55 protein-coding genes, 1 tRNA gene, 1 other RNA gene and 11 pseudogenes (2 of these 68 running past the window's edge) are annotated in these 57,671 nt (G+C 34.6%); 27 read left to right on the forward strand and 41 right to left on the reverse strand.

Going from position 1 to position 57,671, the window contains the following annotated elements:
- A protein-coding gene (gene ligA / locus wVul_RS00790) for an NAD-dependent DNA ligase LigA (RefSeq protein ID WP_047758772.1) crosses the window boundary here: on the reverse strand, window positions 1-522 show its 5' end (the start). It extends 1,452 nt beyond the left edge of the window; 522 of the gene's 1,974 nt are visible here — the first part of the coding sequence; its start codon is at window positions 520-522; the stop codon falls past the left edge of the window.
- Between the two features lie 163 nt (window positions 523-685).
- Between ligA and wVul_RS00795 the strand changes: the two genes are divergently transcribed.
- Window positions 686-931, forward strand: a complete 246-nt coding sequence (locus wVul_RS00795; RefSeq protein ID WP_047758773.1) for a hypothetical protein — start codon at window positions 686-688, stop codon at window positions 929-931.
- A gap of 55 nt (window positions 932-986) precedes the next feature.
- Window positions 987-1,406: a hypothetical protein gene (locus wVul_RS09635; RefSeq protein ID WP_238580336.1), complete on the forward strand. Its 420-nt coding sequence runs from the start codon at window positions 987-989 to the stop codon at window positions 1,404-1,406.
- A 78-nt stretch (window positions 1,407-1,484) separates the two neighbouring features.
- Here wVul_RS09635 and pyrE read toward each other — a convergent pair whose 3' ends face one another.
- The 4 genes from pyrE to hemC all read right to left on the reverse strand — a co-directional run bounded on the left by pyrE (window position 1,485) and on the right by hemC (window position 5,077).
- Window positions 1,485-2,075: an orotate phosphoribosyltransferase gene (gene pyrE / locus wVul_RS00805; RefSeq protein WP_047758774.1), complete on the reverse strand. Its 591-nt coding sequence runs from the start codon at window positions 2,073-2,075 to the stop codon at window positions 1,485-1,487.
- A 1-nt stretch (window position 2,076) separates the two neighbouring features.
- Window positions 2,077-3,255 (reverse strand): dicarboxylate/amino acid:cation symporter, encoded by a 1,179-nt coding sequence (locus wVul_RS00810; RefSeq protein ID WP_047758775.1) that lies wholly within the window; start codon window positions 3,253-3,255, stop codon window positions 2,077-2,079.
- Between the two features lie 68 nt (window positions 3,256-3,323).
- A complete protein-coding gene (gene murB / locus wVul_RS00815; protein WP_047758776.1) occupies window positions 3,324-4,208 on the reverse strand; it encodes a UDP-N-acetylmuramate dehydrogenase in 885 nt (294 codons plus the stop codon).
- Entirely contained in the window at window positions 4,199-5,077 is an 879-nt protein-coding gene (gene hemC, locus wVul_RS00820; RefSeq protein ID WP_047758777.1) for a hydroxymethylbilane synthase, read from the reverse strand. Before hemC ends, murB begins: the two co-directional genes overlap by 10 nt.
- A 118-nt stretch (window positions 5,078-5,195) precedes the next feature.
- Between hemC and wVul_RS00825 the strand changes: the two genes are divergently transcribed.
- Together wVul_RS00825 and secD are read left to right on the forward strand one after the other, a co-directional pair.
- Window positions 5,196-5,570: a hypothetical protein gene (locus wVul_RS00825; protein WP_047758778.1), complete on the forward strand. Its 375-nt coding sequence runs from the start codon at window positions 5,196-5,198 to the stop codon at window positions 5,568-5,570.
- A 79-nt stretch (window positions 5,571-5,649) separates the two neighbouring features.
- Window positions 5,650-7,155, forward strand: coding sequence for a protein translocase subunit SecD (gene secD / locus wVul_RS00830; RefSeq protein WP_047758779.1), 1,506 nt, complete (start codon window positions 5,650-5,652; stop codon window positions 7,153-7,155).
- A gap of 627 nt (window positions 7,156-7,782) precedes the next feature.
- Here secD and wVul_RS00840 read toward each other — a convergent pair.
- The 3 genes from wVul_RS00840 to wVul_RS08125 form a co-directional block, all read right to left on the reverse strand.
- A complete protein-coding gene (locus wVul_RS00840; protein WP_047758781.1) occupies window positions 7,783-8,559 on the reverse strand; it encodes an enoyl-ACP reductase FabI in 777 nt (258 codons plus the stop codon).
- Between the two features lie 441 nt (window positions 8,560-9,000).
- Complete coding sequence (locus wVul_RS08120; RefSeq protein ID WP_153295398.1) at window positions 9,001-9,282, reverse strand: hypothetical protein; 282 nt, start codon at window positions 9,280-9,282, stop codon at window positions 9,001-9,003.
- Window positions 9,279-9,866 carry a hypothetical protein gene (locus tag wVul_RS08125; protein ID WP_153295400.1) on the reverse strand — a complete coding sequence of 196 codons (588 nt, stop codon included), beginning with the start codon at window positions 9,864-9,866 and terminating at the stop codon, window positions 9,279-9,281. Before wVul_RS08125 ends, wVul_RS08120 begins: the two co-directional genes overlap by 4 nt.
- A gap of 274 nt (window positions 9,867-10,140) precedes the next feature.
- Between wVul_RS08125 and wVul_RS00850 the strand changes: the two genes are divergently transcribed.
- Window positions 10,141-10,401 (forward strand): hypothetical protein, encoded by a 261-nt coding sequence (locus wVul_RS00850; protein WP_047758782.1) that lies wholly within the window; start codon window positions 10,141-10,143, stop codon window positions 10,399-10,401.
- 513 nt (window positions 10,402-10,914) lie between these two features.
- Here the strand turns inward: wVul_RS00850 and odhB are convergent.
- Window positions 10,915-12,078 (reverse strand): 2-oxoglutarate dehydrogenase complex dihydrolipoyllysine-residue succinyltransferase, encoded by a 1,164-nt coding sequence (gene odhB, locus wVul_RS00855; RefSeq protein ID WP_047758783.1) that lies wholly within the window; start codon window positions 12,076-12,078, stop codon window positions 10,915-10,917.
- A 278-nt stretch (window positions 12,079-12,356) separates the two neighbouring features.
- Between odhB and uppS the strand changes: the two genes are divergently transcribed.
- Together uppS and wVul_RS00865 are read left to right on the forward strand one after the other, a co-directional pair.
- A complete protein-coding gene (uppS, locus tag wVul_RS00860) occupies window positions 12,357-13,052 on the forward strand; it encodes a polyprenyl diphosphate synthase (protein WP_047758784.1) in 696 nt (231 codons plus the stop codon).
- Window positions 13,042-13,668, forward strand: coding sequence for a phosphatidate cytidylyltransferase (locus tag wVul_RS00865; protein WP_047758785.1), 627 nt, complete (start codon window positions 13,042-13,044; stop codon window positions 13,666-13,668). The genes uppS and wVul_RS00865 overlap by 11 nt, the downstream gene beginning before the upstream one ends.
- Window positions 13,669-13,683: 15 nt before the next feature.
- On the opposite strand, the gene wVul_RS00870 is transcribed toward wVul_RS00865, so the two are convergent.
- Both wVul_RS00870 and coaD read right to left on the reverse strand, forming a co-directional pair.
- Window positions 13,684-13,893, reverse strand: coding sequence for a zinc-finger domain-containing protein (locus wVul_RS00870; RefSeq protein WP_047758786.1), 210 nt, complete (start codon window positions 13,891-13,893; stop codon window positions 13,684-13,686).
- Window positions 13,894-13,967: 74 nt separating this feature from the next.
- The gene (gene coaD / locus wVul_RS00875) at window positions 13,968-14,471 is read right to left on the reverse strand and encodes a pantetheine-phosphate adenylyltransferase (RefSeq protein WP_047758787.1); all 504 of its coding nucleotides are present in this window, start codon (window positions 14,469-14,471) and stop codon (window positions 13,968-13,970) included.
- Between the two features lie 74 nt (window positions 14,472-14,545).
- Between coaD and wVul_RS00880 the strand changes: the two genes are divergently transcribed.
- Both wVul_RS00880 and wVul_RS00885 read left to right on the forward strand, forming a co-directional pair.
- A tRNA-Phe gene (locus wVul_RS00880) sits at window positions 14,546-14,618 on the forward strand.
- A 90-nt stretch (window positions 14,619-14,708) separates the two neighbouring features.
- A complete protein-coding gene (locus tag wVul_RS00885; protein WP_047759067.1) occupies window positions 14,709-15,722 on the forward strand; it encodes a gamma-glutamyl-gamma-aminobutyrate hydrolase family protein in 1,014 nt (337 codons plus the stop codon).
- A gap of 251 nt (window positions 15,723-15,973) precedes the next feature.
- Here the strand turns inward: wVul_RS00885 and ubiH are convergent, their stop codons facing one another.
- The gene (gene ubiH / locus wVul_RS00890; protein WP_047758788.1) at window positions 15,974-17,122 is read right to left on the reverse strand and encodes a 2-octaprenyl-6-methoxyphenyl hydroxylase; all 1,149 of its coding nucleotides are present in this window, start codon (window positions 17,120-17,122) and stop codon (window positions 15,974-15,976) included.
- 158 nt (window positions 17,123-17,280) lie between these two features.
- Here ubiH and wVul_RS00895 point away from each other — a divergent pair, with 158 nt between their 5' ends.
- Complete coding sequence (locus tag wVul_RS00895; protein ID WP_047758789.1) at window positions 17,281-17,916, forward strand: hypothetical protein; 636 nt, start codon at window positions 17,281-17,283, stop codon at window positions 17,914-17,916.
- A 332-nt stretch (window positions 17,917-18,248) separates the two neighbouring features.
- On the opposite strand, the pseudogene wVul_RS00900 reads toward wVul_RS00895, so the two are convergent.
- Window positions 18,249-19,171, reverse strand: a pseudogene (locus wVul_RS00900) (IS110 family RNA-guided transposase); the annotation flags it as partial.
- Between wVul_RS00900 and wVul_RS00905 the strand changes: the two are divergent.
- Entirely contained in the window at window positions 19,165-19,443 is a 279-nt protein-coding gene (locus wVul_RS00905; protein ID WP_047758790.1) for a hypothetical protein, read from the forward strand. The pseudogene wVul_RS00900 and the gene wVul_RS00905 overlap by 7 nt on opposite strands.
- 130 nt (window positions 19,444-19,573) lie before the next feature.
- On the opposite strand, the pseudogene wVul_RS08135 reads toward wVul_RS00905, so the two are convergent.
- The 3 genes and pseudogenes from wVul_RS08135 to wVul_RS00925 form a co-directional block, all read right to left on the reverse strand.
- Window positions 19,574-20,676 (reverse strand): annotated as a pseudogene (locus wVul_RS08135) (IS256 family transposase).
- Between the two features lie 56 nt (window positions 20,677-20,732).
- Entirely contained in the window at window positions 20,733-21,449 is a 717-nt protein-coding gene (locus wVul_RS00920; protein WP_202966468.1) for a reverse transcriptase N-terminal domain-containing protein, read from the reverse strand.
- A gap of 207 nt (window positions 21,450-21,656) precedes the next feature.
- Entirely contained in the window at window positions 21,657-21,854 is a 198-nt protein-coding gene (locus wVul_RS00925) for a hypothetical protein (protein WP_047758791.1), read from the reverse strand.
- A 77-nt stretch (window positions 21,855-21,931) separates the two neighbouring features.
- Between wVul_RS00925 and wVul_RS10395 the strand changes: the two are divergent.
- Together wVul_RS10395 and wVul_RS10400 are read left to right on the forward strand one after the other, a co-directional pair.
- Window positions 21,932-22,048, forward strand: a pseudogene (locus wVul_RS10395) (hypothetical protein); the annotation flags it as partial.
- 312 nt (window positions 22,049-22,360) lie between these two features.
- Window positions 22,361-23,232 (forward strand): annotated as a pseudogene (locus wVul_RS10400) (transposase).
- A gap of 550 nt (window positions 23,233-23,782) precedes the next feature.
- Here the strand turns inward: wVul_RS10400 and wVul_RS08155 are convergent.
- Entirely contained in the window at window positions 23,783-25,048 is a 1,266-nt protein-coding gene (locus tag wVul_RS08155; RefSeq protein WP_153295402.1) for an IS4 family transposase, read from the reverse strand.
- Between the two features lie 114 nt (window positions 25,049-25,162).
- Between wVul_RS08155 and wVul_RS09420 the strand changes: the two genes are divergently transcribed.
- Window positions 25,163-25,333, forward strand: a complete 171-nt coding sequence (locus wVul_RS09420; RefSeq protein WP_153295404.1) for a hypothetical protein — start codon at window positions 25,163-25,165, stop codon at window positions 25,331-25,333.
- A gap of 46 nt (window positions 25,334-25,379) precedes the next feature.
- Here the strand turns inward: wVul_RS09420 and tmk are convergent, their stop codons facing one another.
- A complete protein-coding gene (gene tmk / locus wVul_RS00950) occupies window positions 25,380-25,973 on the reverse strand; it encodes a dTMP kinase (protein ID WP_047758793.1) in 594 nt (197 codons plus the stop codon).
- 104 nt (window positions 25,974-26,077) lie between these two features.
- Here tmk and wVul_RS00955 point away from each other — a divergent pair, with 104 nt between their 5' ends.
- The 3 genes from wVul_RS00955 to wVul_RS00965 all read left to right on the forward strand — a co-directional run bounded on the left by wVul_RS00955 (window position 26,078) and on the right by wVul_RS00965 (window position 29,624).
- Window positions 26,078-26,650, forward strand: a complete 573-nt coding sequence (locus wVul_RS00955; RefSeq protein ID WP_047758794.1) for a thioredoxin family protein — start codon at window positions 26,078-26,080, stop codon at window positions 26,648-26,650.
- A 5-nt stretch (window positions 26,651-26,655) separates the two neighbouring features.
- On the forward strand, window positions 26,656-28,368 hold the full coding sequence (locus wVul_RS00960; RefSeq protein WP_047758795.1) for a monovalent cation:proton antiporter-2 (CPA2) family protein: 1,713 nt from the start codon (window positions 26,656-26,658) through the stop codon (window positions 28,366-28,368).
- A 92-nt stretch (window positions 28,369-28,460) separates the two neighbouring features.
- Window positions 28,461-29,624 (forward strand): aspartate kinase, encoded by a 1,164-nt coding sequence (locus wVul_RS00965; protein ID WP_047758796.1) that lies wholly within the window; start codon window positions 28,461-28,463, stop codon window positions 29,622-29,624.
- Window positions 29,625-29,627: 3 nt separating this feature from the next.
- Here the strand turns inward: wVul_RS00965 and recF are convergent, their stop codons facing one another.
- A complete protein-coding gene (gene recF, locus wVul_RS00970) occupies window positions 29,628-30,707 on the reverse strand; it encodes a DNA replication/repair protein RecF (RefSeq protein ID WP_047758797.1) in 1,080 nt (359 codons plus the stop codon).
- A gap of 8 nt (window positions 30,708-30,715) precedes the next feature.
- Window positions 30,716-31,183: a thioredoxin-dependent thiol peroxidase gene (gene bcp, locus wVul_RS00975; protein WP_047759071.1), complete on the reverse strand. Its 468-nt coding sequence runs from the start codon at window positions 31,181-31,183 to the stop codon at window positions 30,716-30,718.
- Window positions 31,184-31,246: 63 nt separating this feature from the next.
- Here bcp and gshB point away from each other — a divergent pair, with 63 nt between their 5' ends.
- From gshB to wVul_RS08170, 5 genes are all read left to right on the forward strand, one after another.
- Window positions 31,247-32,170: a glutathione synthase gene (gene gshB, locus wVul_RS00980; RefSeq protein WP_047758798.1), complete on the forward strand. Its 924-nt coding sequence runs from the start codon at window positions 31,247-31,249 to the stop codon at window positions 32,168-32,170.
- An 83-nt stretch (window positions 32,171-32,253) separates the two neighbouring features.
- Window positions 32,254-32,430 carry a hypothetical protein gene (locus wVul_RS08165; protein WP_153295407.1) on the forward strand — a complete coding sequence of 59 codons (177 nt, stop codon included), beginning with the start codon at window positions 32,254-32,256 and terminating at the stop codon, window positions 32,428-32,430.
- The gene (locus wVul_RS00985) at window positions 32,427-32,822 is read left to right on the forward strand and encodes a vWA domain-containing protein (RefSeq protein WP_047758799.1); all 396 of its coding nucleotides are present in this window, start codon (window positions 32,427-32,429) and stop codon (window positions 32,820-32,822) included. Before wVul_RS08165 ends, wVul_RS00985 begins: the two co-directional genes overlap by 4 nt.
- Before the next feature lie 168 nt (window positions 32,823-32,990).
- Window positions 32,991-33,425, forward strand: coding sequence for a hypothetical protein (locus tag wVul_RS00990; RefSeq protein ID WP_179943840.1), 435 nt, complete (start codon window positions 32,991-32,993; stop codon window positions 33,423-33,425).
- A gap of 37 nt (window positions 33,426-33,462) precedes the next feature.
- Window positions 33,463-33,600, forward strand: coding sequence for a hypothetical protein (locus wVul_RS08170; RefSeq protein WP_153295409.1), 138 nt, complete (start codon window positions 33,463-33,465; stop codon window positions 33,598-33,600).
- A 44-nt stretch (window positions 33,601-33,644) separates the two neighbouring features.
- Here the strand turns inward: wVul_RS08170 and wVul_RS08175 are convergent.
- Window positions 33,645-34,747 (reverse strand): annotated as a pseudogene (locus wVul_RS08175) (IS256 family transposase).
- A gap of 96 nt (window positions 34,748-34,843) precedes the next feature.
- A complete protein-coding gene (gene ispD / locus wVul_RS01005) occupies window positions 34,844-36,049 on the reverse strand; it encodes a 2-C-methyl-D-erythritol 4-phosphate cytidylyltransferase (protein ID WP_047758800.1) in 1,206 nt (401 codons plus the stop codon).
- A 110-nt stretch (window positions 36,050-36,159) separates the two neighbouring features.
- Between ispD and wVul_RS10405 the strand changes: the two are divergent.
- Together wVul_RS10405 and wVul_RS08180 are read left to right on the forward strand one after the other, a co-directional pair.
- Window positions 36,160-36,396, forward strand: a pseudogene (locus wVul_RS10405) (alpha/beta hydrolase family protein); the annotation flags it as partial.
- Window positions 36,397-36,487: 91 nt separating this feature from the next.
- Window positions 36,488-36,581: pseudogene (locus tag wVul_RS08180) on the forward strand (IS630-like element ISWpi11 family transposase); the annotation flags it as partial.
- Between the two features lie 298 nt (window positions 36,582-36,879).
- Here wVul_RS08180 and wVul_RS08185 read toward each other — a convergent pair.
- From wVul_RS08185 to wVul_RS01040, 5 genes and pseudogenes are all read right to left on the reverse strand, one after another.
- Window positions 36,880-37,982, reverse strand: a pseudogene (locus wVul_RS08185) (IS256 family transposase).
- A 223-nt stretch (window positions 37,983-38,205) separates the two neighbouring features.
- Window positions 38,206-39,471, reverse strand: a complete 1,266-nt coding sequence (locus wVul_RS01025) for a hypothetical protein (protein WP_047759073.1) — start codon at window positions 39,469-39,471, stop codon at window positions 38,206-38,208.
- A gap of 529 nt (window positions 39,472-40,000) precedes the next feature.
- Window positions 40,001-42,619 carry a pyruvate, phosphate dikinase gene (gene ppdK, locus wVul_RS01030; RefSeq protein ID WP_047758802.1) on the reverse strand — a complete coding sequence of 873 codons (2,619 nt, stop codon included), beginning with the start codon at window positions 42,617-42,619 and terminating at the stop codon, window positions 40,001-40,003.
- A gap of 365 nt (window positions 42,620-42,984) precedes the next feature.
- Window positions 42,985-44,547, reverse strand: coding sequence for a glutamine-hydrolyzing GMP synthase (gene guaA, locus wVul_RS01035; protein WP_047758803.1), 1,563 nt, complete (start codon window positions 44,545-44,547; stop codon window positions 42,985-42,987).
- Window positions 44,548-44,694: 147 nt separating this feature from the next.
- A complete protein-coding gene (locus wVul_RS01040) occupies window positions 44,695-45,027 on the reverse strand; it encodes a hypothetical protein (protein WP_047758804.1) in 333 nt (110 codons plus the stop codon).
- Window positions 45,028-45,261: 234 nt separating this feature from the next.
- Between wVul_RS01040 and wVul_RS09645 the strand changes: the two genes are divergently transcribed.
- Entirely contained in the window at window positions 45,262-45,432 is a 171-nt protein-coding gene (locus wVul_RS09645; protein WP_238580339.1) for a hypothetical protein, read from the forward strand.
- A pseudogene (locus wVul_RS10410) lies at window positions 45,419-45,601 on the forward strand (hypothetical protein); the annotation flags it as partial. The gene wVul_RS09645 and the pseudogene wVul_RS10410, both read left to right, overlap by 14 nt.
- Window positions 45,602-45,702: 101 nt before the next feature.
- On the opposite strand, the gene ispG reads toward wVul_RS10410, so the two are convergent.
- The 8 genes from ispG to wVul_RS01070 form a co-directional block, all read right to left on the reverse strand.
- Window positions 45,703-46,983 carry a flavodoxin-dependent (E)-4-hydroxy-3-methylbut-2-enyl-diphosphate synthase gene (ispG, locus tag wVul_RS01045; RefSeq protein WP_047758805.1) on the reverse strand — a complete coding sequence of 427 codons (1,281 nt, stop codon included), beginning with the start codon at window positions 46,981-46,983 and terminating at the stop codon, window positions 45,703-45,705.
- A gap of 25 nt (window positions 46,984-47,008) precedes the next feature.
- Window positions 47,009-47,623, reverse strand: a complete 615-nt coding sequence (locus wVul_RS01050) for a TRP75-related protein (RefSeq protein WP_047758806.1) — start codon at window positions 47,621-47,623, stop codon at window positions 47,009-47,011.
- Window positions 47,624-47,799: 176 nt separating this feature from the next.
- Window positions 47,800-48,357 (reverse strand): hypothetical protein, encoded by a 558-nt coding sequence (locus wVul_RS01055; RefSeq protein ID WP_047758807.1) that lies wholly within the window; start codon window positions 48,355-48,357, stop codon window positions 47,800-47,802.
- 128 nt (window positions 48,358-48,485) lie between these two features.
- Window positions 48,486-50,594: an FtsK/SpoIIIE family DNA translocase gene (locus wVul_RS01060; RefSeq protein ID WP_047758808.1), complete on the reverse strand. Its 2,109-nt coding sequence runs from the start codon at window positions 50,592-50,594 to the stop codon at window positions 48,486-48,488.
- Complete coding sequence (locus wVul_RS08195; RefSeq protein ID WP_153295411.1) at window positions 50,595-50,873, reverse strand: YggT family protein; 279 nt, start codon at window positions 50,871-50,873, stop codon at window positions 50,595-50,597.
- 425 nt (window positions 50,874-51,298) lie between these two features.
- Complete coding sequence (locus wVul_RS01065; protein ID WP_047758809.1) at window positions 51,299-51,727, reverse strand: ClpXP protease specificity-enhancing factor SspB; 429 nt, start codon at window positions 51,725-51,727, stop codon at window positions 51,299-51,301.
- Window positions 51,728-51,749: 22 nt separating this feature from the next.
- Window positions 51,750-52,082: a transfer-messenger RNA gene (gene ssrA, locus wVul_RS08200) on the reverse strand.
- 456 nt (window positions 52,083-52,538) lie between these two features.
- Entirely contained in the window at window positions 52,539-53,090 is a 552-nt protein-coding gene (locus wVul_RS01070) for an ankyrin repeat domain-containing protein (protein WP_047758810.1), read from the reverse strand.
- A gap of 229 nt (window positions 53,091-53,319) precedes the next feature.
- Between wVul_RS01070 and wVul_RS09385 the strand changes: the two genes are divergently transcribed.
- Complete coding sequence (locus wVul_RS09385) at window positions 53,320-53,592, forward strand: hypothetical protein (RefSeq protein WP_161794182.1); 273 nt, start codon at window positions 53,320-53,322, stop codon at window positions 53,590-53,592.
- A 60-nt stretch (window positions 53,593-53,652) separates the two neighbouring features.
- On the opposite strand, the gene cgtA is transcribed toward wVul_RS09385, so the two are convergent.
- The 6 genes and pseudogenes from cgtA to bfr all read right to left on the reverse strand — a co-directional run.
- Entirely contained in the window at window positions 53,653-54,666 is a 1,014-nt protein-coding gene (cgtA, locus tag wVul_RS01080; protein ID WP_047758812.1) for an Obg family GTPase CgtA, read from the reverse strand.
- Entirely contained in the window at window positions 54,654-55,931 is a 1,278-nt protein-coding gene (eno, locus tag wVul_RS01085; RefSeq protein WP_047758813.1) for a phosphopyruvate hydratase, read from the reverse strand. Before eno ends, cgtA begins: the two co-directional genes overlap by 13 nt.
- Window positions 55,932-55,937: 6 nt before the next feature.
- Window positions 55,938-56,522: pseudogene (locus tag wVul_RS10145) on the reverse strand (glutamate ligase domain-containing protein); the annotation flags it as partial.
- A gap of 192 nt (window positions 56,523-56,714) precedes the next feature.
- Window positions 56,715-56,897, reverse strand: a pseudogene (locus wVul_RS10150) (recombinase zinc ribbon domain-containing protein); the annotation flags it as partial.
- Between the two features lie 39 nt (window positions 56,898-56,936).
- Window positions 56,937-57,548: an SURF1 family protein gene (locus wVul_RS01095; RefSeq protein ID WP_047758814.1), complete on the reverse strand. Its 612-nt coding sequence runs from the start codon at window positions 57,546-57,548 to the stop codon at window positions 56,937-56,939.
- Window position 57,549: 1 nt separating this feature from the next.
- Window positions 57,550-57,671: the final stretch of a bacterioferritin gene (gene bfr, locus wVul_RS01100; protein ID WP_047758815.1), read on the reverse strand. 355 nt of this gene lie beyond the right edge of the window; 122 of the gene's 477 nt are visible here — the last part of the coding sequence; its start codon lies beyond the right edge, outside the window; its stop codon occupies window positions 57,550-57,552.

Consider the following 57,671-nt stretch of genomic DNA (forward strand, 5'->3'; position numbering starts at 1 on the left):
GTTACTGATATATATTTCACCCCTTACTTCTAGCCTTCCTTGCACACCCTGTAAAAACTTAGGAAAGCTTTTTATTGTTGCAACATTGTGAGTTACATCTTCTCCTACAAAACCATCACCTCGAGTTGCAGCTTTAACAAATCTTCCATCTTCATAAATTGCAGAAAACGACAATCCATCAACTTTTGGCTCACATAGTATCTCTATTTCATTCTTAATTAAAAACCTCTTTATTTTAGACAAAAATTTCTCTACACCTTGTTCATCATAAGCATTTTCAAGAGAAAGCATAGGTTCTTGATGTTCCACCTTAGAAAATCTCTCATCAGGGGGAGCACCAACACTATCTTGTGTTGCATAATCTCGTGGAAGTGGAAGTTGTGCCTCTATTCCAGCTAACTTTTTCTTCAGTTCATCATATTCAGCATCACTTATTTCTGGCTTACTTTTTTGATAATATAAGATATTATGATAATTAATTTGATCTTGCAGTTTCTCTCTCATCTTTTCTAAGTTAGTCATGATACCAATATAATGCTCTTTGTCGTCAAGTCATGAATTTTTTTCAAAAGGTACCATAAATGATTTCAATTTGCTATGCATACTACTGTTCTGAAAAGTAATACTAATATTAATATAATATTTATATTAATATTAGTATTATTTTTAAGTTAAGGAGTATATTATGACAAAATATAACTGGGATGATCAACTGAGGTACGACACACAGAATACAGTATGGAAAGTAGATCCGAACGAACCAAAAAATTCAGAAAGTCAATTGAGTTATGAACCTTTAGCATATAGCTGGAACTTTGGTAGTAAAATAAGAGACGTGTTGGGCGTAAGTAAGGCAGCAAAAGAAGCTGCAGGAGAAGTAATAGCCGAAATGAGTGACGATTTAAAGGCAGAAGCTAGAAAAGGCAGCTAAAGAAACAGCTGAAGCTGAAATAAACAAAAAAGCTCAGGAAATAGAAAAAAGTATATTGAAGTCAGTAGATGCAAGTGCCGAAAAAGCAGCTGAAAAAGCAGTAAAAAATGTAGGACCAGAAGTTGCAGATCTGCTGAAGCCAGAAATAAAGACTCAGATAGAAGAAGCAGTCAAAAAATACAGTGAAGAAAAAATTGAAAGCCTTATCAAACCTGAGATCACAAGCAAAATAGATGATCTTGTCACTGCACAAAGTGAAAAATCAAGCAAATTTCTAGAATATGAAATGAATAAATTAATCGAAGATGCACATAAAAATTTAAATGGAAAAATAGATCAGATTAAATGCGAACTTACAGAGGTAAAATCTGATCTCTTAGAAGCTAGTGCAAACAGTCTCCATGAGAGCGCAAAATTATTTTCTCTTATGGCAGAAAATGCAACATGTGAAAATCAAGATTTAGTGTATTTTTAATCACAACAGGAGTTTTCGTACTAGGGATTTTATGGGCAAAATTGAAAAAGCCCATAAAAACCTTAGCCATATATAGAATTACTTTGTTAAATATTCTCTACTCCCAGGTTTCGTTATGGGTAATTGTTTTAATTCACTTGGCAGTTCTTCCTCGCTATAGTTTTTGATGTTCAGTTCAATCAAAGATATGATAGGAAAAGGTAGTTTTGTTTCACTATTTCTCTTTATCAAAGAAGCTTCAGCAACAACTTTACCTCCCTCCTCTTCTCCACATTTTACTGCTTCAAGTGAAGATTTACCTGTGGTTATCACATCTTCAATTAGTAATATTTTTTCACCTTGTTTGATTTTAAATCCGCGGCGCGATTCAAACTTACCATTAACACGCTCGCAGAACATTGTTCTGATTCCAAGCTGTCTGCCAATCTCATAACCCACTATTATCCCTCCAATTGCAGGAGATAGTATTAAGTCTATGGGTTCAATAATCTCTTTTCTTATTTTATTTGCCAATAATTCACAAATTTTCATCGCTCTGCTTGGATGTTCAAAGATCTTAGCACATTGTATATACGTATCGCTGTGCAGCCCTGATGAGAGTACAAAATGCCCGTGCAAAATCGCACCAGCTTCTTCAAATTCTTTTATTATCGGATTGTCTAGTATCATTTTAAGTTTTACATTCTTTATTAATTATCTGCGTTATACAGACATCAGACCACACATTTATTGCAGTTTCAAACATATCGATGATTGTATAAATAGGCAAAATCAGTCCCATAATGTACAAAGGAACATTCATTGATACCAGATAACTAGTTGCCATAAAATAGCACCCCATCGGCACTCCAGCGTTGCCAATTGCAGCTCCTGTAGCTAAGAAAATCCATATGAACATCTCACTTAAGGAAAATGCGTGCCCATTCATCTCTGCAACAAACATCACTGTGATTAAAATAAATGCAGCACACGCATTCATATTGACTGTTGTGCATATTGGTAGAATAAAAGACGATAATTTCTTTGGTACCTTTAGCTGATTTTGCACACATTCTATAGTTGTAGGCAGCGTCGCACTGGATGACTTAGAAAAAAATGCAAGTGTGAGTGCTGGCATAACTCCCTTCATCGTTTGAATTGGTGATATGCCTTTATACCACATAAGTAGTGGCAAAATCACAAATGCTTGCACGAAATTTGCAGACATTATGCAAGCAAAATACCAAAAAAGACTATGGAATTCACTGCCACCTTTTAACTCGTATAAAAAACATGTGATAAAAGACCATACAGCAAGAGGAATAAACTTTAATAACCCTTGGGCAATTTTAAGAAGTGTATCAAACAGTGCAGAGAATATTTGGTGTAATATATCCTGTTTTTCTTTTGAGAGCGAAATAATAGCTCCACCCATCAAAAAAGCAATCAATATGCTACCAATAACGTTATTTTCAAGAAAAACTTGCACAAAATTTGATGGAATGAGTGATTTTAAGTATGAAAAGTAATTGTGGTTGCTGTCACTCACACTTTCTATTGTGTTACTTATGAAATTTTTTCTCACTGGATCCACGAGTAAATAGAAAGATAGCGCAACAAACGCAGCTATAATGGTTGTAAGCAGCGTATAAAACAGTGTTTTCTTAAGTAAAACTTTAATTTCAATTGAGTCTTTAAGCCTGGAAATTGTGGACACGATAGATAGAAAAACTAAAGGTAAGCTAATCAATTTCAACAGACTGATGAATATATCGCTAAATAGCTTTGCAACTTCAAATATCACTTCATTATTTAAGTAGTAAGCAACGACTGCAAGCAATATAGAAAAGAGTATTGCAAGTTTGTGCATCGAAAATAAAACCTCAAAACCATATTATACAATAATTTTTGGAATTAGGTTAAAATAACCGGAAGCAGCTATCTACCCAAAACCCTTATCTCCCACTCAAGTTCAACGTTAAATTTATCTTTTACTGCATCTTTTACTCTGTTGCCAAGGTTTTCTAAGTCAAATGCAGTTGCATTATTGTAATTGAGCAGAAAATTACAATGTTTCTTAGAAATTTTAGCTCTGCCGTTATTTAATCCTCGGCAGCCGGACTCATCAATCAGTTTCCATGCCTTGCAGCCTCTTGGATTTTTAAATATGCAGCCAGCAGTTTTTCCTCCTACTGGTTGGCTTTTGTTTTTTTTATCAATAACTTCCTTTAATCTTTGCAATATAAGCTCATACTCTGAACTTACTCCTTTAAACTCAGCTTCAACAAAAATCCACCTTCCTTTTAGACTATGTCCACGATAAAAATATCCCATTTCTTCGCTGGAGAATTCATATAAATTTCCATCTTCTAGATTTACTGCTCTTATCGACTGTACAACACTTGCAATATCACTACCATATGCACCTGCATTCATTTCTATTCCACCGCCAACTGTTCCTGGAATTCCAGCAAGAAACTCAAGTCCGCTAATTTCTTGTTCCCCAGCAAAGTATGCAAGGTTACTAAGCAGCGCAGCACCACCCGCAATTATGGAGTTATTATCTTTACATTTAATATACGCAAATTCCTTACCTAATTTCACCGTTATTCCTCGAATGCCACTATCTTGCACTATTATGTTAGATGTTGCACCAATAACACTAATTGGTAACTCAGTATCCTTTATCAAGCACATTAGATCTTCAATGTCACGTGGCTTAAATAGTACATCAGCTTGGCCACCAACATTTAACCATGTCATTTTAGACATTAAAACATTATAACGATAGATTCCGCGTACTTTAGGTAAGCTTATAAGCATTTTGACTTTAACTCTAATCCTGCATCCATACCCATTTTTTCTGCATCTTCTACAAACGAAGTGCGCTCAGTAAAGTATATACCCCTTTCGTCTGCTAACATACAATAAAGATGCAGCATGTTTTCACTCACATATTCTGCCAAGGCTGCAAGCGGCGTAAAGCATGAACCATTTACTGTCTTCATGAAACTGCGCTCTGATTTTGTCCTTATAAAAGACATATTATTATTAATTTTCTCTAAAAGATCGATAACTTTTACATCATTCTTTCGACATTGAATGCAAATTACCCCCTGCCCTACCGCGCTTAACATGACTTTTGGTGGCAATACCTCTGTAATTGAGTGATGTTTTTTTAATCTTATCAGCCCTGCTTCAGCTAGAATTATTCCATCAAAATTTTGATTTTGCAGTCTAGTTGCCACATTTCCACGCAGTGGTACTATATTCAGATCTGGCCTAAAATTTAGCAATTGAACTTTTCTTCTTATTGAAGAAGTTGCAATCATAGCCTGCTGTGGCAAAGATTTTAGGCTTTCATATTTATGAGAAACAAATACATCACATGGACTTAACCTCTCTAAAACACAAGGGATTGCCAAATCCTTCGAGAAAAATGCAGGTACATCTTTTAACGAATGAACTGCCATATCTATATTATTCTCAAGCAATTCAGCCTCAATCTCTCTGAGGAACAGTCCCTTACCTCCTATTTCAGCAAGGTTTACATTAGCATGTTTGTCACCAGAAGTTTTAATTTTAATGATCTCAAAGGATAGATTAGGAAAAGACTCTGATAATCTTTGTTTTGCTTCCAAAGCTTGGGCAATTGCAAGGTCGCTTCCCCTCGTACCTATTTTAACTAGCATATATTCTTCATATTGTATGTCTATATTCTATGCCTATTTTTTATTATCTCCAATTTAGTTATTGAACATTTTGTAGTTAGCTCTTAGTATCACGCGCGTTAGTAATTGAGGAGTTTATATGTTTGATATTTTAAAAGATTCTAATGGCAGATTTAATAAAAAAAATGCTTTACCCCTTTTCAGTTTCACTGTCGCTAGTGTTCTAACAGCATTAAGTACAGCAGTAGCAATTCCCAGTTTTTTCTCTCATCCTTCTCTATCTAATCATCTCAATTGGGAAGGTCCAAGTTATAGTGAATTTCTTACTACTCACATACCAACTACTATAGTTACTTTTTCAATACTTGGTTTATGCATTTACCTTCCGATTGATAGTATTAGAAGAAATAAACAAATAGAGAATCTTAAAGCTAATTCTGAACCTAATTCATACATTTATAACATTTCAGTAAATAATGTTTCAGAAGAGCAAATTGCAGACCGTCAATTATAGTTAAGTAGTCTTAATCTTTTTTAGGTACTTGTGATTAGCAACTATTCGGTTTACAATGCACCTAGTATAGTTTAAATTTATGTTAAGCAAGCTCATAGTTAAATCTCTTTCGGTATTACTAATTTTTTTGCTATCTTTATACATAATACTGCCAAATTTCTTTGATAATAAGTTTTTCATCTCAAAAAAGAGAATAAATCTAGGGCTTGATTTGAAAGGTGGATCATCTCTGCTCCTGGACGTAGACTTAGATTTCTACTTTAAAGAAAAATCTAGCATGCTAGCCGATGAGATAAAAGAAGGTCTGTTAACGCAAAGTAGCATAAAAAACGATAAACAAATAGTTGTAACTTTAAGTAATATTGATGATTACAAAAAAGTTTCAACGTTAATCCACAAAATAAACCCAAACTTAGAGCTGAGTAGAAAGGATGCTTCAATTCTCATTTCATATAAACCGAATTATAAGAATTCATTAATCAATGAAGTAGTTTCTGAATCGATAATTAATGTCCAAAGGCGATTAGATAAGCTTGGTACTAAGGAAGTAAGTGTACAAAAACAAGGACAGAATAAGATATTAGTCCAAGTTCCTGGAGTAGAAGACACTCAGCAGATAAAATCTCTTCTTGGCAAAACAGCTAAGCTAGCTTTCCATTTTGCAAACACTAACGTAGCAAAGTTGCAAGATATAGACTATGAAACTACGGTTATGCTCAAGGATTCTTTGGGTAATTCCTATCCAATATTCCGCAAGACTGAAATAGGCGGTGATTCATTGGTCAATGCATCAGTTAGATTCAGCAATTTAGGTAAACCAACAGTACATTTTAAATTTGACAGCGTAGCGAGTAAAAGATTTGCGAAAATCACTAAAGAAAATGTAGGAAAGCCTTTTGCAATTGTTCTAGATAACACAGTCTTAACTGTACCAACGATACGTGAACCAATTCTAAATGGAGAGGGAGAAATTAGCGGTAACTTCACTGAAAAACAAGCGAGCGAACTTGCAATACTTTTAAAATCTGGTGCACTACCTGCACCACTTAAAATAATTGAAGAAAAAAACATTGGTCCAAGCCTTGGAGAAGAGTCAATAAAAGCAGGAAAAAGAGCAGCGATAATTTCAATTATCGCTGTTGCTTTATTTATAATGATTATTTATGGCAAGTTAGGCTTGTTGGCGTCTGTTGCGCTTGCTTTTAATGTAACTTCCATACTACTCATTCTCACCCTACTTGAAGCAACTCTTACTCTCCCTGGAATTGCCGGCATTGCACTAACTGTTGGCATGTCTGTAGATGCAAATGTTTTGATATTTGAACGTATTCGCGAAGAAATAAGAGCAGGAAAAAGAACAGCTCGTGCCATTGAAGAAGGATTCAAAAATGCAATAAAAACAATCCTTGATTCAAACTTCACTACATTAATTGCTGCGGGAATAATGTTTATTATTGGTAGCGGAGCAATTAGAGGGTTTTCTGTCACTTTATCAATAGGAGTCTTATGCTCGATGTTTTCTGCAATTACAGTCACAAAACTCCTGATAGAATTGTGCGTGAACCCGAAGAAGCTAGTACTTTAGTATCTGTTCAGCAGAGTGACAAAATAAGATAGGCAAAAAAATGTAGGAATAAATGGTCAGTGCGTGACACACAGCTGCATGAGCATTATCCGTAAGAAGATGTCATTCGAGTAGCCTTTGTGATGTCATTCCAGTGCTTGACACTGGGATCCAGATTGCAAGTAATTAATTGGAGTATGGGTTTTGCGTTATAGAATGAGGCACTTTTGGTAAAGAAAACTGGATTCCAGCATCAAGTGCTGGAATGACATGGTGAAATGTCATTCCCCTCTCTTGTCATTAGAGTAGCTGACACTGGTTCCTTTATGATGGTGTCATTCCAGTACTTCCTCTCCTGGCATCCAGTCTTTTCGCGTCGTTCCATCAAAAACATTGTAAAGTGTTTACCAACTTAGTGCCTAATCTTGATCTCAGTGTCAGCTACTCTAATGACAAGAAAGGGAGCACTAAAAAGAAATGGGTGTCATTCCAGCACTTGATGCTGGAATCCAGTTTTTCATTCAAGCTCATAAGCTTACCGAATCAGTTTGCTTGTAAATTTTTCTGGATCCCAGACTGGGATGACATTATGGAAGCTGGCATGACAAGAAAAGAAACACTGGTTTCACATGCATCTGCAGTACTTTATTAGTCTACTACTTTCATTCCTACAACATTATACCCTGAATCAACATGCAAAATTTCTCCAGTTGTACCACTGCTTAAATCGCTTAATAAATATAGTGCTGCCTTACCAACATCCTCTATTGTAACATTGCGTCTAAGCGGAGAATTATTTCTATTCCACTCTGATATGAAGTGAAAATCACTTATTCCAGAAGATGCCAAAGTTCTGATTGGACCAGCGGAAATTGCATTCACTCTGATGTTCTGCGGACCAAGATCACATGCTATATATTTTACACTTGCTTCAAGTGCTGCTTTACATAAACCCATAACATTATAATTTGGCATCACTTTTTCAGCACCATAGTAAGATAAAGTAAGTAAACTACCACCATTTAACATCATTTTTTCGGCCCTTTGTGCTAAAGCAGTAAAAGAATAGCACGATATATGCATTGCCTTGGAAAAGTTGTTTAGTGAAGTATTGACATACTTACCATTTAACTCATTTTTATCGGAAAATGCTATTGCATGTGCCAAAAAGTCAAGAGTACCCCACTTTTCCTCTATTTCCTTAAAAGCATTATCTATGATTTCCTCATTTGAAACATCACAGTGCAATATTAGCTCCACATTTAATTCATTCGCTATTGGTAATAATTTTTCTTTTATTGTTTCATTTTGATAAGTGATTGCAAATTCTGCTCCATGCTCTGAAAGAACTTTTGCTATACCATACGCTATCGACCTTTTATTCATTATTCCAGTTATTAACCCTTTTTTGCCCTGCAATACCATAAAATTATTTGCCTTTTTTATAATTTGGAATATTAACTAGGCAAAGTCAATTATGTTTTAACTGTAGCTAACGTATATTAAAAAAAAATTGCTTCCGCATATTTTCAATGTAATTATAATTACAAATAGAGATATTTTAAGAGCTCAAAATCTATCTTTGTCTGCAGACTTTTTAATCAAACTCAATAAAAAATGTATTCTTCAGTGTATACACATATACTTAATCTCTGTCGTATGTGCACTGCATTTTATTTTTTACACAGGAGGATTTTATGTCCAGAATTCCAGATACTTGACCTTTACTTTAGCAAAAATCCACTGGCGCCTATGGTTTTTATAAAGAAAGCACAGAAAATAAAAATACTTTAAAGAATATGAAATAAGGACGCTAAGATATAGGCTGCCTGCAAATGCAAGCAGCTTTCACTTCTTTTTTTATCCTTACTTATTTATTACTTGAGCAGGTTGTGCCACAATCACATTTTCCACACTTTTTGAAGGCTTATGTGAAACCTCTACTATTTCAGAACCTTCTTGTCTTAAATGCGATAATGCTTCATATAGAGGCTTTGCTTCATATTGCCTTCCTACTTTTACCTCTTGGTATGCAGCTAACTGATCCCAAGTGAAACCATTGCTTTCAATAAGCTTTACAGAACCGTCATCACTAATATTGATTTTCATCTTACACTCTTTTCCTTCAACATACCAATTCAAGGTCATATCATTGAACCGTTAGCTACTTCATAAATTCTTGCTCCATGCTCATCAATCTGACAACGTATTCCCCTTGTATGACTTTTATCAGGAAGGCACAGCGTAATTGTTTTTACTTCATACTTTTTACACACATCATTACTTATAAGACCCATCAAATTTACTTCCTTTGTGTTATCATCTAGCACAATTCTTACAACAGGCTTAACACTATTATCTGCGTTTTTACTTTCCTTGAGTTTTATAACACTACTTTTTACATTTTTAGCTATCTCCTCTTTAATCTGCTCAGCAACTTTGCCTGTAATCCCCTTACCATTATACTTATTCCCTTCAGCAGTGTACCTATACATACCCTCACTATTCTTATGAACATGAGGCTTTTGTATTACTTTATTAGTGGTATTAGTAGAAGTATCATTCTGCGCTTTAAAGAACTTCTCCCACTCTTCCTGATTATTAATAACAAGAAACTTCTCAGAAGCTTCTCTTTTTTTCCTTTCTTCAATATCCTCATGCTTAGACGCATAAGCTTCCTTGCAAAAAGAAACTGGATTTACAACTTCAGAATTTTTTGGATTACCTAACATTATATACCTCTCTATAAATATCGTTAACATAAAATGTTTTTAATGAGAGGTCAACAAAAAAAAGCCCTACAAATTTCTGAAAGGGCTCTCAATTAAACTTTATATAGAAATGGTAAAATTACTAATCTTATGTTTAATGTTTTAGATAGCATTTTTCTGAATTTTTCAATAAAGAAAATATATTACTGCTCTGAAAAGTAATTATACTGATTAAAATATAAAATTAGTATTTATATGTTAATATTATATTAAATTTTTAATTAAGGAGTATATTATGAAACAACATGAATATCCAATAAGCTATAGTTCAAAGCAAAAACTTTGGTCTGATGGTGATAGGCCGTCATTACAAAGAGGTTTTTTAAAGGATCTTAAGGATAATTTCAAGGATAATTTGGATCGTGTTACAGGCAAAAACAAAGATCCAGCAGAAAAGTTGGAAGATCAATTAAGCTATAGTCCACAAAAATACCTAATAAAGGATTCAGGTGAACTAATTTTGCATTTAGAAGATAGTATTGGTAATCATCCTTGATGAGAGCGCAAGATTAGAAAATAGTGCAATGAATATCCATAGTGAGGGCGCAAGATTATTCTTTATGCTAAATGATCTAGATCCAATGCATTTTTAACCACAGTAAAAAAAGAAGATACTCAGTATCTTCTTTTTTTTTATACAATTACTTCTATAATTAGCTATTTGAAACTAAGTTTTCGTATTCGTTCAGGCAAGGTAGTTATAAGTAAAAATAGCAGATAGTGTTGTTCAAGTGTCACGCGCACAACTGTACGAACATTCATTTTTGAAGGTAAATTGCATAGCAAATGGTGTCATTCCAGCGCGCGACGCTGGAATCCAGAAAAAAAGAACCAGTGTCAAGCACTGGGATGACACCCTCTTTATTAGGCCTAAATCACAATGTTCGTACAGTAAGCACTGACCATTTTTCGTATAAATTGCCTTTATAAACAAATATCTGTAACAACAATTCCCCCATCTTGAAAATTTCAGAAAAACTTGCCTGCTGCTTTTAACAACTGATATTATTTAAATTTCCAAAACCAATCTATTTAGATCTTCTATGTAATTTTTGATTTTAACAAGGAAAGTAACTGCTCCTTTGCCATCAACTATTCTGTGGTCGTAAGAGAGAGCAATGTACATCATCGGTCTGATTTCAATTGAGTTGCCTACAGCAACTGGCCTATTTTGTATACAGTGCATGCCAAGTATTCCAGATTGCGGAGGGTTTATTATCGGAGTGGAAAGGAGTGAACCGTATACACCACCGTTTGAGATAGTAAATGTTGCACCTTCCATGTCTGACACTTGCAGCTTACTTTCTCGTGCTTTTTTACCAAGGGCAACTAAAGTGAGTTCAATTTCGGCAAATGACATTTGGTCAGCATTTCTAATAACTGGCACAACAAGACCTTTATCAGTGCCAACAGCAACACCTATGTCATAATAATTTTTATATATGATTTCATCACCTGAGATTTCAGCGTTAATCTCATGAATTTCTTTCAGTGCTTGCACTGCTGCCTTTATAAAAAACGACATGAAACCCAATTTTATTCCATATTTCTTTTCGAAAGTTTCTTTATATTTTGCCCTGAGATCCATGACATTTTTCATGTCAATTTCATTGAACGTGGTCAGTATTGCAGCAGTATTTTGCGATGCTTTCAAACGAGCAGCAATTACTTGCCTTATTTTGCTCATTTTCACTCGTTCTTCTCTTCTCTCTCCACTTACTACACTTTTTGGTAGTTCGACCGCAGGTTGTTCAGCCTTATTCATATGATCTATCACATCTGCTTTTGTTATTCTGCCTCCCATGCCAGTTCCTTTTACACTTTCTGCACTGATTGCATTTTCTTCCATAATTTTACGAGCTGACGGAGCGTCTTTTTTAGCAGCGCCTTCGCCTTTATCTTCTTTTTTTACTTCTTCTTTTACCTCTCCTACAGCAAATTTTGCCAGTAATTGATCAGGGCTGATTACATCATCTTCTTTCACAAAAAATTCAGTTATTTGTCCTGAAGCTTCTGCAGGTAATTCTAACGCCGTTTTGTCAGTTTCAATTTCAAAGATCAAGTCATCTACTTTTACTGCTTCGCCAATATTTTTCTTTATTTTGACTATACCTTCCGTGATCGATTCACCACCAAGAGTTTTTGGTGCTCTGACTTCTATAATTTTGCTCATAAAACAACTTCCGTATAAAACTTTCTATAAATTTATACATGAAAAGAAGTGTATAACAAACTAATAAATTCATTAGAAGTACCAAGTTTTTCTGCCACCTATCATCTAAGTAGCTGGTTCAGAAAACTTTATTCATAGAGTAGAGTATAGACTATCAATGATTTTTCAGTAATAATATAGTTTTAGGTTGATGTAGTGAACGCTTCATACAGAGATATAGACGTTAAGTTAATTGATATTGTTAGGATGGGTAAAACCGAATAACAGGTTGAATTCAAATGTTAAATCTAGAATCTCTGCCAAAACATCTAGCAATTATTATGGATGGTAATGGTAGGTGGGCAAACAATCAAGGAAGGATAAAAATTGATGGTTATAGAAAAGGCAGTGAGGTTGCATGTGATATTGCTAAGCATTGCACAATCTTGACCATACCTTACTTAACTTTGTATGCATTTTCCATGGAAAATTGGCTCAGACCTAAAAACGAAACTAACTGCCTATTTGATTTATTTTATTCCGTTTTAACCAATGAAGATAAAATCAATTTCATTTACAATCATAACATTAAACTGAATTTTATTGGCAATTTAAGTCTATTGCCCAGTAAAATATTCGATCAAATTAAAAAGGCAGAAGAAGTGACACATAAGAACGATGGCCTATTACTTACTGTTGCAGTTAGTTATGGAGCAAAGCAAGAAATTATACATGCTATCAACAACATCATAAAAGGAAATATCGATTGCGTATTGGAAGACGAATTTGAAAAATTTCTGTATACTAAGGATTTGCCAAAATTGGATTTATTAATTCGCACTGGTGGCGAAAAAAGGTTAAGCAACTTTTTATTATGGCAAGCAGCCTATGCTGAATTGTATTTTTGTGATACTTTGTGGCCTGATTTTTCTTGTCAAGATTTGACCAAAGCACTAGAAGATTATACAAAAAGAGAGAAAAAATATGGTAGATAATAACTTTATGGTTAGAATATTGTCCTCAATAGTAATATTACTCATATTTTCTTTTGCTACATATTTCAGTGATTTATCATTTTATCTACTAATTTTTTCAATCGCAGTTTTATCTTCTTTTGAATGGTATAACCTAACTCAGGGCAATAGAATCTTATACATTTTCGCATTACTATTAATTGCATTACCAAATGCCTCGTTAATATACCTCTATAGCTTACCACAGGGAAAATATGTACTAATATGGCTCGTCTTAACTATTTGGAGTATCGACATTGCTGCCTATTTTTTCGGCAAAAATTTTGGTAAAACTAGAATTTGTCCAATCATTAGCCCAGGCAAAACTTGGTTAGGGCTTTTTGGTGCAGTTTTAGCTGGAGTAGTGTGTACAATTTTTGGCTCAATATTTTTGAGTTTATTTCCAATTCTTTATTCTCCAATAATTGGCTTTACAATTGCTATTCTAGCCCAACTTGGAGATTTTACTGAGTCACTCATCAAAAGAATTTACAATGTTAAAGATAGTGGAGGTATAATACCTGGTCATGGGGGAGTACTTGACCGTATGGATAGCTTCATTTTTACTGCCCCTCTCATTGCTATTTACATAAGCTAAAAAAATGAAGTACTATTAAATTTGGGTTCTTTTCTTTTCACTCACTGCTTTCACTTCAATAGATTGAAATTCTTCGAAGTTTACTATTTCATTCATTGGCTTATTACAATAAGGACAACACATTTCTCCTTCTTTATGTAAATATACTACTGGATGACCAGAACCATCATCATTCTCATCACCACGGCAGCAAACTATTAAATTATTATCCCTCACTTCTGACATGTCGCTCCTTTAGTTTATAGTATTTTATACATTGAACATACTCGTTTGAAAATAAAAAAGACAACGGATATTTATTATCCATCTTTTACCCTATTTAGGTTAATCAATTCATTTTCTACACTTTTTGATACAAACTTGCTAACATCTCCTCCTAATCTCGCTATTTCCTTTACAAAACTTGATGAGATAAATTGAGTATCCTCAGACGCAGGAAGAAATATAGTTTCAATTTCAGGAGAGAGTTTGTAGTTTACCCAACTCATTTGAAACTCATAATCAAAATCTGATACTGCTCTGAGCCCTCTGATAATAACAGAGGCATTCTGCTCTTTGGCAAACTTCATTAATAACCCATTGAAAGATATGACATTTGCATCAATCCCTAGTCCTTTCACTTCATTTTCAGCCATGCTTGTGCGCAGATTTATGTCAAAAGCAGTATGCTTATTAACATTTTCTGCAACACTGATTACTAACTTATCGACTAGCTTACATGCTCTTTTTATTATGTCAAGATGCCCAAAGGTTATAGGATCAAATGTACCAGGGTAGATTCCTATTTTGTTATTAGTGTTCATTTTTTGTTTCTATACTTCAAAAACTTTTGATGGACATGATAACGTTTTTTATCTAAAAATGAAAGTACGTAGTTGGCCTGATAGCTCAGTTGGTAGAGCAAAGGACTGAAAATCCTTGTGTCGCTGGTTCGATTCCTGCTCAGGCCACATTCTTTTTCTTATCAAATTTACCTTTTTATTGCAAAATATTCTATAATATGTTATGATATTGATATAAGTGTTAAGAAGTTAAACTATATGTATAAATGTTATAGCAAAGTGTTTAATATCCTATTAATTATAGTTCTATTATTAAGCAATATTACTTATGCTGGCGTTAGTGAAAAACCGGCATCAACTGCCTTGACGGCAGAAAATAGAGTAAATGATGACATAGTTGTTGGTTTGTTAAAAACGGAAGAAGAGACATACCCGCATGAGCTTGGGCTATCTCAAAGTGTCTACGAGATGCTTAATAATTTTAGAGTTAAAATTGTACTGATTGATTATAATGAAATAATTAGCCTTAAAAAAATTCAGACAGAGTCACTTAATCTCGCAAAACAAGATGAAACATTGGCAAAAAAGTTAACATTAGACCGAATAAAAGTTAAAGTTGCAAAGTTTATTAAAGAACACAAAATAAATAGAATATTCATTCCAGGAAATTACTACAATTTACACTCCGAACCTTTTCCTCCTACTCCTTGTCGCCAGCTTGTTACTGAAGCAATTGTAAAAATAATTGATGATAACCCTGCAATTCATTTACTTGGCATATGTGGTGGTTTGCAAGGCATAATGAATGCAAAGGGAATTGAAGTAGTGAGTGTGGCAAATCTTGTGAGTGATGAAGAGAAGCGAAGATCTCATTTAAAATCAGCACCTAATCCACAGAAAGAGGATGTACCTCTCCAGCAGATAAAGATCGTTCCCAACAGTCGTTTAGCCGAAGTGGTTGCTAGATTTTTATCACCTGACGAAAATGGTTGGTTTTCAACATGTTTTCCAGATGCTCACTCGGGAGCAGTGAGCAATACACCAGAAAATAGAAGAAAATTGGAGTTACTTGGATATAAAGTTACAGCATTTTCGAGTGATGGGGTAATAGAGGCTATTGAAGATAAGCATGGTAATATTTACTTTCAAAGTCATCCAGAAGCCCTTGTTGTGAAGTCAGATAAAAACCTCTATCTATCAAATCACAAGGAACGTCAGGTTTCAACATTAGTTGCTATAGCAATTATAAATGATTTTCTTTATCGCGCTTAATGCTAAAATAAGGAAAATCATTTAATGTCATGCACTGGCATGACAGAAGAGGAAGTACTGGAAAGAAATGGGTGTCATTCCAGCGCGTGACGCTGGAATCCAGATTTATTTAAAGTTAAGTTTTCTGGATCCCAGTGTCTAGGCACTGGGATGACAAGAAAAGGCTACTTGAATGACAAGAGAGGAAGTACTGGTATGACACTTTTGGTGGAACACACATAACTGTACAAACATTGTGATACAACAGTAGTTTACATAAATCCCATAGCGTGCCGAATGAAACGTTTTTTAAGAAAATCTGAATTTTCAACTACCATTAAACCAAATGCTCTAGCGCAAAATATTCTATTGGAAAATATCCTATTTAGCCCATCAGTTGCAAGTGCCATGGTAAAATTATCAAAGTATCTGTCACGTGAAATTTTTTTCAATAGGTAATGACTGCCAACGTCAATACCAGAGACTTTTGCAGTAGTTATTTGTCTTATAACACTCTCTACATCTCTCATTCCAAGATTAAGTCCTTGACCTGCAACTGGATGGATTGAATGTGCTGCATCGCCAATAAGCAAAATTCTGCTTTTATATAACTTTCTCGCAAAAGTAAAACTCAAAGGGTAAGATCTTCTTTCACTCTCTAACTCAATTTCTCCCAAATAAGAACCAAATCTTTTTTTGAGCTCTATGATAAATTCCTTTTCGGATAAGCTCATTAGCATTTTTGAAATTTCGTATTTTTCTGTCCAAACTATTGAAGAAGTATAGCCACCTTTCATTGGCAAAATTGCAAATGGACCACCAGGAAAAAACCGCTCTACAGCTAAGTTTTGGTGATGCAATTCATGCTTTACATTAAATACTATACTATTTTGTTTATAATCAAATTTTATCATTGGTATAGAAAACAACTTTGGCAACTTAGAGTTTTTACCTTCAGCGCAGATAAATAGCGATGATATCAATTGCTGATCATTATCAAGAGCAACCTCCACGTATCCTTCGTCACAAGCAATTGTTTTATAGGAACGTGGAGAATATATATTGAGTTTATGCAAAAAATTATTATTGATTGCATTCCATATAATAGCATTGTTGATTACATAACCCATTGGTTCTTCACCGACCATTTTATGGTCATAGTGCACAGTAAATGGGCTATCTCCATCTAATATGCATATATCAAGTATTGGTTCAGTTTCACCCTCTAAGAACTGCCAGATCCCTAATTTTTCCAATATCTTTTTTGATCCTTGAGAAATGGCAAATGCTCGATTGTCATTAACTGTACGTGGTAGACTATTTTTTTCAATTACGGCTACAGATACAGAATCATTACTGAGGCCAATAGCAGTAATAAGACCAATCAGCCCACCACCTGAAATGATTACATCGTAATTCATTTTATTTACCTAAAATTATATTTTATTCGTTTTGAAAACAGTTTAAATAAACTTTGTAGACACTGAACTTCTTATTACTACCTTAGGATACCTAACATTAGTAACAAAGTATTAATTATTTTGTGCTAAAGATTTTGTTTTATTAAAGGAACCAATTTATGACTACAGATTGCACAAAAGAATTGTCAAATTGCATTAGCAAATATAGAGAAGAGCTTGGAGAAAACAAAGCAGCAATTAAACAAACTGTAACTCGCGATAAAATCAATATAAGCGATTACTTTTATAAGGGTGATAAAACCTGCAACGAAGAAATATTTAATGTAGGAGGCGAGTGTTATGGTACAAAATATGGTGGGAAACAAAAATATACATATGATGAGTGGAAGCAAAAAATTGAAAAACCTCATGCTAAAGATTTGCTAAAAATGTTACAAAACGAAGTAAAAGATAAAATATTAAAGAGTTTTGAGGATTATAAAAAGTATCATGAAAATGCTACTGAAGCTATAAAAAAAGAATTAGACATAGATTCGAAATTAAAGGCAATACTCAGGGAAAAGCAACAACCAGAAACTGATGAAACTCGAGCATATTATGATGTTATACGAAGTTTATATGAAAATGGAGACATGCACTCTCAATTAAAGTGCAATGATCTTGATTGTTTTAACAGAACAATGGAGGATAATTTATCCCAAAAACAATCTGAATTAACTAATATAAAGAATAACTTTTTGGATAATACGCAAAATATTTTTCAACATATTCAAGTTGAAGATAGTCTTTTATAGAGTAAAGAGTGAAATAAGATTATACTGTTTTTCAAATAAAATTTTCTTAAGTTGTAGATTGTTTTTTACAGCTAAGGTAGCTGCCACCACTTGAAATATTTTATTCACCTAAAACTACATTCTACCCATTTTGAAGGGAATGTTCAAAAAAAGCATAGGCGTCAAGTTAAGGAAAAGTGGAATAAGAAAGATACCGTCTTGCTAGTCAACAAAAAAATTACTCAAGCTGTATCATAAAATCAAAAAATACTTCTGATTGTGTAACAGTACACAGATTACAGTTAGTGAATATGTTGAATGGATTGGAAGCATTTTTTGATTTTAAACTACAGTCAACATCCTAGTCTGTAATTCTTGATATGATTTGGATCAAAAGCACTTTTGGATGTCAGGATACCGAAAATGATATGGAGTAGCTTACGCTCCCACAATTGCCATATTATGCTTACCCTTCTTCTTTAGTCTTTGGCAAAAACTCACAATGATAGGATTGTGATTCTTGGCTACTATGGCAGGAAAGAAAAGGGCCTTACGTAATGTTTGTGAACCTGATTTACTTAATCTTGGTTTAGAATGTACAGATGAACCTGATGTTATATTTTTCGGTATAACTCCTGTATATGCTGCCAATTGCCTGGCATCTCTAAAAGCTTTTATGTCAGGGATTTCAGCTAAAATAGCTATTGCTGATTCCTCTCCTATTCCTGGAATAGTCAATAGAAGCTGAAAATTTTCCAACAATTCTTTGTGCTGCTTTAATAGTTTGCGTATGGAGTTTTTTATTATTTCTATTTTTTTAACTATATTCGTTGCAAGATCCTCCCAAGCATTTGCAACTTCTTTAGGCAGTCTCTCTTTTTTTTCTAGGTGGTTATTTACTAATTCTTTTAACGCAACTGAGCAACGATAAAGATGTTTTAATTTTTTCATTTCAGAAGAAGGTGGTGTCCAACGAGTTGGTTCCTGTCTTTGGCAATAATCAGCAATAATTTCTGCATCAGTCTGATCATTCTTTTGTCTTACGAGCTTACTCCTTGTATAAGATTTAATACAATAAGGATTTACAACACTAACAAAATGTCCAGCATTGTGCAGAAATTCAGCCAAAGCTTCGCTATAACAACCACATGCATGCCTTTACTTCTTCCACATTATGCTTTTGTAGAAAACTCAGCAGACCTTGAAACCCAAGATCATCGTTCTTAAAGCTCCTTTTCCTAGTTTCACGCTTTTCTTTTTTACTTATGAATGAAAGAAAAAATAGAAAGTCCCGATCTTATATGCACACGTCAATGTAGATCACCATCCAAAAAAGCATGCGAAAACAAATGCCAAGATTACTGCATTAAGTATGAATTAGAAAAAGCAGAACGCGATTTAGATAATCTAAAAGATCCAGATAATTTAAGTGAGAAAGATCGGCAAGACCTTGACAAGTATCTAAAGTGTTTAGAAGATAATAATGATAATTTTGAATACTGTCTTACTCTTTTTGAGGGTCAATCCAGTTCAGATTATCTATTTTAAAAAGCTTCTCGTTAAGTAACACTTTAATGAGAACGTAAAGTTATTGTCTATCGCAGATGAAATGTAAGATCAAGAGTTCATGTATTTTTAATCTGTGGGAGTGTTAAATAAACTGTGTCAAACTGCATTTTTAATTCAACTCAATTTTCAATCTGTTGGGAAAGAAAATGTCGAGCTGAGATATAGTCAATGCCCAATCATGTACAGGCATAGTCCATTTCTCCTCCGCTTTCTTTATAGCACAATATACCTGTTTATACAAGGCATTTATGCTAGTAAATGAGCCCTTGGTTTTGGTGAATTTCCTAATTTGCCTATGTAGCCCCTCTATGGGATTAGTAGTATAGATTATCCTCCTAACTGGGTCGGAATACTTAAAATAACCAGATAGGTTTTCCCAATTATTCTGCCAAGATTATAGGGTACTTTGTGCCCCATTTTTCATCTAATTCCAACAGATAATTCTCGGCAATTTCCTTACTTGAAGCTTTTCTTTAAATCACTCAAAAAACTCTTTACTAGCTACATACTTCAGTGAGTTACGTATCTGATGCACTATACACATTCTGCATTAGGGAACACACCGTTTATTGCTGCAGGAAAGCTTTTTAGCCCATCTACACATGCAATTAGAATATCTTCCACTCCTCTCTCTTTGAGATCATTTAGTACTCCCAACCAGAACTTCACTTTCAGCTAAATAAAACTTCTTTTCTGCCATTTTGCTAATATATTATACATACATTTACTTACACAACTCCTTAAAAAACCATGAAAACTATCGGATATACAGACTGCAGCGGACGACTACGCCATTCGTTGATTACTGTTTGTCAGTAATACTTGATATCTCTGCCGCCGATATTTTGTGATCGTAAATTTCCTCAATATGTGACGCTATATCTCCATGCCACTGGCAAATGTGCTTAAGACCTTTGCTTCAAGTTCTGTTGTTTGTCTTTTTCTAACTATTTGGGGTTCAAAGCTTCCTTCCCTGTCTCTAGGTGTTAACAACTCAAATGAGTTGTACGTAAAGTTTTTCCCATTTCTTCGATTATTTTCTTCGCTTTCACCAGACAAGTGGTGTTCTATTTCACCTTCCAGACTTGCCTCAAGCAGCTTTTTTATAAACGGTGTCATCTCTTCCTGTTAGCGGTCTTCCTTCTCGTATAGACGACAGGTTTCTAATTCTTTATAATCTACCAATCCGGTAGTTTTATTTACTTGACTCATGTCAAACCTCCGTTTTTTTATATCAATTATATTTTTATTTCTTGGTTTGACACAGTTTATTTAACACTCCCAAATTGGAATACTTTTCCTTCCATAATGCCAGCTTTTAACCATCCTCTTATAATCTTTACTATAGTTGGTGTGGTATGAAGCTTTTCCAATAACACCTTATGGTCAATATTGTCAAAGCATCCAGATATATCTGCATCCAAGACAAATGCCATTTTTCTTTTTAGTGCATCAAATATAGCTCTTATAGAATCGTGACAAGATCTACCAGGTCTAAAACCATAAGTGTTAGGCTCAAATTTTGCCTCCCATTCAGGTTCTAAAGCCATTTTTACAAGTGTTTGTTTTGCTCGATCTGCTATTGTAGGTATTCCAAGAGGACGATATTCTGTTGGTTTAACAGATTTTGGAATCCAAACACGTCTTGATGGTTTTGCTTTTTCCCTTATATTTAAAGAGTTTGCTAATTGCAATCTTTCTTTTTGCTTAAGGCTAGCTTTTCCATCAATACCTGCTGTCTTTCTTCCTCTATTATCCTGAGTTACCCTTCTAACAGCAAGCATCCTTGCACTTGTTGATTTGAGTAATAGTCTCTGAAGATTGTGCATCCTTTTGACATCATTACATTTAGAAGCTTGGTAAATTCGTTTTTGCAGCTTAAATGAAGATTGTTCTAACTTACGCCAGGGAATTTCATTCCATTCATACCTAACTTTTTGTTGGTTCATAACATATTTACTACTACTTACAACTTTATCTTCCAAATTATAGTGTCTACGTCAGCATATCCTGAATATTATTTCAGGCATTAGCTTCTTAGACAATCCTTCCATCATAAAGCTTGCGGTTTGGCTACCTTCTCAAGAGAGCAAATATGATGGTTACCCTGTTCTACATTCTTGTTTCACGCCGCACTTAGTCTCCACCGAAGATTAAGAACATCAAAACTAGACATCTACTATTCTAATTCCTTAAATTATCTCATACCATTTTGGTCTATGCGTGTTCAACCTTTTTTCGCATATTCCGCGTAACGACAGTTCTAACATAGGTTTCTTTCGTAACCTTATGCAGCTTTGCTCGAAGGGATTCACCATAAGGTTTGGTGTTACCTCCTTTTGTCCCATGCTTGCATCCCAAAAGTTGCCACCTCTCAGAATGTGGGCCATGCTTTACCCCTGATGTCTGGGGAGATGGAATTTAACCATCACAACAATGCAACTTCAGGTCGCACGTAGATGATGCGATAGTACACTGTAAAACTCGTAAGCAGGCAGAATTTATGAAAGTAATGATCGAAGAAAGATTGGCTAAGTGTAAACTGAAGTTACATCCTGAAAAGACACACATTGTGTACAGTAAGGATGATGATAGGAGAGAAGAATTTCCTACACAGAGCTTTGATTTTCTGGGCTATACTTTTAGACCTAGAATAGCAAAGAATAAGATGAGGAATTATTTCGTCTCATTTCTACCAGCAATTTGCAACAAAGCTAAGAAGAAGATCAAGAAAACCATAAAGTCATGGAGAATACATCGGATTACGTGGATAACATTAGAAAATATCGAAGAAAATAGATCCAATAGGGCTTTGTTGCATCACTCAAGAGAAAAGAACTGGCAGTTACTGACGAAATTCACTATAAAACAGGCATTTAACCTACGAAAGAAAAATATGCCAACTAAAATGAAGATCAGTAACTGCCATGAATATAACAGATTTCTGCAAGAAAGAGGAAATATTTTTCATTTTATTAATGGAAAATTGGTACGAAAATAGCCCCAAAATGCGAGGTGGAAATTATATTTATAGTAATAAAGTTGTGATTTTAGTGCATATAGTCGCTAGTCTCTTTAGAATTGGCTTAAGACAAACGGTAGGGTTTATAAAAGGATATTTGCAGCAAGTAGGAAAGGGCTTAGCAGTCATTAGCTATTCGCAGGCTTCAAGAAGGTTTAAAAAGCTCAATATTAAGATCAATGATTGCAGAGTTGATAAAAACAATATGGAAGATATTGCAATTGCCATAGACAGCACAAATTTATAATAACACCCCTGGCTACAGTAAGGAAAATAGGAAAGTATCGCAGTTATAAACAGGTAAGATGTAATATTGAGTATAAATAGTAAAAAAGCTATAGCTGCACAATATAGCAATGGTCAACCATTACGGTACTTGCTGACTTGATTTCAGCATGCTAAAAAGCATTATATGCAGACAGAGCCTATGATAGGCGCAAGCTTTATAAATTGTATATGATATAAAGACAAAAATTTTACCGAAAAATCGTGCAGCGGAGCATACAAAATTGGACTATATGGCTGAAAGGAATGCTGCCATTAGATTATGTGGTAAAGAAGGTGTGAAAGAGTGGAAAAAGGAAGCAATTTATGGGAAAAGGTCATATATTGAAGGATTTTTCTCAAGCAAATATTTGTTTAGAAATAGATCTGAAGTAAATCGAGAAAAAGAGTTGCTAATAAAATGTTACTTACTCAATAAATTTACTGATATTGGCATGGCTAAGTTTGAGGTAGTTTCATGAATTTATTATGCTTTACCCACTATCCGATAAGCGATGCAACAAAGCCATCCAATAGTCAGAGGCTGGCTATGGCAGGTTTTATAAATCGGAGATGTATACATCTCTCAGAAATATAGAAAGATACCTCGTAAGATGGGTCAGGACAAAATATGAGAAACTTCGGGATCATGGAAGGCTAGCAAAGCAATTTCTAGGAAAAGTGAGAAAGAGGTCTCCAAATATTTTCTATCATTGGACACTTGGGTTAGGATCAAAAGGCTAAATAATGGGAGCTGTATAAACCGAGAGGTTTCCGTACAGTTCTGCAAGAGACTGGTGGGGAAGTTCCCACTGCCATTAAGTTAAGGAAGGAATGGTCAAAAACTGAACTAAAAAGTTAGAAACAACTAAGGATTTATGGCAAATACTAAAACAAAATAGAGTAGACTTTAAAGCAGATAAACTCTGAAGTGTAAATCACTTAAGAAATAGTTGATTTAGGAGTCATTTTACAGGAGCTATGGCGATAAGCTATCCAGTTATTATCAGAAGATATAAGTACTGTCTTTGGTCAAAACACATGCTTCCTAGCTCTTTTTTGGTAGTTCAGTGAACGAGTATCAGTTACTTTATTACGGTCAACTTTTCTTCCTTTTCTCACCACTAGAGTGTTCATCAAAAATAACTTTGATAATCGATCCATGATGCAGTCTGTGTCTGACTCTGTAGAAAAAATATCGAAAGCCAAGTTTTTTATTGCATTAAATGAGACAGATTTATTGATGCTTTTCTCAGACTTGCCATTGGCTAGGCCTGCGTTCAATGTCTCTTCTATATCTTCTGTCATAATACTTTCTAAGTTGCTAATAAAGATAGTTGACCAAAAATCCTGCTTTATGGTTTCAACACTTTTACCTGTAAAATTTTCTAAACCTAACCTTCCTTTGAGCTTGGAAAAAAATGTTTCTACTCCCCAACGTAAATAGTATAATTCCCCAAATTCTTCAGCTTTAAACTGCTGTTCGTCTAATAACGATGTAGCTAACACTTCAATCTCACTAGAATGAAGAACTATTTTGACTAATCGAAACTTTATTTTATCAGGTAATCCTAACTTTCTTAGCTGTCTCGCTATTTTGACAGATGCAGTTGACACTACTATCGTATCAGATGGACTTTCTGGCTTAAACATAGCATTAATTTCATTAAATGACGAATATGGACAGCGAATTATGTAATTAATGCCTCTTTGTGCAAGCTCAGCAAAAAACCGATAAGAAACATATCCCCTATCACAGATCAGCAAATCATTAGATTTCACGCTGCCAAGCATATCAATAGCTAAGGCAACTTCATAACTGTTACTTCTGCCAAGTACTGATTTTATTGCGACATTGTTTAGTACATCGTAACATACTTCAAAGGTTGTACTTGTGTAATCTCCGAGCTCTTTTTTGGTATAATTTCTTATTGGTCTTGAGCCAAATTCATTTATCACCTCGCTACTTTTTGGCAGGATGAGTATAGAAGCATCAAATGCAAGCATTCTGAAACCATGGTAGGTTTTAAATTCCTTATCTTGGTAGTATAGAGAAACTATATCATCGTTTAGCTCTGAAAACGCAGTATGCTTTAGCTTTTTCCTTGCTTGAGTAAATGCACTCGCCGTAATTGTATAATCCTTTCTTGTATGTAGAATAAACTCATTAAGCATTACTTGTAATGATTTTACACTCTTTCTAAAGATCAGAAGAAATACATTAACGAAAGGCAACTTTCTTTTTCGTGAGAAATCTTTCGAGGATGCTTTGTGAGTGTTTATAAAATTTAAACTCATCAATTTATTTTTTATAAATGTGATTATTCTTTTTTTTACTCATATTATTACTTCTTTTGACTCACGGATCTTACTTGATTTTATAATACAGTCCATCTCTTTTTCCTTAACTTAATGGCAGTGGTGAAGTTCCGCCGGTCTACTCTCCAGCTAATTAATCTTGCAAGAACATATAGAACAATAAGTGAAAAACCTAAAGATGAAATACAAAATTTTTTAGCTAATCAAAAAGAGAATCTTTCATGTGAAATAACGTTACCTAAAATTGATAATTTTTTACCATAGGTTAACACAGTAACTGTTTAAATTAGCAAAAGTTCAATAAGTATAGCTAAGTCTTTGCAATATCAATAATTTCATTGTGTACGTGATTATCACTTTTTGTTTCAATTCCAGTAATAACACTGCACCTATTGGGTTCTTTTACAGCTATTTCTTGAAATCCTTTTCGAACTTTATTATAAAAATCAACGTTCATCTCTTCGTATTTATTTTTATCCTTTGCTCTGCTGAGCCCAACTTGAACATCAATATCTAGAATAAATGTGACATCTGGATATTTAATTTCTACTAATTTGTGTAAGTTTTTTATTAGCCTTAAGTCAACACCGAGCCCATATCCTTGATACGCAATAGTTGAGTCGATAAATCGATCACAAATAACTGTCTTTCCTTCTTTAAGAGCTGGTAGTATTAATTTTTTCATATGTTCATATCTCATTGAAATAAGTAATAAAAGTTCAGAGATGGGATCAATATTATCCTTAAGTAGTAATCCTCTTATTTTTTCTGCAAAATCAGTACCACCTGGTTCTCGAGTCAATACCACATTACTTTCACCGCGAATTTGCTTGAAATAATTTGCAAGTAACTCAGACTGTGTTGTTTTACCAGAACCATCTATTCCTTCGAAGGTTATGAACATAAGTTTTATAATTACAACGCTAAATGCAAACAGTATACATAGAAACCATTTGACATTTAAGCAATAAGATCATAAGTTATATAAAGTAAAATACTCTATAAGCTATGGTTGCACTGAATACTCCTGGGGTAGATTTTGGTTTTACTGCAAAGGATTTCAATCTCTTGGGAGTGGATAACAAATATTATACATTAAGTGACTGCTGTGGGAAAAATGGTCTTATTGTAATGTTTATATGCAATCACTGTCCTTACGTCCAATCAATTATTAGCAATCTAGTAAGCGATGTTAATTTATTGGAAAAAGATTATCAGGTAAATACAGTTGCAATAATGCCAAATGATGTGAATGAGTACCCAGAAGACTCCTTTGAAAACATGATTAATTTTGCCAAGGAAAATAAGTTTACATTTCCATATTTGATTGACAGTAACCAAGAAGTAGCTAAAGAGTATGGTGCTATTTGTACCCCTGATTTTTTTGGCTTTAATTCCAACCTAACCCTCTGCTATCGTGGACGTTTTAACAACACAAAAAAAGAGAAAGTTCAAAATTACGAAATAGGAAGTAGTGATTTATTTCAAGCCATGAAATTTATTGCAGAAACTAGCAATCCTCCAGTTGACCAAAAATCAAGTATTGGTTGCTCAATTAAATGGTCTAATTCTACAGGGTAAATATCATGCACAGTGGCTCTCAGCATTTGTTTGATATTATAATTTTACTCTCTGCTGCTGTATTCATAGTCATAGCATTTTGGAAAATGAATATCAGCCCGGTGCTTGGTTACTTTGTTGCAGGCGCATTGATTGGTTCTCATGGATTTAACCTGATACATTCAGCTGAAGTAATGGATAATTTTGCAGAATTTGGCGTAGTTTTCCTATTATTCATTATAGGTCTTGAATTGACATTTGAACGTCTTATTGCCATGCGTATGCATGTGTTCGGGTTTGGTTCCCTTCAAGTTATAGTTACCATGATAGCAATATGGTGCATTGCTCTCGCCTTTGGAGTGAGTACAAACATGGCAGCAATTATTGGTGGCGGACTCGCACTATCCTCAACAGCAATAGTGTTGCAGGTTCTGCAAGAAAAGGGTTCTCAAGCAAGCCAAGTTGGTAGATTGTCAGTAGCAGTGCTACTAATGCAAGACTTTGCAGTGGTACCTCTGATAGTACTAGTGCCTCTCCTTACTGGCAATTCTGAGCACAGCTTAATAAGTTCGTTAACAGGCTCATTAGTGCAAGCAGCTATTGCATTAGTGTTGATATTTGTAACTGGTAGGTTATTACTGAGGCCCTTATTTTCGGTTATTGCCAAAATGGATAGTAATGAAGTCTTTATATCAACAACACTTCTCATAATATTAGGATCAGCGTTTATTACTGAGCAATTTCATTTATCGATGGCATTAGGTGCATTTGTTGCTGGGTTGCTAGTTGCAGAAACAGAACACAGGCATTCAGTAGAACATGCGGTATTACCATTTAAAGACTTGTTTCTTGGCTTATTTTTTATGACCGTTGGCATGTCTATTGATATTGATCTTTTACTCAATAAGTTACCGCTCGTTACTTTATTATCAATTATTCTTATCGTTTTAAAGACGTCCATTATATATACATTGTGTAGATTTTTTGGGTTTAGAAGTGCGCCTGCAATACAAGCTGGGTTACTGCTTGCCCAAGGCGGTGAATTTGCATTTATCTTATTCCGTTTAGCAGATGAGTTAGATGTACTACCAAGTGAAATCGCTCAAGTACTTATGATGGTAACTACAGTAACTATGGCTTTTACTCCTCTTTTATCAGGAATTGGAGACTGGATAGCAAATTCATTTAGCACTGAAAAAGTAATACTAGACGATGAAGCAATTGAAACAGACACACAAGACCTTTATAACCACGTAATAGTTGCTGGGTTTGGTAGAGTGGGATATATGGTAACAAAAATGCTTACTGCAGAGCACTTAAGTTATGTTGTTGTAGATATTCAATCAAAAATAGTGAAAGAAGGAAAAAATGACAGTTTTCCTATATATCTTGGAGATGCTACAAGACATGAAATTTTAAAATCAGTTGGAATAGAAAGAGCCCAAGCTCTTGTGGTTTCAATAAAGAACGAAGTTACTATAAAGAAAATAGTTTCTCTAGTTGCAGCAAACTTCCCGCATGTAAATATTATAATACGTTTACCAGATTTGAATAATGTGGAGATTTATAAAGATCTGGGGGCTAGTAAAATTATTCCCGAGACGTCTGAAATTGGATTGCAGCTAGGTGGAGCAGCATTAAGTTTAAGTGGAATTAGCGAAAGTGGAGTTACATCTTTAAAAGGTAAATTTAGAAAAGGTAACTACAGTATGTTAAAGGACCTTGATAAAGATGAATAGTCCTCTATCACTTTAATTAGTGACCAGAAAAAACACATTTAATTAAACAACTATACTCTCTAGAAAGGTAAAAAATTGACCTTATTATAACTATGAACAAAATAATCATAAAAAAATTTGGTGGGACTTCGCTAACTGACTTAAATCGAGTTGCAAACCTGATAAAAAACGATATTGAGAAAGGTTGTAATGTAATCGCTGTTGTATCTGCTGCTGCAGGATTCACTGACCAAATGGCTTTTCAAGCTAGGCAAATTTCAAATTTAAATTGTAGACAAAAGTTATCAGAGTATGATGTCCTACTTTCAGCAGGAGAACAAATCTCTTGCGGATTATTAGCTATCACTCTTCAATCTATCGGAGTTAATGCTAAATCATGGCTCGCCTGGCAGTTACCAATTGTAACGGATAATTTTTATTCTGAATCTAAAATAAAAACAATAAAAATCGACCATGTGAAAAGATCTTTTGCTGAGGGTTATACGGCTGCAATCATTGCTGGTTTTCAGGGTATACATGGTAATAGAATCACTACTTTTGGCAGAGGAGGGTCTGACATATCAGCAATTGCCTTTGCGGTAGCCTTTGGTATTAGAACTTGTGAAATTTTTACTGATATTGACGGAATATATACAGCAGACCCAAAAATTGTTCCAAGGGCACGCAAGCTTAAATCTATCTCTTACAATGAAATATTGGAAATGTCATCATCTGGTGCTAAAATATTACATAATCGTTCAGTACAACTTGCAATGAAGCATAATATTAAGATGCAAGTGCTATCTACTTTTAAGAAAGTCGAAGGTACTACAGTACTCCACGAAAAGGATGTATTGGAAAAATACTTAATTACTGGAATAACTTATAGCACTAACGAAGCTCTTGTAACTTTTACTAACTTTGCAAATACCCTGAGTACTTTAAGAGATATGGCAGGAGTAAATATTAAAATTGGCATGATAAATGGATCAAGTTTTGCTATCTCTAAATTTGATATTGATTTAATGAAGAAGTTCCTGAATAAGAGTGAAAGTTATGCTATAAACGATAATGTGGCTAAAATTTCAATAATTGGTATTGGTGTTATGTCTGTGATGTACCGCACACTCAAGGTTTTAAGCGAAAAGAAGATAGAAATACTTGCTATCACAACGTCTGAAACCAAGATCAGTATAGTTGTTCAAAAAAAACACGCTGAGGCTTTAATTAGAGATTTACATACTGAATATGAGCTTGATGTATATCAGCACGCTTGAAATTTATTTACTTGATAATTCAAAAAACTTGAAAGAGCAAAGGTAGTTATTGAAATTATCTTGATTTACATCGGTTATCCAAGTTTGACATTGAATGCTTAACACTTCCTCTATTAACGCTTTTCTGTAATATTTATCTAGATGAGACATTATATCGTCAAGCAGAAGAAGTGGTGCCTTATTGTAATGAATACACCTTGCTTTTACACTGGATAAGATGATAGAAAGCAGTAATAGCTTTTGCTCTCCAGTAGAACAAAGATTTATTGGCATGTCCACTTTTTGGCAAAAAACCCGGAAATTATCGTTATGCACAGAAAAGGTTGCTCTACCAGTTAATGAGTCTTTTTCTCTGTTTTCCTTTAAACGATTCTGAAAATATTCTGCAGTATCGTCCAAAGTTAGCTGGCTGCTGAATTTTAAACTTGCCTTCGGAAAAAACTCACAGGAATGGTTATCAATTGTGCTCTGTAGTATTTTTAAAACAGACAATCGCATACGTAAAATATCAACTGCATTGGTAGCCATTACGTTTTCAAGACTAGAGAGCCAATTTTCATCCAAGATATTCTCTCTCAATAATTCACTTCGTTCACGTTTAGCTTTTCTATATTTCATGTAGCAATAGGTGTAATTTTCTTCAAACAGTGAGACGATACGGTCTAAAAATTTTAACCTATCACTTGGAGAACTAAGAAGAATATAGTCCATTTGTGGAATTAACCATATTACATTGGATATTCTATACAGAGATGAATAACTTGATTGTATTTTCCTATCAATTTGTATTAGTTTCTTATTAAGATTCTTTCCTATACCAATTGAGTTAAGCTCTGCTCCATTAAAAAAGTCATAGTGCACTGCCCAATCTTCATTACTGAATCTATTTTGCATCTCACTGATTTTTGCTTTTTTCATTCCGTTGCTTTTAGCAAGCAATGAGATTGCTTCAAGTATATTAGTTTTTCCAATACCATTTTTGCCAGTTATTACAACTGGTCTATCATCTAAATCCAGTTCAAAGTTTGAATGACTACGAAAGTTATATAATTTCAGTTTTTTTATATAGCAATGGGTAGTCATTCTTTAATTTATATTCTCCTTACTTCTTCTAGAACCTCATCAACATGTCCACTAATTTTTACATTTTTCCAGATCTTCACTACTTTACCTTTTTTATCTATTAAAAAAGTAGTACGCTCTATTCCCATATACTTCTTGCCAAACATACTTTTCTCTACCCAAATGCCATATTTTCCCAACATTTCAGCGTTTTCATCAGAAACTAAAGAGAACGGCAGAGAATATTTTGCTTTGAAGTTAGCGTGGCACTTAACGCTATCTTTTGATGCACCAATTATCACTGTGTCAAGAGAAGAGAAATCTTCTATTTTGTCTCTAAAGCCTTTTGCCTCCATTGTACAGCCCGGAGTATCATCTTTAGGATAAAAATAAAGGACTACATTTTTTTTATCAAAAAATTCACTCAACGATAAAATCTCACCAGAATCTGTTGGCAAGCTAAAATCAGGTGCATTATTTCCTACTGTTAATTCCATACTTTGCTCCATTAATAACACTTTTATGGTACTATAGTATATTGTAATAGGAAGGGAGGGTAAATGAAAGTAGCTTTTCAAATGGATGAAAGTATAAACTTCGAAACTGATACTACATTTGCATTAATAAAAGAAGCGCAGAGGAGAAAGCACGAAATTTTTGTCTATGTCCCTAATAATCTAGCACTCAAGTTAAATCAACCAATCGCGCTTGCTCAGAAAGTTAGCGTTGATGATTTTGGTTTTACCTCTAAAAGAGATGTAGACATCGATTTGAATGAAATGGACATCATACTTATCAGGCAGGACCCACCTTTTGATATGCGTTACATCACAACTACCTATATTTTAGAAAAAACCAGTGCATTGGTAATTAATAATCCAACGGAGATAAGAAATTGTCCTGAAAAGTTAATTACCTCACTATTTCCAGAACTAATTCCTTCAACTTTGATTACTGAAAATATATTGATGATCAGAGATTTTTACTGCAACAATCATAAGGATATTATTCTGAAACCATTGTACAGTTATGGAGGAATTGATGTAATAAGAGTACAAGATGAAAATAGTATTCAAGTAGTAGTAGAGCTCATGATTGCAAAATATGAATGCCCTGTAATTGCGCAAGCATTTTGCAAAAACATAGACAGAGATAAGAGGATACTATTGCTAGATGGTAAACCAATAGGGATAATGAAACGAGTTCCAAAAACCAGCGGAGAAATTAGAACAAACGTGCGGCTTGGGGGAAGTTTTGAACCTGCTGAAATGAATGATAGAGACAATAAAATATGTAATAAAATTGGTCCTGAGCTGAAGAAAAGAGGGCTAATATTTGTTGGTATTGATATTATAGATGACTTCCTTCTTGAAATTAACACAACTTCACCTACGGGAGTAGTCTACGTCAATAAATTATACAATATATCGCTGGAAAAAGACCTTTGGGATGCATTTGAAGAAAAGGTAAATTCAAGGGTATAGAGTTCAAAGAAAAAGTATGCTATTGCGTTAATTGTAGTTTAATCATGGTGTTATAATCTTTTTATAAAGATGTGAGGTAGTATATGCTTACAATTAAATTAAAAAATCCTGCAGCAGTAGAAGTTAAAAGCATTAAGGCAAGTAAACACGCAAATTCAACGCAAGTACATAACACAGCATTGTTAAGCATAGGTTATGATTGCGATGTAAAGCTAGAAAAAAGCATTTTATTTTTGTTGTCGATACAAGTTCAAGCATGAAAAGTAAGGATGTGATATCAGATGAAGGTGAAAATACCTCTAAAACTATGGCTGCTAAAAAATCTATTTTTGATATAGCATATGAAAGCGATAAAAAACATCTTAATAATACTTACAGTATGATTACCTTTAATAAGGAAGCTCAAGTCTTACTTGACGGAGGAGATATATACAATAAAGAAGATATAAAATTGGATGTAGGCACTTCAATTTACCATGGTATGCTCAAGATCAAAGAACTTAAATCTTTTGGTGAACTGCCAAAAGATGACACTATTGTAATTTTATTGTCTGATGGTCATAGTAGCCGCATAAATGAAAAAGGTGAATGTTACCTACCACGTGATGTAAAGAAGATTATTGAAGGAAAATTTCGACATATAGAATCATAAGTGTTGAAAGTATAACAAGTGGTATCATAGAAGGTGGTTAACGGCATGTAAATTTCCTCCTGATAATAGAACAATTGATAGTACAAAAGAATCATTAAGGTAACCGTTCACGGAGATAAAGTGGTTTACAAAGTAAGTATAAAAGTGTAAAGAAATAGGAAGCTAAATATGGGTGCGCCAAGCAAAGTGCGTAAAATTCAGTTAGTGAAAATCCAACTTAGGCAAAGTCTAGCCAACAGCCTAGAACAAACCATTATGCTGCGTAAGGTAACGAACGTAGTAAAGCTAATGGAATGGACAATACAGGGTGCAACGAAAGTGAAGGTATTGAGTTCCGAAATTGCCAACATCATGGAGGTCGACACTTTCCATATAGTGGAAGACAGTATGAAGGATAACGACAAGGCAAGTTATCACTGGGATCTGAGGCCGTGTCATGTATTGAGATGGAGTTTATGTAAACTTGGGAGATCCTTTGTATTCCTATTAAGGTACGTTGGAACAAGTCAACAAAGGCGAGAATTAACGGAAGATACAAAGGAAGTCGGACTGATTGATAGTACTCAGAGTGTGGGAAACAAGGGGAAGCGATCAGCGGTATAGTTAGGGATTGTTACACCAACACAACAGAGGTTGGGATATGATGCAAGGAAAACTAAATCAGATAGCAGTAATCAAAGATGCTGTGAATGCTACACTGAAGAGCCGTATGCGGGAAATTCGCAAGTACGGTTCTGTTGGGGGGATCATAGCAACTAAACCTAATAGGAGGATTTAAAGTTATGATCGGGAGTGTTAAATAAACTGTGTCAAACCGCATTTTTAATTCAACTCAATTTTCAATCTGTTGGGAAAGAAAATGTCGAGCTGAGATATAGTCAATGCCCAATCATGTACAGGCATAGTCCATTTCTCCTCCACTTTCTTTATAGCACAATATACCTGTTTATACGAGGCATTTATGCTAGTAAATGAGCCCTTGGTTTTGGTGAATTTCCTAATTTGCCTATGTAGCCCCTCTATGGGATTAGTAGTATAGATTATCCTCCTAACTGGGTCGGAATACTTAAAATAACCAGATAGGTTTTCCCAATTATTCTGCCAAGATTATAGGGTACTTTGTGCCCCATTTTTCATCTAATTCCAACAGATAATTCTCGGCAATTTCCTTACTTGAAGCTTTTCTTTAAATCACTCAAAAAACTCTTTACTAGCTACATACTTCAGTGAGTTACGTATCTGATGCACTATACACATTCTGCATTAGGGAACACACCGTTTATTGCTGCAGGAAAGCTTTTTAGCCCATCTACACATGCAATTAGAATATCTTCCACTCCTCTCTCTTTGAGATCATTTAGTACTCCCAACCAGAACTTCACTTTCAGCTAAATAAAACTTCTTTTCTGCCATTTTGCTAATATATTATACATACATTTACTTACACAACTCCTTAAAAAACCATGAAAACTATCGGATATACAGACTGCAGCGGACGACTACGCCATTCGTTGATTACTGTTTGTCAGTAATACTTGATATCTCTGCCGCCGATATTTTATGATCGTAAATTTCCTCAATATGTGACGCTATATCTCCATGCCACTGGCAAATGTGCTTAAGACCTTTGCTTCAAGTTCTGTTGTTTGTCTTTTTCTAACTATTTGGGGTTCAAAGCTTCCTTCCCTGTCTCTAGGTGTTAACAACTCAAATGAGTTGTACGTAAAGTTTTTCCCATTTCTTCGATTATTTTCTTCGCTTTCACCAGACAAGTGGTGTTCTATTTCACCTTCCAGACTTGCCTCAAGCAGCTTTTTTATAAACGGTGTCATCTCTTCCTGTTAGCGGTCTTCCTTCTCGTATAGACGACAGGTTTCTAATTCTTTATAATCTACCAAACCGGTAGTTTTATTTACTTGACTCATGTCAAACCTCCGTTTTTTTATATCAATTATATTTTTATTTCTTGGTTTGACACAGTTTATTTAACACTCCCTTATGATCTCTACTGGACGCTACTTTCAATAAGAATTTGCATGCAATAGCACAGAAGCATACGTTACTACTCCTTCATTTCTCCCAATAGAACCCAATTTTTCTGCAGTTGTTGCTTTAACATTTATGAATTCATCATCAATTTCTAATATTTTTGATATAAATTTCTTCATTTCCACTTTATAAGGCAATATTTTAGGCTCTTCACAAACTATAGTAATATCTAAATTAGACACGCTATATCCTTTTTCCTGTGCTTTTTTAGCAGCAAAGTCAAGAAAGTGAGATGAATTGCAATCTTTCCATTCAGAGGAATTGGGAGGAAAATGTTCTCCTATATCGCCACATCCTAGTGCTCCGAGTATTGCATCAACGATTGCATGTATTGCAACATCACCATCGGAATGTGCTTCTATTGCCATGTTATGCTCAATTTCTACACCGCAAATCTTTATAAAACTCTTAGCATCATTTTGAACTTTAACAAATTTATGTATATCATAACCGGCTCCGACACGAAATTTTGGCTCTTCAAAAAGGAGTTTTGCCATATTGAGATCCTCTTTTTTGGTTAACTTAAAATTGTTTTTCTCACCTTCAATAATCGCAACATGTTTTTTGTGCTCTACCATTAGCGATGAATCATCAGTAAATTCTTTGATTGATTGATGGCATGATAATAATTCTCTGAAATTAAAAATTTGAGGGGTTTGTATGGCTCTAAGTTTTTTCCTTGAAATCGTAGATTCAATGAAATTATTACTCACCAATGACATAGTATCCTCGACTTCTATTGCTGGAACTACTCCTGTATATTGACCATTAATCATAAATTTAATCAAGTTATCTATTAGAATATTTGACACAAAAGGCCTGCAGGCATCGTGTATAACGACAAAATCTGGATTGATCTTTTGCAAACTTTCCAGTCCGAGTTTAACTGAACTCTGCCTGCTTTTCCCTCCGCATACTGGACTCAGCGATTTAGTATCTATAATTGATGATGTAACTTCTTTATAGAAATCTTTTTGACTTTCATTCACTACCACTCTTATGTAACTTATGTACTGATTAGCTAAGAATTTTCTAATTGTGTGAAATAAAACAGATTTACCTGCCAGTTTTATATACTGTTTAGGGGTTTTGGCATTACATCTACTGCCTACTCCTGCTGCAACTATTAATGCTGCTATCTTGTATTTCTCAAATCTGTTAGTGTGCATGTTTGTTATTTTCAGTGTTAGTGTATAGTAACAGGTTATTTAGAATTTTAAAAAAAGTTGATCTTATTCTCAAAACAGAATATTCTTTTACTAGGTGTAATATGTGCTAGAGGGAAATAATGCACGTTGCTAAGTATAATAAAGAAAATGAAATACATCTCATATTTTTCCATGAAATAGGTGATAATTATAAAAATGCCGCCAGGTATATACAAGATAGATCTATGTATCTCCATAGACCTAATTTCTACACTCATGCACATAAATACCCAATTGCATTTCAAAACTATATAACTTACGCAATAGCCAGTTTCTTATTTTTAGGAGTATCCATATTATCACCCGCTTTGGTATTATAGCCCTACTCATAATAGTCCAAAAAGAGTAAGATATGGTTTATAGTAGTGAAGATCAGTAGCACATAGTTATGACTTAAGGAAAAAGGTAATGGAAGCGTTGGATGAAGGAGAAAACTATTGCCAAGAGATTTAAGATCGGAAAAACAACTTTATATAAGTGGAAGAAAAGACGTGAGAAAACGGCATAAGTGTTGAAAGTATCAAAAATGGCGTGATATAAGGTGATCAACGGCATGTAAGTTACCTCCTGATAGTAAAACAATTGAACGTAAAAAAGAGTCATTAAGATCTAATGTAAACTGTAATAGTGCTATCTTAAATCCGTCTAAGTTGTTTCTTATTTTATAAACAAGAAATAATAAAGCTGTAATAATAATCATATAAATATACACTTTCATTCCATTCATGTCATGGCTTAAAAAATGCTTATATCCGAGGTTTTAAATGGGAGTGTTAAATAAACTGTGTCAAACTGCATTTTTAATTCAACTCAATTTTCAATCTGTTGGGAAAGAAAATGTCGAGCTGAGATATAGTCAATGCCCAATCATGTACAGGCATAGTCCATTTCTCCTCCACTTTCTTTATAGCACAATATACCTGTTTATACAAGGCATTTATGCTAGTAAATGAGCCCTTGGTTTTGGTGAATTTCCTAATTTGCCTATGTAGCCCCTCTATGGGATTAGTAGTATAGATTATCCTCCTAACTGGGTCGGAATACTTAAAATAACCAGATAGGTTTTCCCAATTATTCTGCCAAGATTATAGGGTACTTTGTGCCCCATTTTTCATCTAATTCCAACAGATAATTCTCGGCAATTTCCTTACTTGAAGCTTTTCTTTAAATCACTCAAAAAACTCTTTACTAGCTACATACTTCAGTGAGTTACGTATCTGATGCACTATACACATTCTGCATTAGGGAACACACCGTTTATTGCTGCAGGAAAGCTTTTTAGCCCATCTACACATGCAATTAGAATATCTTCCACTCCTCTCTCTTTGAGATCATTTAGTACTCCCAACCAGAACTTCACTTTCAGCTAAATAAAACTTCTTTTCTGCCATTTTGCTAATATATTATACATACATTTACTTACACAACTCCTTAAAAAACCATGAAAACTATCGGATATACAGACTGCAGCGGACGACTACGCCATTCGTTGATTACTGTTTGTCAGTAATACTTGATATCTCTGCCGCCGATATTTTGTGATCGTAAATTTCCTCAATATGTGACGCTATATCTCCATGCCACTGGCAAATGTGCTTAAGACCTTTGCTTCAAGTTCTGTTGTTTGTCTTTTTCTAACTATTTGGGGTTCAAAGCTTCCTTCCCTGTCTCTAGGTGTTAACAACTCAAATGAGTTGTACGTAAAGTTTTTCCCATTTCTTCGATTATTTTCTTCGCTTTCACCAGACAAGTGGTGTTCTATTTCACCTTCCAGACTTGCCTCAAGCAGCTTTTTTATAAACGGTGTCATCTCTTCCTGTTAGCGGTCTTCCTTCTCGTATAGACGACAGGTTTCTAATTCTTTATAATCTACCAATCCGGTAGTTTTATTTACTTGACTCATGTCAAACCTCCGTTTTTTTATATCAATTATATTTTTATTTCTTGGTTTGACACAGTTTATTTAACACTCCCATTTATAGACTCTTTAAAAAAAATTATCTTATTTTAGATCAAGATTTCTTAAAAAATAGATATAACAAATAAACCTTAAATGGTTGCTATATTGGGCGTATTCTCTTAACTTGAACTCGTATGCTTTTTTGAACATTCCCTTAAATGGAGCTTTAACGCTCCACTAAATGGGTATCCAATTGCTCAACACTATCAATTTCAATTTGTAAAGTGTCCTTTATAAATTTATTAGCCTGTTCTATGCTCATCGTAATTATATATTTATTTTCTTGAATACGTGATAAATAGCTACATTCATGTAAGTCTAAAATTTCAATAAATTTGCTACGATCATCTTTATAGTGAAAAACTACATTAACACCCACAACTTCTTTTTCATTATATTTAATATCAAGTTTTGGTTTATGGCCATAATTTGCTCCAATAACTCTTCTTATTGAGTGTTCTATTGCCATTTTTATTATTTGAGGATTACTGCAGTCTGAAATAGGCGCTGATTTATAATTATGAGCAGTTACTTTAGCATAAACCGACTGGCTTTCTAATTTATCTGAGTATTTTTCATTAAATTCTTTTACCCTTTTAAAATGTCTTTCATATTGAGTCAACCCATCTTTTCCTTTTTTCTCCATCTTTTTCAAGAATCTCTCTACAGGCTCTTGTTTGGCTGGAGTAATTTTACGTATAAGCGGAATTTGTTTTTGTAAGATAACCCAATATGGTAAGCAGACAACTTTTGCATCTTTCGAAAATAGACCTTCTAACTTTTTCACTGCATTGTATAAGTTTGCTGATTCTGGTTTATAATGCCCACTATTATTGTCTATATAAGTTATTTTACCATCTATCACTTTTATTAAACCAGAACATAAAACTGGCCTACCACCTGCAAGAGCTGAATGACGATAAGCCCATTCGCTTTCATTAACATTAATATGTTCATGTGTTACTAGTTTTCCATCAAGCGTAATCACATAAGCTACACAACCTTTTTTTCCCTTACTAATTTTATCAGTTGTATCATATGGTTTGCCTTTAAATCCTTTTAACTTGTTACCCTCTACTTCTGGCGTTAAGTCCACGTATAATTTTCCTTTATAAGGAATTTTAGTATGTTCTGCTTGATCATCTGGAGTAAAATACTTAACCCTTGTATTAGTTCCAGGAATTTTTCTTCCTTCAACTCCAACTTCTGGAAACAAATTATAGCGTGGAAAAAAATATGTAAATTTACTTTCTATCCAGTGCAAAATTCTGTTTATAATACCAAAAACTTTTTTGTTATTCAAATCAATAGAGAGTTGCTGTTCTTTTGGTACTGTTTTATGATCGGACTTTGTACCAGATTTGCCAAATTCTTTGGCAGCATATTTAAATTTTCCTAATAAATATTCCTTACGCTCTTCTGATACTGACATTTTTACCTTACCAACTATTATTTTATGCCATTTTAGACAGCAAATCAATACTCTTAATATATTAATAAGGAAAAGTGGCAGCAAGATAGCTACCAACAATTTGAAAATCGTCATTCCGCTACTTATTAGCGCCGCGGCGTGTTCAGCCATATACTCCTGGATTTTTCAGCACACAACTGTAGGAAGATGTCATGAAAGCAGTCTTTTCGTCATTAAAAAAGTGCTTTCGTGTTTACCAATTCAGCTGGATTCCAGTGTCACGCACTGGAATGACAATTAAAGAGAAACTCCACGCACAGCTATTATCATAGGAAGATGTCATTCCAGTACTTCCTCTCTTGTCATTCAAGTAGCTCCTTTGTTGTCATCCCAGTGCTTCTTCTTTTGTCATTCCAGTGCGTGACACTGGCATCCAGCAAAATTGATCACAAACAAGACAACATTTTCGGTCAAAAACCAGTGTCTGGGCACTGGCATGACAACGTTATAAAGGAACCTGTTTCAGCTACTTTCATAACACCATTTATCTCTACTTACCCAACAAACTTATGCTAAGCTGTGCTGCCACTAACTTTGCAACCGGTACTCTATAGGGTGAGCATGACACATAATCGACCCCTGATTTGATAAAAAATTCTATGGACTGTGGATTCGCTCCATGCTCTCCACATATACCGAGTTTAATTTCTTTTCGGGTTTTTCTGCCTCTTTCAATGGCTATCTTGACTAACTCCCCTACCCCTTCGACATCTAGCACTTCAAATGGATCATTTTCGAATATGTTGTTTTCCTTATAGGAATCGAGGAAATTAACTGAATCATCTCTTGAAAGTCCCATGGTTGTTTGCGTTAAATCATTAGTGCCAAAACTAAAAAATTCTGCGTGTTTTGCCAGTTTGTCAGCAATAAGTGCTGCTCTTGGCAGTTCTATCATCGTTCCGATTGAATAATTCACATCGAAATTTTCTGCTTCTTTCTTTATTAACTCGCAAATCAGAACAAACTCTTTCTCGCTCATGATAAAAGGGATCATGATTTCAGCTACCTTTTTTTCCTTCTTTAGCTCATTTGCAGCACTGAGTATTGCCCTAATCTGCATTCTATATATTTCAGGATGAGAAATAGCAAGCCTGCAGCCCCGGTGGCCAAGCATGGGGTTCTTTTCTGATAACTGTGCTATTTTATTTTTTACTGATTCAACTGACTTATTGAGCGATTTAGCAATTTTTTCTATAGTAGACTGATTATTGGGTAAAAATTCATGTAGAGGTGGATCAAGTAAACGTATAGTGACTTCCTTGCCCTCCATAATAGAAAATATTTCTTTGAAATCAGACTTTTGCATTTCCTCCAGTTTAATGAGCACATTTGCCCTTTCATTTTCATCGTCAGCTATTATCAACTTTTGAATGAATTCGATTCTATCACTAGCAAAAAACATATGTTCTGTGCGACATAAGCCTATACCTTCTGCACCGAATCCTTTTGCAATTTTTACATCTTTTGGAGTATCAGCGTTCGCTCTCACTTTGATCGTTTTAATTTCATCTATCCAGTTGATTATCGTTTTGAATTCTTGTGATAATTCAGGTGAAATTGTAGGAAGAATGCCAAGCATAACCTCCCCTGTTCCTCCGTTGATGGTAATCGGTTCACCTTTATTTACTTTTATATCCCCTATAGAAAGGAAAGTTCCATCTTTATCGATATAAAGTCCACTCACACTGCAGATGCATGGCTTACCCATTCCACGAGTTACAACAGCGGCATGCGAGGTCATACCTCCCCGCGCTGTTACTATTCCACTTGCAGCATTCATTCCATTAATATCTTCAGGGCTCGTCTCTGATCTTACCAAAATTACTTTTTTACCCTGTTCTGCAGCTTTTTCAGCATCACTTGCACTGAATACTACATATCCGGAAGCAACCCCTGGAGAAGCCGGTAGTCCCTTCCCTATTACTTTTTGGTCACTCTTAACGTCAAGAACTGGATGCAATAAATTGTCAAAAGTTTTTGGATCAATTCTCAATATTCCTTCTTCTTTTGTAATCTTTCCTTCGTTTACCATATCAACTACTATGTGAATAGCAGCTTCAGCTGTGCGCTTGCCAGATCTAGTCTGCAAAATCCATAACTTACCGTCCTGTACAGTAAATTCGATATCCTGCATGTCCTTATTGTGCCTTTCAAGTTTTTCACATACCGCGCATAATTCTAGGTAGATGCTTGGTAGCAACTTCTCCATGGTATTTTCTTGCTCCCCATTAACTGGCATAGGAGTATAAACACCAGAAACCACATCTTCACCCTGAGCATTAATCAGAAATTCACCAAAGTATTTTTTTTCTCCAGTTGAAGGATTACGTGTAAATATCACGCCGGTTGCAGAATTATCGTTCAGATTGCCAAAAACCATTGCCTGTACATTAACTGCAGTTCCAAGACTTTCAGAAATATTATTCATTTTTCTATAGGAAACAGCCCTATCATTCTTCCAAGAAGAAAGCACTGCATTCACTGAACTGAGCAACTGTTCTTCAATATTCTGCGGGAAATACTTTCCAGTTTTTTCATATACTATCTTTTTGAAATTATTAACAATACCCTTTAAAACATCAATATCAAGACCAGCTAAGCTTTTTGCTCCACTTGTTTGCTGTTCAATATCAATAATGTCTTGAAATAGATTATGGTCAAGCTGTAGTACAACATTCGAGTACATCATGATGAAACGACAGTAACTATCATAGGCAAAACGTTCTCCACTTTTTTTTGCAAGACCAACAACGGTTGCATCATTTAGACCAACATTTAAGATTGTATCGAGCATGCCTGGCATTGAATTCACACCACCAGAGCGTATGGAAACTAATAAAGGATTATTTGAATCCTCGAATTTACAACTGACGTCATTTTCGAGCATCGCCATGTAGTTTTTGATCTCGTTACGTAGGTTGTTAGACAATTCATTATCCTGGCAATAAGCCTGACAAACAGCAGTGGAAATTGTGAAACCAGGTGGCACAGGAATGCCAATGTTACACATTTCTGCTAGATTTGCTCCCTTCCCTCCTAGTAGATTCCTCATTGCTGCACTGCCTTCACACTTGCCTCGGCTAAAGTAATATACTGACTTTTCTTTCATTTTCTTTCCAGATTTTCACTAATATACATACTATTCTAATAAATTTGTCAGGCGAGAGTAATAAATTTTGTAAAATTCAGCACAACTAAGTAGCCCCTTTTCCTTTCATTCCAGTGTCCTTATTGTCATTCAAGTATTCTTTTCTGTCATCTCAATGACCTCTATGACGTCATTCCAGCGCATGACGCTGGAATCCAGTTAAATTTACGAGTATAAAAGTAATGTTAAAATACAACGTTTCGATGACTATGAAAGAGCTGGATCCCAGTACTGCCATCATAAAGGAACCAGTGTCAGCTACTTTCCTCCTGCAAATTGCAATGTGTGTACAGTTATGCGCGTGACACTGGGATGACATCTTATTGCTACTCCCACTCAATAGTTGCTGGTGGCTTGGAAGTTAAGTCATATACAACCCTATTTACTCCGGAAACGTTATTAACGATTATGTTGCTAACATTTTGCAAAAAATCCCAAAATACTAACGAATGTTGACTTTTATTTTCAAATGGAAATGCATCTGCCGTCATACCATCGGATGATGTTATAGCTCTCAAAGCACAAACATATCCATATGTACGATTATCTCCCATAACCCCCACAGTTTTTATTGGTAACAGTACAGCAAAAGCCTGCCATATTTTATCATATAGATCATAATTTTTCATTGTGTTGATATATATTTCATCTACTTCCTGCAATGTTTGCACCTTTTCCTCATCGACTTCACCTATGATCCTTACTGCAAGCCCAGGTCCAGGAAACGGATGTTGAAATATTATCTCATCTGAAAGACCTATTTCTTTGCCAAGCGGCCTTACTTCATCTTTAAAGAGGTAGCGTAAAGGTTCTACTAGTTTCAGATTCATTTTTTCTGGCAACCCACCAACATTGTGATGAGATTTAATTGTACTAGTATTTGCTGAAGCGTGCCCTGATTCAATTACATCGGAGTAGATTGTGCCTTGCATTAAAAAATCCACATCACCTATTTTTTTCGCCTCTTCTTCAAATACTTCAATAAAAGTATTGCCAATAATCTTTCGCTTTTCTTCTGGATCAGTTATTCCCTTTAGCTTACTTAAAAACAAGTTTGATTTATCAACGTAATTTATCGAAATCTCTTTTAACATAGCAGTGGTCTGACTCTTGCGTAATAACCCAGTATCGATAAAAATACAGTTTAATTGCTTTCCTATAGCTTTATGTGTGAGAACTGATGCAACACTTGAATCAACCCCCCCACTTACTGCAGCAATTACTTTTTTCTCCCCTACTAAGTTTTTAATTTCTTCCTTCTGCTTTTCAATAAACGACTTCATTGTCCAATCTCTCTCACAATTCGCAATACCCAAGAAATTAGAGAGCAGCTTACTACCATTTATTGTAGGCTTAACTTCAGGGTGGAACTGAGTACAGTAAATCTTCCGCTTTTCGTTGGCAATTATTGCGATTGTTTGATTTATTACACCTGAGGCAATAACAGTAAATCCTTGCGGTATAGTTTCGACACTGTCTGCATGGTTCATCAGCACATCGACTTCGGAATTAACTTCCCAAGTATCCTTTATAATTGGAGATTCTTTTAGTATCTTGATTTTAGTTTTGCCAAATTCCTGATTGAATCCTTTTCTTACCTTTGCCCCGAAATAATGACAAATAAGTTGCTGTCCATAACATATTCCAAGTATAGGAGCGTTTATTGTCTCGTTAAGTTTTATAATTTTATGTGCTACTTCACTTACTTCAGAGCAATTATCATTTACAGATTGCGGCCCTCCAGAAAAAATAAATCCATTGAATTTTGATACTGTTTCAAAATTGATGTTGCTTAGAAATATCTCACAGTAAACACCCATTTCCCTGATTTGTCTTGCGATCAGCTGTGTAAATTGTGAACCAAAATCAATAATGGCAATTGCTGACAATGTGCTCCTCCATATTATTTAAAGCAATGTCTGATAATAAAGAAAATAATGGAGTAAGTAAACTAAGACCTGTTTTAAAGCTTTGACGGACAGCGTGGGTTGGCTATGATCTATTTTTATCTAAGAAGAACTTTTTACGGTGGTACTTCAGAACCCCTCTTTAGGGTTAAGACATACTTCCAATTCTTCCCAACCACTATAACTTCCACCACCAACCAATGCTATACACACTCCGGATAGAGACTTAGCCTTAATCACTTTTCCAGTTTTGTTATCTACAAACTCTTCCACTCCCTCAACTTTAATTTCGTATTTCTGGTCACTATTTGAGCGATCCCATACAAGTATTTTTCCTATAAATATAGCTTTGATGACCTCTTTATTTTGTACTTTATATGTTAAAAATAAGTCTTTATAAGTATTACAAAGTGGTAATATAAAGATGTGTAGAGAAGAGGAACCGTATTCAACCTTGGTCATAGGGACCGTCTTGCAGCAAGGTTCTCTTCTCTTAAGTTGTAATAGTTTAAGGAAATAATCAACTTGATCAGGTACATGTTGTTTAAAATATAAAAAATAAAGAAGTAATAGCTACGGAATACACTAATGCTATTTCACGTGATAGTACATTAGCATATAACATGCTAAAAAAAATAGAGAGATAAGTACAATATCTTATCCCTCTACGCAGATGCATTTTATGATGCAACGAATGTGTATAAAATATGTAAAGAATATAATATAAAGCCTATAATACGGCCAAGAAAAGATGCAAAAATCTACATGTCAGAAAGAAATGAAAATATTAGTATAATAAGGTTGAGTGAGAATTATAAAGATGGCATAGCAAATTGGAAGAAGAAATGGTGCGAGGTCCTACGTTGAAAGCTACAATGCCTTACTTCTTGAAGATACAAGCTTTTTCTTTAGACTTAAAAAAACATTTGGATTTAGTTTAAAAAATAAGTCTGAAATAAATCGTGTGTCAATCAAGTGCTATTTAATAAATGAATTTACTAAAATTGGTACTGCTAAATTTGAGATAGTTATGTAAAGTTTTATCATTCTTAATAAATTAAGGAGCTATGCAACAAAGCCGCGCTCCACTAAACAGATACTATTTTTTGCATTTAATTTACAGTAAGCGTGAACCTGTTACGTGTAATGTTCTTCCACATAATCACTAATAATTGCCTTAAATTCTTCAAAAATATTATTACCTTGTAAAGTTTTGAAATATTTGCCGTCTTTGTAGACTGCTGAAACAGGTTTTTCCCCATATCCAGGCAGGCTGATCCCCAGATTTGCATGTTTGCTCTCTCCGGGACCATTTACTATGCATCCCATAACAGCGATGCTCATATGCTCTACACCTGGATTCTTTTTCTTCCATATCGGCATATAAGTTTTTATGTAGCCATTTACTTCCTCAGTTAATGTACGAAAACGATCGCTACTTGTGCGCCCACAACCAGGACATGAACTAACCTGAGGGTTAAAGTAGCGCAAGCCTACAGACTGTAGTATTTCCTGACACACTACCACCTCATTAGTGCGTGATTCACCAGGACGCTGAGTTAAAGAAGCTCGTATAGTGTCTCCAATACCATTTTGCAATAAATAAGTAAGCCCTGCTGTGGTATTTATCACGCCTTTATCGCCCATACCAGCCTCAGTTAAACCCAAATGCAGCGCATAATTGGAAGATTTTGCAAGTGCCGTATAAACTAAAATCAAATCTTGCACTCTACTGATTTTACACGAAATGATTATTTTATCTGCACTAAGGCCAATTTCTTCAGCTTTTTTTGCACTGCCAAGAGCAGACATTACAAGCGCCTTACGCAATATAACATCAGAAGGTTTTGGATCACTGGACAAGGAGTTTTCATCCATTAATTTTTGTGAAAGGTACTTATCAAAACTACCCCAATTTACTCCAATTCTGACAGGAAGATCATGCGTTATTGTGTACTCTATAACTTTTTCAAATTTTTCATCACGTTTGTCGCCAAAGCCTACATTGCCTGGATTCATCCTAATTTTACCCAGCATCTTAATGTTGTCTGGATAATTCTGAACTAGCCTGTAGAGCTCATATTGTCCGCAGCCTACTAATATCTTATCATCAAAACCCTCTTTATTTATTTCCTCTACGATATAAGGTATTGCTTTTGCTACCTCCTCTGAATTCAAAGCAATTCGCACCAACTCTGAACCTGCATGCACTAGTTCTATTATTTCTTTTGCATATTGCTTAGCACTGCTTTTTATGTTGTCAGGATCTATATGTACACCAAGCGCCATAGATTGAACGACTATAGGGTTATTTCCACCTATCTTCACTTGTCCAACTTTTACAGTATGAGTTTTATGCCTGGAAATCGGCGATAATTCATATGCATCATCACTCAATATCAAGTCTTTATCTAGCATACCATTAGTCGCCAATATTGTGATACTATTTTACTGTGTCAGCTACACTGCCAAATGAACTTGAACCATTAAAACTAGAATCTACGTTATTCAAATCAGTGATAGAATCATGTGAGCATGTTCTTCTTGAAGGAGTTTCTTTTATAGTGATATTTATAGGAGAAACTTTCTTTTCTCGTGTTGAATTCCCTTCTTGTTCATGCTGCTCGCTTTCATACTGGGAAACTGGCTCTTGATCTATAAATACAGCACCCTTTAAACGGGCAAGATTAATACCATGCTGATTTATCATAGCATCCTCTTCATCTTCAACTATGCATGCTCTTACGTCGTTTGGCTCATTATCAAGGCTAGCAATTTTTTTTTCTTTTAATTTTTTGATTAGATCTTCTTTATTCACGTTAGCATTAGATTGACCTTGTAACTTTTTTTTCTTGAGAATCTCCCTACGCTTTTCATATAATTTATACGACTCAGCAAAATCCTCATCTATATGAAAATTTGTACCACCAGGGTTACCAGGAGGTATGTACCTCTTACTGAGCTTTACTTTAGACTTAGCTTCAGCATCATGCACAATAAAGGAACTAGAAACTAGAAACATTAATATAAAGAAAATTTTAGAAAAGAACTTGAACATACCATAGTGAATATCGTGCCTTAAAAGATAGCAATTAACAAACTTTAAGTAAACCTGAATCTTTACTAACTTTATAATACAAACATTTTTCTAAAAAATTTACTATCAAAACCTACATAATCTAAAGGAAGTTTAAGGTGTTACAAATTTTACGTAACACCTTTTCAAGAAGAGCATTATGCTTTTCTTTGTTGTAAGTTATTATTCAGTTTTTCGATATCACCCACATTACTAAACTTCCCATTTGGTTTATCTTGAGATAAGTCGCTTTTCTTTTCTTTATCGAGCTTAACTCCTTGATAGATACAGAATGCAACAAAACTAGCTATCGCTGTTACAGCAAAAGCAGTGGCTATGGTGCAAATTATTATTGCTTGTTCTTGCCCCCCTACTATCTCTGCAAATGTCTCTACTTTTTCTTCTAAGCCTGTAAATTTTTCTTGCAGGCCGTTTAAGTGCTCTTGCATACCTTGAAACTTCTCAATACCAATCTTTTCTTCTAATGCACCAAAAACTTTTTCAAACTGCTCAACGTCTATCTTTTGAGCTTCTTGCCATTCTTTTAATGCACCAAATACCTCTTCAAACTGTTTAGCATCAATATTTTGAGCTTCTTGCCATTCTTTTAATGCACAAAAAACTTTTTCAAACTGCTCAGCATCTATCTTTTGACTTTCCTGCAATGCTGTTACATCTGATTTATCAAAACCGAACACAAATTTAGTTATACCCATTTTTAACCCCCTAGCTAATTAATATATTATAATTTTACATTCCCAATGTTTAAATTATTATTAAATTAACTATCATTATACATTGATCTTAAAATAACTTTCCTCGACCTGAAGGTTTAAGTTAGCGATTATTCTACCAATATCTCTCTCTTTCCTGAGTAACTTGGAGTGCTGACAATACCTTCTTTCTCCATTCTTTCAACAATATTTGCAGCTCTGTTATAGCCTATTCTAAGCTGCCTTTGAATGTAACTAGTCGAAACCTTTTGATCCCTCTGAATGATGGCCACCGCTTGCTTGTATAGATCGTTTTCTTCATCTTCTGTTTTACCTTCTGATTCTGCGAAAGAATTTTCATCTTCTTTAGTGATTTCCTCCATGTAGTTTGGCTCACCTTGCGTTTTCAGATGATCAACTATATTTTGTACCTCATCATCGCTCACAAATGGACCGTGAACTCGAATAATCTTACCACCAGAAGCCATATAAAGCATATCACCCATACCGAGTAACTGTTCAGCTCCTTGTTCACCTAGTATTGTACGGCTATCTATTTTAGAAGTTACAGCAAAACTGATCCTTGTTGGAAAGTTTGCCTTGATGACGCCTGTTATCACATCTACAGATGGGCGTTGTGTTGCCATTATGATGTGTATTCCTGCAGCACGAGCCATTTGAGCTAAACGTTGAATAGAGCATTCTATATCTTTGCCAGCAACAAGCATCAAATCTGCCATTTCATCCACAATCACCACAATATATGGAAATGTTTCCATTTTAATCGGTATTTTTTCAAACAAAGGTTTACCTGTTGTTGAATTAAACCCTATTTGCACAACACGTTCCAACTCTATTCCACTATTCATCGCTTCTGTGATTTTTTGATTATAGTTTATTACATTGCGCACATTTAAATACGACATCATACGATAGCGATTTTCCATCTCTTTTACTATCCACTTAAGAGCAATAACAGCTTTTTTTGGCTCTGTTACCACTGGCGTTATTAGATGCGGTATTGCATCATATATTGAAAGCTCAAGCATTTTTGGGTCAATCATTATCATCTTGCATTCATCAGGACTTAATCGATAAACGAGCGACAGAATCATAGTGTTAATTGCAACTGATTTACCTGAACCTGTGGTTCCAGCAACAAGCAAGTGGGGCATTTTAGTCAGATCTGCAATAACTGATTTTCCACTTATTTCCTTGCCAAGCGCAATTGGAAGATTTAGGTTTGCATTTTGGTATTCTGGCGATTCAAGTAAATCACGCAGCATAACAATTTCTCGTTCTTTGTTTGGCAATTCTATTCCCATGGCATTTTGTCCACGAATTATTGAAATACGTGCAGAGAGTGCACTCATTGAACGTGCAATATCATCTGCAAGGCCAATCACTCTTGCAGATTTTGTGCCGGCTTGTGGTTCAAGTTTGTATAAAGTCACAACCGGTCCATAACATACACTTATAATTTTTCCTTGCACACCAAAATCACTCAGGACCTGCTCCAGCAAAGATAAATTCTTATTGCTCTCTATTTCATTCAGCTGCTTTCTCTGCACAGATTCTTCTACTTTAGAAAGTAAGTGAATACTTGGAAACTCAAACTCGCTAGAAGGTGGTTTAAAAATCTCTTCAGTAGCCTTTTTCTGTTTTTCTTTTGGTTGTTGTCTAGTGGTTCTATATTTTTCTTCTACTACTAATGGTGCAACTGAATATTCAGCAGTTTTGCGTAATCTGAAAAACAAAACCTTTGCAAAAAGGTAAATCATTTTTTTACATAAGAAGAGTAGAGAATAAATCACTCTCTTCCAACCAATCAGTCCTACAATACCTATTGATGCTACTACTGTAAATATGTAAAATTGGAAGTTATTAATTAGTGCATTTCCTATTATTCCACCGTGCATGTACCTTGCAGTGATGCTGAGCGAAAGTTGTGCTAATGTAGCGCATATTCCTAAATTGATTAATATTAAATAGAGAATTTTCAGCAGCCTTTTTGATATCAAAAAGTAAACTATAGTTGTAGCTATTGTAATATTAGTGAGTCCAAGAAATTGAACTAATATATCAGCTAAATATGAACCAACTACTCCACCTAAATTTGTTACTTCCTCATTTGTAGCTGTGTTTAAGGATGGATCTTTATAGTTATAGCTAAAAACTGATATACATATATATATTAAGAGCGACAGGTATATCGCTGATTTTAGGTGTTTTTTTAACATCTACTTAAAGTAGTAAGTTACTGTATATTTTACAAAGTGAATCATTATTAGCAATATCATTACGGATAAATCTAACCCATTGAACGGTTGTATATACCTTCTGATAACCTTTAGTGGAGGATAGGTGAGTCGATTTAAAGTTTGCATTATGTTGCTTACAACTTCATTATACATGTTAACCACATTAAGTTTAATCAACAAATCGAGAACAACTGAGCATATTAGAATGAAGCTGTAAAGATCAAGTAGCAGGTTAAGCAAGTATATGATTGGATGCATATTACTAATTTATACTAAAACCTATTATGTGTAGTGATATGTATAAAATCAAGTCTTACAATAGATTTCTTGCATTACCTCCTGTCATCCCAGTGCTTGACACTGGTTCTTTTTTTGGATTCCAGCGTCACGCGCTGGAATGACAAAGAAGAGTGAGCCGCTAATTTTTCATAAGGTTATGCAAGAAATCCAATCATTTTTATGCTAAAATAAAAATAAACAATAACCTATAGGATATTGTAATCTTTGATTCCAAGTGGATAAAAAATTTATTGATAAATTAACGGAGAGATGTATATTATATGAATAATTTTTCAATATTATATGCAAGATAAGATTCAGGTATTTTGCACCATTTTTCTTACCCCATTACTTAATAAGACCACTTCTTTTAATTAATATTTTTTATTTATAAAATTAAGTAACTACTTATCATAAAGTTGATCTATAGATATAATACTACCATTTGATGATTTTTTAGCAGATTTTTCATTTTCGTATTCTTTATTAGAATCAACACTAAATACTAAAATATCTCCTGAAATTTTATCATGAAACTCACTAATAGCAAAAAACGGTACAGTGACTTGTTCTTGTTTTCCATGAAAACTCAAACTGACGCTAAACTTATCCTCAAGAACTTTTAGATCATAAAATTGATGCTGTAATATAACAAGCATTTGAGTAGGGTATGATTCTTTCAAGGAGTCTGGTATGACAACACCATTAAAGCGCGTAAAAAACAGTATCTCTAAGTGAGGGGTGAAACCACTAACTGATATAGTATCTAAAGCCTTTTTGACAACTTGAAATTTGCTGGAATTAAGCGATTTCTGATAATCTGTTTTATCCATATAACCCTTACATGTGTAAATTTTTAGGGAACTTCTGTTACCCGGCGTTCCCTAAACCGTGCTTTTCACAATGAAGTTATAGTGCTTAAATTAAGCAGCTAATGCAACATTGTCTTCAGCAGCAAAGTTATCGTTTGCATCTAAATTATGAACTCTTAGCGGTGGTATCTAACCGAGCAAAGGTACCATCTTTACTATGCATGTCGATCCTTATTCGCCCCCGTATCAAAAATATGGTGGAGGCGCCGAGTACTGCCCTCGGGTCCAATACACCTATTACAAGGTAATTTTATTGCCATAGTGCAAAAAAATGCACTCTCTCATTATACAGTAGTATTAAATAAATGTCAAGTTATTGAACTCTAAATCAATTGGCACCTAAAAAACTAATATAAAAATTACTTCGCCTATTTATCTAATCTTAGTATAATCACAGTAGAGGTATTTTTAGAGCTCAAAATCTATCTTCGTCTGCAGACTGTTCTATCAAATAATCAAACTAAGTAAAAAATGTAGCGTATCTTCTTCAGTGTACATGGGTGCACACATGTACTTAATCTCTGTCGTATGTGCGTTGCATTTTTTCTGTTCTTTATTAACATGGGGGATTCTATGCCTAATTCTTAACAAAAACTGCTCAAATGCTTGTGTAGCTATTGAATTTACTGAATTCAAGAAAGTAAGAGACAGTATGAGAAGTAACATAAACCGAAAAAAGATGAGTTGTGGAACAAAAAATGCAGACAATTGTGGAAAATTGCCTGCGTAACTAGGCTATTTTGCTTCTCATAATTAAATCAATGCAGCTGCACTAGAAGAAAAGTGGATATGGAAAATCATTTTCGTATTGATCTTGTGAATCAATTACCGCTTTGTGTTCTGATAACATCAGAGAAGCTTCTTCATCAGGTAAAATAGTTTTTTCTGTAAGAACCTTTACTACGTCTTCCCTTTCACTAAAAATAGCATAATCCAAGGGGGTCTTTCCTTCATTATCCCGTATATTAATTTCTGCACCTTTGTTTAGTAGCCTCTCTGCTATCCATGTGTTCTGTCCTAGAATAATAACAGCATAATGTAAAGGAGCCTTTCCTTCATTATCTCGTATATTAACATTCGCATCCTTTTCTATAAGAAGCTCTACTACTTTTGCACAGCCATTTCTAGATGCTAAACACAGTAAGTTACTTCCACCAAATGAATTAGCATTTATATTAAATTCATCATCTTCCCATGCATTATACATATCAACATCATGTTGCTGCAGCTCACTTTTAAATTTTTCAATTATGTTAGATGAGCTTACTTTGTCATCATTATCAATCCTATATAGTATTTTTTGTAATATCGACGTGTTACTCATAACGTTCTCCGATTTTTAAGATTAATGTTAATTATAGTATAAATCAAGCTATTGAAAGTAAAAGTATTCGGTGTAATCACTATTATTCTATAGATGTTAATATAATTTTAGTATCTGTTCGTGGGTATCGTAAATATTGAAGCAAGAGTAGTGTCATTCCAGTGCTTGACGCTGGAATCCAGACTTTGATTGTTATACTTGTAAATAAGTATAATGGATAATGGTCTTGGTGAGAATAAGAGTTCATCTGAAATGTAGTATTTTTGTTGAAATAGCTCAGCTAGATTCCAGTGTCAAGCACTGGAATGACACCATTAGATTTAACCTTACACTAAGTGAATTAGTAGCAGTTCTAAATAAAAAAATGTGGTCTCATAACGATATTGCCTTTATTGACAATACGAAGTTCTTAAAGAAAATTCAAGGTTACCCAAGTCAAGAACTTACATCTACAAATGTGAATATAGCTAAGGCTGGTATAAAGGTCGTTTGCAGTGGTTAATATACTAAGAGAATCGGATTTACCTTAAGTAAGCTATTCACCAACTGTCAAATAAAAAATTCATATCTTAAAAGGATCATACACATTAATTTCCTTAGTTTTCACTTTCTCGTTTAATAATCTCAAGATGGGCTGTAAATCATCGTCGATTGATAAGCACAGTACTTCTCTATCAAGATAATTGGCCAAATGATTCTTCTTCTCAAGAATTTCTGCTTCTTCCAATAAGTCGCATTTGCTTAATACTACAATTTCTTCCTTCTTAATAAGGTCGCTATTGTAAAGCTTCAGCTCACTATGTGTACAATTATAAGCTGAGATAATGTCATCGTGAGTTACATCGATTAAATGTAGCAAAACTCTACATCTTTCTATGTGCTTTAAAAACTTGTGCCCGAGCCCAACTCCAAGATGAGCATCAGCGATTATCCCAGGAATATCTGCTATGACAACTTCACTATAATCCACTTTTGCTACACCTAAATGTGGTCTTATAGTAGTAAATGCATAATCGCCTACTTTCGTATCAGAATTTGAGCAGCGGGTTAAAAATTTCGATTTACCTGCATTCGGCATACCAATAATGCCAACATCAGATAAAACTTTTAACTTCAATATTATATTTCTTTCCTCGCCAGGCTGACCATGAGTAAAATATCTTGGCGCTCTATTAGTAGAAGATTTAAAGTTAGTATTTCCAAGCCCACCTTTTCCACCTTGCACTACTTGAGATTCCATGTCGGGTTTATCAAGATCTACTATCACTTCCTCACTTGCTTCATCGATTATTTGTGTACCAACTGGAACTTTAAGTATAACATCTTTTCCTGCTGTGCCAGATCTATCTCTGCTTGCACCACTTTTTCCACTACCGGCTTTAATGTGCCTCATGCAACGAAAGTTAAGCAAAGTGTTGAGATTTGCATCACTGATGAAAATTATGTCTCCTCCCCTGCCCCCATTACCACCGTTTGGACCACCAAATTCAACGAATTTTTCTCGACGAAAACTCGCGCAGCCATCGCCACCGTCACCTGCTTTTAAATATAATTTTACTTCATCTATGAAGTCCATGCCAACCCACGATAATATTTAGCATTTTCTCTCAATGAACTTTCTATTCTCATTAATTCATTATACTTCGCAAGCCTATCAGAGCGCGACAGGGAGCCAGTCTTTATTTGTCCACAATTTGATGCAACTGCTATGTGGGATATCGTTGTGTCTTCTGTTTCACCTGAGCGGTGAGAAATAATAGCCTTGTAGCCATTTGATTTTGCCATTTCAATAGCAGCAAAAGTTTCCGTAAGTGTTCCTATTTGATTTGGTTTAATTAGTACAGAATTTGCCATTTTTTCCTCTATTCCTTTACGTATTAGGTCACAATTTGTAACAAACAAATCATCCCCAACCAGTTGAATTTTATTTCCTAGCTTTACAGTAAGTAATTTCCAACCTTTATAATCGTCTTCACTCATTGCGTCTTCTATAGAAATTATTGGATATTTTTCCACAAGGCCGCAATAGTACTGAGCCAATTCCTCTGAAGTGAGCTCTCTGTTTTCAAATTTGTAAATTCCATCTTCATAAAAAGTAGATGAAGCGACATCAAGACCCAGTGCAAAATGATTTTTCATCGAATAACCTGCAGATTCCACAGCCTGAATTATCAAATTAAGAGTTTCTTCAGTGCTCTCAATGTTTGGTGCAAAACCACCTTCATCCCCTACATTTGTACTATAACCTTTTTTCTTAAGAATGCTGCGCAAGTTATGAAATACTTCTGCAGACATTCTGATTGCTTCACTGAAAGTTTCAGCACCAACCGGAAGAATCATGAACTCTTGAAAGTCAAGTTTATTGTCCGCATGTACTCCACCATTAATTACATTAATGAGTGGAACTGGCGTCTGCTCTTCCACTAACTGCTCTTTTCCAAAATATCTATATAGCGGCATTTTAAAGCTGTTTGCCGCTGCTTTTGCAACTGCAAGAGACACACCCAAAGTTGCATTTGCTCCAAGTTTAGATTTATTTTTTGTTCCATCTAGCTCAATCAAAGCTTTATCAATTGCATTTTGATTTGTTGCATCCATGCCAATGATTTCATTTGCTATCACTCCATTTACAGCTTGAACAGCTTTCAGCACTCCTTTACCACAATACCTTTTTTCATCCTGATCTCTCAGCTCCAATGCTTCTAGTTTACCAGTTGAAGCCCCAGAAGGCACAGCTGCTCTACCTATTGCTCCATCACAAAGTTCTATTTCCACCTCAATGGTTGGGTAACCCCTGCTATCTAAAATTTCTCTTGCAAATACGCTGCTGATTGTTCTCATATTAACCTATACTTTTGCCATAAGTACTGCAGTTTCTTTCGCTAGTTTAGCTATATTACTACCAGCACCAATAAATAATACTATATCACCGGAATTTGTCGAATTACTAATAAAATGTGAAATGAGCAGAGCATCATTCATAATCTTTACATTATTAAACCCATTACTAATTAAAGCTTTTTGTATATCATCAATTCCACAGCCGGGAATAGGCTTATCTTCTGGAGGATGGACAGGAGTGAGAATTACATAATCAAACATCATGAAAATTCGTACGAACTCATCAAAAAAATTACGAATACGAGCAAAACGAAGCGGCTCGATAATTCCTATTACCTTTTTTTTAGCAATCGAACGTGCTGCTACCAGGGTTGCCTGTATTTCGTTTGGATGATGAGCATAATCCTCAATTAACTTAACACCTTTAATATCGGCAATTAAAGCAAATCTCCTTGCTACTCCTTTAAATTCCAAAAGACCTTTTTTAATGTCCTCATCGCTAATTCTGAGTTTTACTGCAACCGATATTGCAGCTAGGGCGTTGCTGACTTTATGCATTCCTATTGCATTTGATAGCACTATGTTTTCTATAATCCTAGTACAAGGTTGCACATTTTCTTTTTGTCTTTCAAAAGCGAGTTCTTTTAATTGAAACACTATATGTACATTATCATCATCAACTTCAATGCGTTGCACTAATTTTCTAATTATATTAAGCTTAGTCTCCCAATCTGCATCATACTTCTCCTTCGCTATGTGCCCTCTTACCATCTTAACTTCTTTCCATACCACCTTTTCTAGTATATCCGCGCGTATTGATCTGTTATTACATTCACCAAAACGTTTTCCAGGACAACGATAGTAACTTCTTCCTCCCTTAGCATTACTCATTCCATAATAAATGGATTTACAATACTGACATACAATTAATTCTTGTAATAAGTATTTTCTTCCACTTTGTTGCATTTTTTCTATTTGTAGCTTTTCTTTTTCCACACTGTATCTCTACGACTTATATCTATTTTGCCTATAGTAAAATATGCACATAATGAGCCAAATCAAAGAAAGTGCAAACCAAGTAACTGCATATTCCAAATGCTTAATTGGCTGTACAGTGAATTTACCGCTGAAACCTTGCTTCCACAACATGCACTTCTCTAGCTTAATACCTAGCTCATTGGAAATTTCTTCTGTACTTAGGGTAAACCACGTATTTGAAGCAATATCATTTTTGATAAACCAATTTTTGCTACCATCACAATACAAAACTCCATCGGCAGCTACTTTTTCAATTTTTGTTTTTTCCTCTTTTTTTTCTCTGACTATCCCTTTGTTTATTAACATGTAATGTCCAGTGGTAAGCAACATAGGAGACAGTACATGATAGCCACGTTGTCCTGCAAAAACATATAGCTCTATGTCGCTTAGAACTCCGTCAATTTTGACGTGTCTGTAGTTAAATTGTGCGAGGTCATCGTTAGGCAATAAATGAACAACTGGAAGATCCATATTTTTGATAATATTATTCTTCCAGCTCAATCTAAATAATTGCCATAACCCTAGTGAAAAAAGAAGTAGAAAAGGTATAATGAAAACAAATACTGTTTTTCTTAACACCCTATATTTGTGTTCTTAAATAGTTTTCAACACCCATTAGTTCAATAAGGTCAATCTGTTTTTCAATCCAATGGAAGTGCTCTTCCTCATTTTTCAATAATTCTTCTAATAACATTACACTAA

The sequence above is a fragment of the Wolbachia endosymbiont of Armadillidium vulgare str. wVulC genome (assembly GCF_001027565.1).
In the GTDB taxonomy this organism is placed as follows: Bacteria; Pseudomonadota; Alphaproteobacteria; order Rickettsiales; family Anaplasmataceae; genus Wolbachia.

What these genes read in the sequence shown, in the direction of transcription:
- wVul_RS00795 (WP_047758773.1), top strand. Translation starts at nt 686, where the DNA reads ATGACAAAATATAACTGGGATGATCAACTGAGGTACGACACACAGAAT.
- pyrE (WP_047758774.1), bottom strand. Translation starts at nt 2,075, where the DNA reads ATGATACTAGACAATCCGATAATAAAAGAATTTGAAGAAGCTGGTGCG.
- wVul_RS00810 (WP_047758775.1), bottom strand. Translation starts at nt 3,255, where the DNA reads ATGCACAAACTTGCAATACTCTTTTCTATATTGCTTGCAGTCGTTGCT.
- murB (WP_047758776.1), bottom strand. Translation starts at nt 4,208, where the DNA reads ATGCTTATAAGCTTACCTAAAGTACGCGGAATCTATCGTTATAATGTT.
- hemC (WP_047758777.1), bottom strand. Translation starts at nt 5,077, where the DNA reads ATGCTAGTTAAAATAGGTACGAGGGGAAGCGACCTTGCAATTGCCCAA.
- wVul_RS00825 (WP_047758778.1), top strand. Translation starts at nt 5,196, where the DNA reads ATGTTTGATATTTTAAAAGATTCTAATGGCAGATTTAATAAAAAAAAT.
- secD (WP_047758779.1), top strand. Translation starts at nt 5,650, where the DNA reads ATGTTAAGCAAGCTCATAGTTAAATCTCTTTCGGTATTACTAATTTTT.
- wVul_RS00840 (WP_047758781.1), bottom strand. Translation starts at nt 8,559, where the DNA reads ATGGTATTGCAGGGCAAAAAAGGGTTAATAACTGGAATAATGAATAAA.
- wVul_RS08120 (WP_153295398.1), bottom strand. Translation starts at nt 9,282, where the DNA reads ATGACCTTGAATTGGTATGTTGAAGGAAAAGAGTGTAAGATGAAAATC.
- wVul_RS08125 (WP_153295400.1), bottom strand. Translation starts at nt 9,866, where the DNA reads ATGTTAGGTAATCCAAAAAATTCTGAAGTTGTAAATCCAGTTTCTTTT.
- wVul_RS00850 (WP_047758782.1), top strand. Translation starts at nt 10,141, where the DNA reads ATGAAACAACATGAATATCCAATAAGCTATAGTTCAAAGCAAAAACTT.
- odhB (WP_047758783.1), bottom strand. Translation starts at nt 12,078, where the DNA reads ATGAGCAAAATTATAGAAGTCAGAGCACCAAAAACTCTTGGTGGTGAA.
- uppS (WP_047758784.1), top strand. Translation starts at nt 12,357, where the DNA reads ATGTTAAATCTAGAATCTCTGCCAAAACATCTAGCAATTATTATGGAT.
- wVul_RS00865 (WP_047758785.1), top strand. Translation starts at nt 13,042, where the DNA reads ATGGTAGATAATAACTTTATGGTTAGAATATTGTCCTCAATAGTAATA.
- wVul_RS00870 (WP_047758786.1), bottom strand. Translation starts at nt 13,893, where the DNA reads ATGTCAGAAGTGAGGGATAATAATTTAATAGTTTGCTGCCGTGGTGAT.
- coaD (WP_047758787.1), bottom strand. Translation starts at nt 14,471, where the DNA reads ATGAACACTAATAACAAAATAGGAATCTACCCTGGTACATTTGATCCT.
- wVul_RS00885 (WP_047759067.1), top strand. Translation starts at nt 14,709, where the DNA reads ATGTATAAATGTTATAGCAAAGTGTTTAATATCCTATTAATTATAGTT.
- ubiH (WP_047758788.1), bottom strand. Translation starts at nt 17,122, where the DNA reads ATGAATTACGATGTAATCATTTCAGGTGGTGGGCTGATTGGTCTTATT.
- wVul_RS00895 (WP_047758789.1), top strand. Translation starts at nt 17,281, where the DNA reads ATGACTACAGATTGCACAAAAGAATTGTCAAATTGCATTAGCAAATAT.
- wVul_RS00905 (WP_047758790.1), top strand. Translation starts at nt 19,165, where the DNA reads ATGAAAGAAAAAATAGAAAGTCCCGATCTTATATGCACACGTCAATGT.
- wVul_RS00925 (WP_047758791.1), bottom strand. Translation starts at nt 21,854, where the DNA reads ATGGCCCACATTCTGAGAGGTGGCAACTTTTGGGATGCAAGCATGGGA.
- wVul_RS08155 (WP_153295402.1), bottom strand. Translation starts at nt 25,048, where the DNA reads ATGAGTTTAAATTTTATAAACACTCACAAAGCATCCTCGAAAGATTTC.
- wVul_RS09420 (WP_153295404.1), top strand. Translation starts at nt 25,163, where the DNA reads ATGGCAGTGGTGAAGTTCCGCCGGTCTACTCTCCAGCTAATTAATCTT.
- tmk (WP_047758793.1), bottom strand. Translation starts at nt 25,973, where the DNA reads ATGTTCATAACCTTCGAAGGAATAGATGGTTCTGGTAAAACAACACAG.
- wVul_RS00955 (WP_047758794.1), top strand. Translation starts at nt 26,078, where the DNA reads ATGGTTGCACTGAATACTCCTGGGGTAGATTTTGGTTTTACTGCAAAG.
- wVul_RS00960 (WP_047758795.1), top strand. Translation starts at nt 26,656, where the DNA reads ATGCACAGTGGCTCTCAGCATTTGTTTGATATTATAATTTTACTCTCT.
- wVul_RS00965 (WP_047758796.1), top strand. Translation starts at nt 28,461, where the DNA reads ATGAACAAAATAATCATAAAAAAATTTGGTGGGACTTCGCTAACTGAC.
- recF (WP_047758797.1), bottom strand. Translation starts at nt 30,707, where the DNA reads ATGACTACCCATTGCTATATAAAAAAACTGAAATTATATAACTTTCGT.
- bcp (WP_047759071.1), bottom strand. Translation starts at nt 31,183, where the DNA reads ATGGAATTAACAGTAGGAAATAATGCACCTGATTTTAGCTTGCCAACA.
- gshB (WP_047758798.1), top strand. Translation starts at nt 31,247, where the DNA reads ATGAAAGTAGCTTTTCAAATGGATGAAAGTATAAACTTCGAAACTGAT.
- wVul_RS08165 (WP_153295407.1), top strand. Translation starts at nt 32,254, where the DNA reads ATGCTTACAATTAAATTAAAAAATCCTGCAGCAGTAGAAGTTAAAAGC.
- wVul_RS00985 (WP_047758799.1), top strand. Translation starts at nt 32,427, where the DNA reads ATGAAAAGTAAGGATGTGATATCAGATGAAGGTGAAAATACCTCTAAA.
- wVul_RS00990 (WP_179943840.1), top strand. Translation starts at nt 32,991, where the DNA reads ATGGGTGCGCCAAGCAAAGTGCGTAAAATTCAGTTAGTGAAAATCCAA.
- wVul_RS08170 (WP_153295409.1), top strand. Translation starts at nt 33,463, where the DNA reads ATGATGCAAGGAAAACTAAATCAGATAGCAGTAATCAAAGATGCTGTG.
- wVul_RS01025 (WP_047759073.1), bottom strand. Translation starts at nt 39,471, where the DNA reads ATGTCAGTATCAGAAGAGCGTAAGGAATATTTATTAGGAAAATTTAAA.
- ppdK (WP_047758802.1), bottom strand. Translation starts at nt 42,619, where the DNA reads ATGAAAGAAAAGTCAGTATATTACTTTAGCCGAGGCAAGTGTGAAGGC.
- wVul_RS01040 (WP_047758804.1), bottom strand. Translation starts at nt 45,027, where the DNA reads ATGACCAAGGTTGAATACGGTTCCTCTTCTCTACACATCTTTATATTA.
- ispG (WP_047758805.1), bottom strand. Translation starts at nt 46,983, where the DNA reads ATGCTAGATAAAGACTTGATATTGAGTGATGATGCATATGAATTATCG.
- wVul_RS01050 (WP_047758806.1), bottom strand. Translation starts at nt 47,623, where the DNA reads ATGTTCAAGTTCTTTTCTAAAATTTTCTTTATATTAATGTTTCTAGTT.
- wVul_RS01055 (WP_047758807.1), bottom strand. Translation starts at nt 48,357, where the DNA reads ATGGGTATAACTAAATTTGTGTTCGGTTTTGATAAATCAGATGTAACA.
- wVul_RS01060 (WP_047758808.1), bottom strand. Translation starts at nt 50,594, where the DNA reads ATGTTAAAAAAACACCTAAAATCAGCGATATACCTGTCGCTCTTAATA.
- wVul_RS08195 (WP_153295411.1), bottom strand. Translation starts at nt 50,873, where the DNA reads ATGCATCCAATCATATACTTGCTTAACCTGCTACTTGATCTTTACAGC.
- wVul_RS01065 (WP_047758809.1), bottom strand. Translation starts at nt 51,727, where the DNA reads ATGGATAAAACAGATTATCAGAAATCGCTTAATTCCAGCAAATTTCAA.
- wVul_RS01070 (WP_047758810.1), bottom strand. Translation starts at nt 53,090, where the DNA reads ATGAGTAACACGTCGATATTACAAAAAATACTATATAGGATTGATAAT.
- cgtA (WP_047758812.1), bottom strand. Translation starts at nt 54,666, where the DNA reads ATGGACTTCATAGATGAAGTAAAATTATATTTAAAAGCAGGTGACGGT.
- eno (WP_047758813.1), bottom strand. Translation starts at nt 55,931, where the DNA reads ATGAGAACAATCAGCAGCGTATTTGCAAGAGAAATTTTAGATAGCAGG.